Genomic DNA, 55,935 nt, shown 5'->3' on the forward strand with positions numbered 1-55,935 from the left:
GATGTCCTGATATTGCACGCCCTCGGCGTCGAAATTGGCTTTCAGCAGGTCGAAATTGCGCCGGTCCTTGGTCTCGATGCCGATCAGCACCGAACCGAAATTGCGTGCCGATTTTTTCAGATACTCGAACCGGGCGATATCGTCGTCGGCACCGAGCATTTCGAGGAAATCGCGCAGCGCGCCCGGCCGTTGCGGAAAACGGATGATGAAATACTTCTTCAGCCCCTCGAAGCGCAGCGCCCTCTCCTTTACGTCCGGCAGCCGCTCGAAGTCGAAATTGCCGCCGGAGACGACCGCGACGATGGTCTTGCCCCTGATCTCCTTGCGCGAAAAATCCTTGAGCGCATCGATCGCCAGCGCGCCGGCCGGCTCCAGCACGACGCCCTCGACATTGAGCATCTCGATCATGGTGGCGCAGAGCCGGTTCTCCGGGACGAGGCGGACGGCGTCGGCGGTGAAGTCCTTGAGATGGCGCAACGGCTCTCGACCGATCTCGGCCACCGCCGCGCCGTCGACGAAATTGTCGACCTTGGCGAGCTTGACCCGCTTGCCGCCGGCAAGGCTCTCGCGCAGGCTAGGCGCGCCCGCCGGCTCGCAGAACACGAAGCGCGGGTCGCGATGCTGGTCGGCGAAATAATGCGTCACCCCGGCGGCAAGGCCTCCGCCGCCCACCGGTAGCATGACGATGTCGGGCGCGCGGGCGCCTGGCATCTGGGCCGCGATCTCGTAGGCGACCGTCGCCTGGCCCTCGATGATGTCCTTGTGGTCGAAGGGCGGCACCATATGCGCGCCGGCGGCCTCCGTGAATTCGAAGGCGGCGCGGTAGCAATCGTCGAAGAAGTCGCCGACCAGCCTGATCTCGACGAAATCGCCGCCGAACAGCCGCGTCTTGTCGATCTTCTGCTGCGGCGTCGTCACCGGCATGAACACGACGCCCTTCTTGCCGAAATGGCGGCAGACGAAGGCAAAACCCTGGGCGTGATTGCCTGCCGAGGCGCAGACGAACAGCTCGGCATTGTTGCCGGCGGCGAGCGCCTTGCGGAAGAAGTTGAAGGCGCCCCTGATCTTGTAGGAACGCACCGGCGTCAGATCCTCGCGCTTCAAAAGGATGCGGGCGCCTGTCTTCTTCGACAGATAGTCGTTCTCCTGCAGCGGCGTTTCCGGAAAGATTCCGCGGATCGCTTCGGCGGCCACGGCAACGCGGGCGGAAAAGCTGTTCACTGAAAGTCCCTCGTTTCGACAGCCGGCACGCGGCAGAATGGCCGTGACCCGTGCCGGCAATCTTCCTGCCGCCGTTTTGGCTTTCGCGCAACAGTGCGATGGCTGTCGCCCGACGCTGAGCCAATTTCCGCTGGACACGACTTACTTTAGCCGCACTTCGGCTGTCCGGGAGGTTTCCGCGGAGGTGGACGGCCAATCGTGGCCGCAGTGGAATTGCCAGTGAAAGTGTCGACGTGCGGTTGAAGACAATTCTGATCATTGCCTTTGCCCTGCTGATAGCAGGCTGCGCGGGCCACCAGACGCAGGAAATCCTGGGCAGCGTCGTCGTGCCGACGACGGCGACCGAGATCGCCGGCAACCACTCGATCTTCATCGCCACGACGCGCAAGCGCTCCGACGACCCGAACAAGGTTTTTGACGGCGAACGCTCGGCGACGCTCAACTATGCGCGTGTCAACGTCACAGTTCCCCCCATTCACCAGACCGGCCAGATCGAACGCCGTTCGCGCGGCAAGTCGAACGACCCGACGAAGTATTTCATGGCCTCCGAAGTCGTCGGCTACGACACGCAGCCGAAATTCGCCAGCGCCCTCAACGCCGATATCGACGCCCGCGGCGGCCGCGTCATGGTCTTCGTCCACGGCTACAACACCGGCTTCGACGACGCCGTCTACCGGCTGACCCAGATCGTCCACGATTCCGGCTATCCGGGCACGCCGGTGCTGTTCTCCTGGGCTTCCGGCGCCAAGACCACCGACTATGTCTACGACAAGGAAAGCGCCGCCGCCGCCCGCGACCAGCTGGAAGTGACGTTGCGGATGCTGGCGCAGACCGGCGCCCGGCGCATCGACATCGTCGCCCATTCGATGGGAACCTGGGTGACGATGGAGACGCTGCGCCAGCTCGCCATCACCGGCGACCGCGATCTCAGCGGCAAGCTCGGCGACGTCGTGCTTGCCTCGCCCGACATCGATGTCGACGTCTTCAAGAGTCAGATGCGCCGCTATGGCAAGCCGGACAAGCCCTTCATCTTGCTCCTGTCGGACGACGACCGAGCGCTGAGGCTCTCCGGCCTGATCGCCGGCTCGCGGCCGCGCGTCGGCGATTATCGGGATGCCGCCGACCTCGCCTCCTATGGCGTCACGGTGGTCGACCTTTCCAAGGTCAAGGGCGCCGACAGCTTCAATCACACCAAATTCGCCGACAATCCGATGATGGTGCAGATGATCGGACAGCGTCTGCGCGAGGACGACGGCTTTGCCAGCGATCGCGACGTGACCGACCGCATCCGCCAGTTGGCCACGCAGTAACCGTATCCGCGCGGTTTCCGCATCGCATCGACTTTGAACTGGACCCGGCCGCTCTCTGGCTTTATCGGAGTAGCAAGAGAGCTTGCCGCCCTTGGGGGATCCCGGGTGACTGTGCATGTGAAGATCGTTGTCGGCCTTGCCTTCACGCTCGCCCTCGCCGGCTGCGCCGGTCCCACGCATGATCTGCTCAACCGCAAGGCGGTCGCGGCGCCTGCCTCCGACATCGCCGCCAGGCACGAGATCTTCGTCGCCACGACCCGCCAGCAGGCGACCAAGGATCCGCGCCAGGTGTTCGACGGCGACCGTTCGCTGACCACCCTCTATGCCCGTGTCGACGTCACCGTGCCGAAGATCCATCAGGTCGGCGCGATCGAGCGCGCCAAGGGCTCGGCCGACTCCAACCCGGCCAAGCAATTCACCGCCACCGACGTCGTCCACTATGGCGATGCGCAGCAATTCGCCAAGGCGGTCGGCGCCGACATTTCCATGCGCGGCGACCGCGCCCTGGTGTTCGTGCACGGCTTCAACAACGGTTTCGACGACGGCATCTATCGGCTGACGCAGATCGCGCACGACACCAAATATCCGGGTACGCCGGTGCTGTTCTCATGGGCGTCGAGCGCCAAGGCGACCGGCTACATCTACGACAAGGACAGTTCGACCGCCGCGCGCGACGACCTCGAGGCGACGCTGCGGATGCTTGCCAAGACGAAGGTCAAGAGCATCGACATCATCGCCCATTCCATGGGCACCTGGCTGACGATGGAGGCGCTGCGCCAGCTTGCCATCACCGGCGACCGCGATCTCAATGGCAAGCTCGGCTATGTCATCCTCGCCTCGCCCGACATCGACGTCGATGTCTTCAAGAAGCAGATGATCCGCTACGGCAAGCCGGACAAACCCTTCGCCATCCTGCTTTCGGGCGACGACCGGGCGCTGAAGCTGTCGAGCTTCATTTCCGGCGACAAGCCGCGCGTCGGCGACTACGGCAACGCGGCCGATCTCGCCAATTATGGCGTGACGGTCGTCGACTTGACCCACGCCAAGGGCGGCGACGGCGGCCTGAACCATGCCAAGTTCGCCGACAACCCGATCCTGGTGCAATTGCTGGGCAACCGGCTGCGCACGCCGGCCGGGCTTGCTTCGGACGAGCCCGACCCGGCGCAGCTCAACAATATCGGCCAGGGCCTCGGCAAGGCGGTCGGCTCGGTCGCCGAGGTCGTCATCACCACGCCGTTCAAGGTGCTGACCATCGCCACGGGCGGATAGCTAACGCTCAGATAAACAGATCGACCTTCTGGAACGTCGTCACGTCGACCAGGCCGACGTCCGAGATCCTGAGTTCCGGAATGACCACCAGCGCCAGCAGCGAGTGCTGCATATAGGCGTTGTTGAGCGAGCAGCCGACCTTGCGCATCGCCTCGGTCAGTTGCTCGGCCTTGGCCGCGACGATCTCGGCGCGTTCGTCGGACATCAGGCCGGCGATCGGCATCTCGACCAGCGCCAGTTCCTTGCCCTTGGAATAAAGCACGACGCCGCCGCCCACCTCGCTCAGCCGGTTGACGGCCAAAGCCATGTCCTCCTTGTTGGTGCCGACGACGATGATGTGGTGCGCGTCATGCGCCACGCTGGACGCCATTGCGCAGTCTTTCACATAGCCGAAGCCGGAGACGAAGGCGTTGGTGACGCCGCCCGTGCCGCGATGCCGCTCGACCAGGGCGATCTGGCAGATGTCGTTGCGGCGATCCATGGCGACCAGCCCGTCCTCGACCGGCAGGTCGGCTTCCAGAGCGCGCGTCGGCGCCTGGTTCTCGATCACGCCGATCACCCGCGCCCGCACCTCGTTGGCGCCCTTCGGCGCGGAAATGTCGAAGTCCTTGGCCGCGAGCTTCTTGCCGAGCTTGACCGTGTTCTTCGCCGATTGCGGATAGTCATAGGCGGGGATGTCGATCTCCAGCTTGCCGCCCTTCGCCAGCCGGACGCCGCGGGCATAGACCTCGTCTATGGTCATCTGGGCAAGGTCCGAGACGATCAGCAGATCGGCGAGCCGTCCGGGCGCGATGGAGCCGATCTCGCGCTCCAGCCTGAAATGCTGCGCGGTGTTGAGCGTCGCCATCTGGATCGCCGTCACCGGCTTCAGGCCCTGGCTGATGGCGTGCCGCACCACCCGGTCCATATGGCCTTCATGCACAAGCGTGCCGGAATGGCTGTCATCGGTGCACAGGATGAAGTTGCGCGGATCGATGCCGCCTTCGGTCACCGCCTTGATCTGTGCCGCGACATCGTACCAGGCCGACCCCAGCCTCAGCATCGCCTTCATGCCCTGGCGCACGCGCGCGATCGCGTCCTCGGCGCGCGTGCCTTCATGGTCGTCCTCCGCCCCGCCCGCGACATAGCCGTGAAACGGCAGGCCGAGATCGGGTGACGCATAATGCCCGCCGACCGTCTTGCCGGCCTTGACCGTCTCGGCGATCTCGCCGGACATCACCGGATTGTTGGCAGTGACGCCTGGGAAATTCATCACTTCGCCGAGGCCGATGATGTTTTCCCAGGTCATGGCCTCGGCCACGTCGGCGACCGTCAATTCGGCGCCGGCATGCTCCAGCCCCGGCGCCGACGGCACGCAGGACGGCATCTGCACATGCACGTTGATCGGCATCGCGACCGCCTCGTCATGCATCAGCCGCATGCCCGGCAGTCCAAGCACATTGGCGATCTCGTGCGGGTCGATGAACATCGAGGTCGTGCCGTGCGGGATGACCGCGCGGCAGAACTCCGTCACCGTCACCATGCCGCTCTCGACGTGCATGTGTGCGTCGCAAAGGCCGGGCACCAGATAGCGCCCGCCGGCATCGACGACCTTCGTTCCCTGCCCGATGGCATGGCCGGCGTTCGGCCCGCAATAGGCGAAACGGCCGGCGGCGATCGCGATATCGGTGCCGGGGATGATCTCGCCCGAATGGACGTTCACCCAGCGACCGTTGCGGATGACCAGATCGGCCGGCTTTCGGCCCATCGCGACGTCGACCAGATGTGTCGCCACCTCGGTCCACGGCTTTGGCTTTGCAGCGCTAGTCGGCTTGGCGTTGGTCATCGGCGGGTCCTCTGAATAGGCCACTTTGGCAAATGTCGGCATCCGGAGCCAGAGCGTCAGGTCGTAAACCACTGTTGCAGAGATGCAATTCCGTTTCGTGGCGAATGGCGCTAGTCTGTCGCGAGGAGTCGTTCGAAACCGCCATTTCGGAGCGCTCGATGCGTCGATTGACGCTTGCCAGTGCCGGCTTTCTTGCCCTGCTGTCCGGATCTGCCCGGGCGGCGGATCTGGGTAGCGATCTGCCGATGACCGCAGCCGGCTTCGACTGGACCGGCTATTATGCCGGCATGCAGGCCGGCTATGGCTGGGGCCGGTCCGAAATCACCGGCGACGATGGCGGCCCGTTTTCGGTGAAGCCCGACATCGACGGCGGTTTCGTCGGCGGCCATGTCGCGGGGCTCTGGCAGTTCGACAAGGCCGTGATCGGCGCCGAGGCCGATCTCAACTACGCCTCGATCGACGGCACCGCCGACGCCGGGCCGGCAAACACATTCGGCACCGACGTCAAGTGGTTCGGGTCGATCAATGCCAAGGCCGGCTATGCCATGGATCGCGTGCTGATCTATGGCATCGGCGGCGTCTCTTTCGCCGGCATCGAGACCTCGCAGGCGGCAGGCTCGGCCTTTGCCCGAACCCGCACCAGCACCGGCTGGACGCTCGGCGCCGGCGTCGACTATGCCTTGACCGACAATGTCGTCGTCGGCGCGCAATACCGCTACTACGATTTCGGCAAGGAGCATTTCGATGCGCCGGACACCTTCGCCGACCGCGATCAGGACGTGAAGCTGCAGACGCTTGGCGTGAATTTCAGCTATAAATTCTGAGGCTTGCGGCGCCGCAACGATGCGGAACGCCCCTCCCGCATCTCTTGAAAATTCAGGTGGCCGGCGCCCGCAGGGGGCGGGGGAATGGGTAGGGGCCTGATGGACGCCGGCCTCGGCGGATCGATCCGCCGCGTGGCAAACACTAACGTACTCTCAGCAGACCGTAATTCCGCGATCGCGCCACTTTGCCACCCTGCGGACGAACATGGCCGATAGGCTTCGCCGAAAGGTTGCGGGCGACCGGTCAGGACCGGCGCGAGACGGTCTTTCCCTCCGGCATCGCCTCGAGGCATTCCTCCAGCCGCCGCAGCCGCGCTTTTTGCCAGCGCAGCGTGTGCGCGACCTCGTGCAGGTTCCATTTGGCCTTCGAATTGGCGGCCTCGATCAGCCCGCGTTCGAGCCGATCGATCTCGCTGCGCAGCTGCCGCGCCTCCGCCTCCCGCAGTCCCCTGATCCAGCCTGGCCCACGCATGGTCCCACCATCAAAGCCAGCCATTAGGCTCGCACACAAAGGCTAATGGGATCGGTTTGGAGAATTTGGCATTTTAAACATCACTAATGTTAAATCTACGCCGCGAAGGAGGCAGGACGGCGGCCGCACAAAGCGCAACCGATCCGAAACATGGCTTGACGGCTCATATCAGGCATCTGAAAAGGGCACGCCTGCGGACGTGGCGGAATTGGTAGACGCAAGGGACTTAAAATCCCTCGATCTCTGATCGTACGGGTTCGATTCCCGTCGTCCGCACCAGCCTTCGCTCTTCGAGCTTTGGCTGGCAAGCCGACAGCCTATTGGACGAAGGTGCGTCCTCCCAAGTCTTGGGGCGCTGGTACTCAACCCTTCATCGGATTGAGCTTCAAATGCTGTATCAGGATGATCGTCTTGGCATCCATGATCCGCCCGTCGGCGATGGCCGCCAGCGCCTCGTCCAGCGGCATTTCGAGAACCTCGATGTCCTCGCCCTCCTCTGGCGCGCCGCCGCCGTCGGAAATGCGGTCGGCCGGCGAATAGCGCGCGGTAAAGAACCAGAGCCGCTCCGTCACGCTGCCGGGACTCATGAACGGCGCGAACAGCCGCTCGACGTCCTTGAGGCGGTAGCCCAATTCCTCTTCCGCTTCCTTGCGGATGGCGGTTTCGGGATCGTTTTCGTCGAGCAGCCCGGCGCAGGCCTCGATCAGCGGCTCGCGGTGGCCTACGGCGTAGGCCGGGAAGCGGAATTGACGCACCAGGAGCACGGTCGAGCGCTGCGGATCGAAGGGCAGGATCACCGCGCCGTCGCCGCGATCGTAGGTCTGGCGGGTCTGCGTCTCCCATCGCCCGTCGCGGCGGCGGTAGTCGAGCACCGTCTTCTTCAGCACCGCCCAGTCGTCCGAAAGGACCTCCTCGGAACGGATGCGAATGCGATCTTCCATGACGACCTCCGTGCTGCCCGCGGCAGCGTTAGCGGCGAACCGGCGCCTGCGCAATCCTGGAAACCGACTGGTCCAGCGGGCGTTTCACCTGCTCGTGTCTGGCGCGACACGTCGCGACTGCTTAGATAGCCGTATCTTCCCAGGAGCCCGTTTCATGACGTCATCGCTTTTCCAGCCGATCACCCTCGGCGGTCTCACCTTCTCCAACCGCATCGCGGTCGCCCCCATGTGCCAGTATTCGGCCGAGGACGGCTCGGCCAGCGACTGGCATCTGCATCACTGGATGAACCTGGCGATGTCGGGCGCCGACATGGTCACCGTCGAGATGACCGATGTCGAGCGACGCGGGCGCATCTCGCATGGCTGCCTCGGGCTTTATTCCGACGACAACGAGGCGGCCGCCAAGCGCACGCTCGACGCCGCCAGGCGCGTCGCCGCGCCCGGCACGAAATTCGGCGTTCAGCTTGCCCATGCCGGCCGCAAGGCCTCCAACCGCAAACCTTGGGAAGGCGGCGGTCCGCTGCAGCCTGGCGAGGATCCCTGGCAGACGGTCTCGGCCTCCGCCATCGCCTATGACACTGGCTGGAACGTGCCGCATGCGCTGGACGATGACGAGATCCTGGAGCTGATTGCGCGTTTTGCGCAGTCGGCCGCACGCGCCGAACGCGCCGGCTTCGACTTTGCCGAACTGCACGCCGCGCATGGCTATCTGATCTTCCAGTTCCTCTCGCCGCTGTCCAACCAGCGGACGGACCGCTGGGGCGGGTCGCTGGAAAACCGCATGCGCTTTGCGGTCGAAATCGCCAAGGCGGTGAGGAAGGCCGCCCCGTCCATGATGTTGGGGGCGCGCCTTTCGGTGAAGGAATGGGTCGACGGCGGTTTCGACGTCGAGGACGCGATCGAGGTGGCCAAGGCGCTGAAGGCCGAGGGCATCGCCTATATCTGCTGCTCCAGCGGCGGCAATTCGCCCCTGCAGCAGGTGCCGCCCGGCCCCGGCTACCAGGTGCATCTGGCCGAAGCCGTGCGCAAGGGCGCCGGCATTCCGACGCGCGCCGTGGGGCTGATCGACGATCCGAGCCAGGCCGAGGCGATCGTCGCCGAAGGCCGTGCCGACATGGTGGCGCTGGCGCGCGCATTCCTCGCCGACCCGCGCTGGGGCTGGCGCGCGGCCGCCGCCTTCGGCGAGGAAATCCGTCCGGCGCCACAGTTGGCGCGTTCGGTGACGACGATGCGGCATTGGATGAAGGTCGCCGGCTAGGGCTGCGTTGAGATTCAGGTCAGGTCGAGCCGAGAACGGTGGTTTACGAGAACCGACCTACGCCGGCCATAGCCTTCATAGAGCGGAGACACTTATGAGGGCTTCGGCCGGCGAAGGCCGGAGCGGAGCGTACTTAAAGTACGTGAGCACCGGCCTACGCCGGCCGAAGCCTTAACTGCTACGTCACTCTCCTAAATGCATGCTTCGGCCGGCGAAGGCTGGAAGCGCAGGAAACCATCGTTCGCAGGCCGGCATCACCTGAATGTCAGCGCAGCCTAAAGCAATTCCAGGAAAAGTGCGACACGATCAGGCTCGGCGGCTTCGCCGTGGCCTTCCGCCCGGAATTGCGTCAAAACAAAACCGGAAATCGGCAACGTCCTGAGACGTTAGGGCGCAGGATCCCCGCCACACTGCAACCAATTTGGCCGCTTTACGTTGGCGGCCATGATGGACAACAAACCCTTTGAAAAGCCGGTGGTGGTCGAGCTCGGCCATGTCGGCAAATACCGCCAGATCAGCAGCACCCGCGAGGCCGCCGAGTGCCTGATGACCGTTTGGCCGCTCAATCGCGGCGATCGCCATCGCGATGCTCTCGACACTTGCCTCAAAGCGCTGGAAGGTTATCGTTCGACAGCGGACGCACGTCGCGCCCTTGTCGAGGCGGCCAAGGAATCGGAAGTTCTGGTTCCCGAAGACAGGCTGCCTGACGGAAAGCTGCACTGAGCACGCTTCTTAACCGGAGGATTCCATGGCGAAGCTGACTTACAAGATCGTCGAGCATGATGGCGGCTGGGCCTACAAGGTCGGCACGACGTTTTCCGAGACTTTCCGCACGCACCAGGAGGCGCTGCGCGCCGCCGAGATCGCTTCGTCCGAGCAACAGGTTGCCGGTACCACCGACGGCATCCAATATGAGGACGCCGAAGGCAAGTGGCATGACGAACTGGCCGATGGCCGCGACCGGCCGCAGACCGAAGTCTCCGACTAGAGTTGGAACCGCACCGCGACCGGCGAAGCCGTAAGGCCTCAGACCGGCCGCCGGTGGCTATGCGGCGCTACTTTCCGCAATAATGGTCGTTGACGTTCTGTTGCGAGTTGGCATCCGGACCGGGTGTGGTGTCGGCGCACGGCCCAATAGCACCGGTGCTGCCGTAGGTGGTCAGCCCGGAACCGCCATTGATGCTGCCCGTGGTATAGGGATCTACCTGCTGGCTCGTGTCGGGACGATGGTCGCGGTGCCACCACCACCAGTCGTCGGATGACTGCGCCACGGCCGCGCCACCCATGGCCAGCACCAGCGCCGAAGCTGCAATAAGTCTTGTAAGCATCGGATTCTCCATTCTCTTGATCGCAAAATTCGTGGGACCGCAGCCCCACAGCGACAAAAACGAAACCCTGGGTTGGGTGCGAAGGTTCCCCTGGAAATTCCGGGTGGGACAGAATGTCCGACACATTTGCGTGACGCCGCGTGAAAAGCCGCGAGCGCCGGCGCTAATCATTTCACGTTGGTGAAGGCACGCGCGGCGATACGCTGGATAAAGGCGACGACCCGTTCGGGCTCCGCAAATTGCGGCATGTGGCCCAGACCTTCGACCCTTTCGAAGTCGAGGCCCTCGATCTTGTCCAGCATCGGTTCGCCATGCACGGCCTCGCCGATCACCTGGTCGCCGGTGCCGAACAGAATGCCTGCCGGCACCGCTATTTCGCGGTAGCGCTTTTCAATTTGGCCAAGGTCCCGTTCCACGGCCACGACATCGGCGGACGTGGCGAAATAGTGGGACGGACGCAAGCCGAGCCATCCGCCACCGCCGATCATGTAGTCCGCGGGAACCGCTTGCGGCGCGAAAATGAACCGCAGCGTCGGCTGCGCGTAGCGAAGGCTGAGCGGTATCGCCACCGTATGGGCCAGGGCGCGGCGCAGCAGCCGGGACGGAACATAGAGCAGGTCAAATCCCTGACGACCCGCCGCTTCCAGATGCGTCAGCGGCGAGAGCAGCGCGATGCCGGAAATCGCTGTCGGATGCCCGGTCGCAAGCGCAAGCGCGATGGCCCCACCGAGCGAATGGCCGACGACCAAGGGCCGCTCCAGGCGCAATTCCTCGATGAAGCGCCGCACGATGTCCGCCTGTTCGGGCAGCCGGCCGGTGGCGCCGCTTGCCCGAACCGAATAGCCGGAGCCCGGCCGGTCGAGCGCGATCAGCCGGTAGCCGGCGCCGAAGCGCCCGAACAGCGTGTGGCGGAAATGGTGGAGTTGGGCGCCGAGCCCGTGCACAAAGACGATCGGCCTGCCGTCGCCCTCTTCCACATAGTGGATGCGGTTGCCGTCGATCTCGACGAATTTCCCGCAAGCCGGCACCAGTCTTTCGGCCTTTGCCGCTATCCGCCAGGTCGCAACCATCAGGGCAAGCACGACGATGGCCACCGCAACGAGCAAGCCGGCAACCAGCCACGAGACAACCGATATCAGCATGCTATCATCCCAGGCCGACCGACCGCACCATATCCGCAACGGCCGCCGCCAAAAGCGGATATCCGGCTTTCGCATTGCGGCCGGCCACCGGCCGCGTTATCTCAGGCGACCTTTTGCGCCGGAGCCCGCCATGCCTGAAATCGTCACCGCCGCCATGCTCGTCATCGGCGACGAAATCCTCTCCGGCCGTACCAAGGACAAGAACATCGGCCACCTCGCCGACATCATGACGGCGATCGGCATCGACCTGAAGGAAGTGCGCATCGTCCCCGACGAGGAGGACGAGATCGTTGCCGCGGTGAATGCCGTGCGCGCCCGCTATACCTATGTCTTTACCACCGGCGGCATCGGCCCGACGCATGACGACATCACCGCCGACTCTGTAGCCAAGGCCTTCGGCGTGCCCTGCGAATACGACGCCAAGGCCTACGCGCTGCTCGAGGCAAGCTATGCCGCACGCGGCATCGAATTCACCGAAGCGCGCAAGCGCATGGCGCGCATGCCGCGCGGCGCCGACCACATCGACAATCCCGTCTCCGTCGCGCCGGGCTTCCGCATCGGCAACGTCCATGTCATGGCCGGCGTGCCGTCGATCTTCCAGGCCATGCTCGACAATGTGGTGCCGACGCTCAAGGCCGGCACAAAAATGCTGTCGGCCACCGTGCATTGCCCGTTCGGCGAAGGCCTGATCGGCGGGCCGCTGGCTGATATCCAAAAAGCGCATCCCGACACCATCATCGGCTCGTACCCCAAATATGGCGACGGCAAGTTCTGGACCGAGCTCGTCGTCCGGGCCCGCAGCGAGGAAGCCCTCGAGGCTGCCCGCAAAGACGTCGAGGCGATGGTGGCGGGGTTCGCCGAGGCGGGCTGACCCGGCGGTTCGGCTGGAACCAGTCAACGCGCTGAGGCGTTCCCTTTGCCGCGCGGATGCGCAGGCAAGACAATCGAGGGACCGGTCATGCGCTTCAAGACGATCGTCGCCATTTTGCAGAACGAACAGGACGCCGAGCGCGTGCTCGATTGCGCCCTTCCGCTTGCCGACAGGTTCGAGAGCCACCTCGTCGGCATCCATGCCGAGGCGCTTCCCGTGCCCTACACGTCGGCCACGGGCTTTCCGGATACCGAATTCCTGCAGGTCTCGGCCGAGATGAACAAGGAACGCGCCGACAAATTGCAGGCCTATTTCCTGCAGCGGATCGAGGAATCCGGCCTGTCCTTCGAGTGGCGAAGCCTGGAGAGCTTTTCCGGCGACAGCGCGCTGACCGGCATATCGAGCGTGCGCGCCGCCGATCTGATCATCGCAGCGCAGCGTGACACCGGGGGCGATCCGAGCGCCGATGTCGACACGCTGGTCTACGACGCCGGCCGGCCGGTGCTGGTCGTGCCGCATGACGGCCCGCTGGTGACAACCTTCAGGCGTGTGCTGCTTGCCTGGAACGGTAGCAAGGAAGCGGCCCGCGCGGCGTTCGATGCCCTGCCCTTCATCGCCGAGGCCGACAAGACCGACATTCTCGTCATCGATCCGCCGGAGACGCTGGATGAATCTCCGGAAGCCGCCGGCGCCGAGATCGCCGCGGCGCTGTCCCGCCACGGCGCCAATGTCAGCGTCTGCGTGCAGAAATCCGGCGGCACTTCGGTCGACGACGTGATTCAGGCCAGGATCGCGGAATCCGGCGCCGATCTTCTGGTGCTAGGCGCATACAGCCACTCCTGGCTGCGCCAGCTTCTGTTCGGCGGCGTCACCCGCACGGTGCTGCGCTCCACGAATGTGGCCGCTTTCCTGTCGCGTTAGGGTGTATTTCCTGGGTCCACAGCCATCGCCGGCCCTGCCCTTGCCAAGAGTAACGCTTTCCAGCTAATTCCGCGTGCATTCCAGTGTTTCTGCGCGCCGACGGCGTGCTTTGCGGAGTGCCCGAACCATGTCCCTTCCCGAAAAAGCCTTTCCCGTCTCCTGGGACCAGTTCCACCGCGACGCCCGCGCGCTTTCCTGGCGGCTTTCCGGCGCCAACAAGGGACAGTGGAAAGCAATCGTCTGCATCACCCGCGGCGGCCTGGTGCCCGCCGCCATCATCGCGCGCGAGCTCGGCATCCGCGTCATCGAGACGGTGTGCGTCGCCTCCTACCATGACTACACCAGCCAGGGTCAGTTGCAGGTCCTGAAGGAGATTTCGCCGCCGCTGCTCGCCGATGACGGGGCCGGCGTGCTCATCATCGACGACCTGACCGATACCGGCAAGACGGCCGGTATCGTGCGCGCCATGATGCCCAAGGCGCATTTCGCCACCGTCTATGCCAAGCCGAAGGGCCGACCGCTGGTCGACACGTTCGTCACCGAGGTCAGCCAGGACACCTGGATCTACTTCCCCTGGGACATGGGCTTCACTTATCAGAAGCCGATCGCGGACGATCACGCCGGCTGAACAGCCATCATATTCTCCAGAGAATCTGCCTCAAACCTGCGTCATGTAGTCGAGCCGATGAGCACGACTACTTTGCGAGACTGACTTTTTCTGGTGGGGTTTTCCGGCGGAGTGAAGTTTTTTACTTTTAAAGCCCACAATTCGCCGTAAGATTCGTAAGGTGGCAAACGATTCTGGAGGCTGGGGCAGCTTCTACCATGTTGACGAGGCCGACGACGCACAACCAGATGGCCGAAAGAGTCCGGCGGCTCTTCGGCGTCGCGCCTTGTCGCCTGCAGGTTGCCGCCCTGCCGTGGCGCGAGGGCGAGAACGGCGTCGAGATCATGCTGATCACCAGCCGCGACACTGGGCGCTGGGTGCTGCCCAAGGGTTGGCCGGAAGCCAGGGAACCGCTTTGCCAGGCGGCCGCTCGCGAAGCAGGCGAGGAAGCCGGACTGCGCGGCTCCATATCGCATTTTGAAGCCGGCCGCTATTTCTATGCCAAAGTCCTCACCTCCGGCGAGGAAGTGCCTTGCGAGGTCCTGGTCTTTCCGCTGCATGTCGACCGCGTCGCGGATCGCTGGAAGGAGAAGCGCGCGCGAACGCGCAAATGGGTTGGCCCGAACGAAGCCGTCCGGATGGTCAACGAACCCGACCTTTGCCAAATCATCGCCAGCTTCTGCGCCGCGCCGCGCAAATTCGCCTGATTCAAAGCAAATTCTTGAAAAGCGCGGAGCGTTAAAGCGCGGCGACTTCGCCGTAGCGGGCTCGGCGACTTCGCCGTAGCACTCCGCCCGGGTTGCGTCAGATCGGAAAAATCCGTCAGACGCGGCCGAAATCATCGGAACTGAGCCGGGTCCAACGATCGCCCATCAATCCGCCGATGAAGATGTCGCCGGAGCGGACCGCTTCCGCGACCTCGGCAATGCGCGAGCGGACCATCGTTCCCCCGGCATAGCGGAAGAACACATGCTGGTGGCCGAAGAGCTGCGGCATGAATCGGCTCTGGGACTGCCCGGCAATGCCCACGCAACCCATGTCCCGCGCCGCCGCGATGAGAGCATCCAGCGTCGCGCCCCAGTGGGATCCGGATGCCTGGATTTGCAGCAGGTTCGCGACGCCGCCGGCCTGGCCATAAAAAGCGTAGCAGCCCAGCATCTTGCCCGTTTCGTCGTAGGTCCCGCCGAAATGAAGCGGCCCGTCGGCCCGCTTCTCGGCCGCCAGCGCGAGCAGCCGCGGCAACTCCCCGTCCATCCAACTCGGCCGAAGGGAATAATCGGTCATGAGGATTGGCAGTCGCTCCGCAAATCGGACCGCATCGATCGGTTCCCGGTGGATCCGTTGGGAAGACGAATGCTGGGCCGATGGCTCGAACCTTCTTCTTGCAAGAGCGTCGAAGGCTTTCGCGAAGGGATCGAGCGCCAAGCGAGGCAGCCCGGGCCATTTACGGCGCAGCGCGGCGGCGGCCATGGCGCCCGGCCGGAAAACACAGGTCCATTCCAGGCAGTGCACCGGCAGCAGCTGATACTTCATCGGACGCGCGAAGGCCAAGGATGTGCGGTTGGCGGAGTCGGTCAGGTAGAGATCGAATTCGCCTTGATGCAGGGTACGCAGCAATTGCGGCCCGGCCCAACCGTGATCGGTATTTGAATCGGTCATGAAGGGACCGATGATGGCCGCGTTCAATGCGCTTCCGTTGAGCTCGTAGCGGGCTTTCAGAACGCCCATGAAGCCACCTAGGCGGCCCTGCGGATCGATCTGGACAAGAGCCTCGCTCTCATCCCCATCAAGGTAAAGCTCCCTCATGTAGTCGGCCGTCTGCGCGATCGCGCGATCGCGCTGGAGGCGACGATGGCGAAACTTCATCAGGAATAGCGCGGCGACGTGCTCGAGATCCCCGGCGGCCAAAGGCCGAACCGAGCCATGCTGGGATTCCCGCGTCGACGGCGCGGCCATCTTTCCCTGGCCGGTCATGCTTCCCAAAGAAAATCTCCGTTCAACCGGCATTCCTACAGAAACAAAAAAATCCTAGAGGCCAGCGCCTATCACATCCGATTTTCTTTTCTGTAAATATACGACGAATGTTGCTTCAAAAAGCGGAAGTCGATCAAATTTAAGAGAGAAACTACTAAAATATTCAATGTATAGAAAGAAACTTGAATAGCACATTACGCAGTCATATCCGCATAACGTGAAGGCGGTTGTAACTGTCGAGTTGGCAGGCGGATCGCTCCGAAGACCGTGCTCCGACTGCGCCCGGCCGGAGCCGGGCGCAGTCCCTTTCCTCAGGCGACGAGGCCCTTGGTCAATTCGAGCGCCTGACGCTCGAACAGCCGTCGGTAGATGCCGCCGTTCAGCCTGATCAGGTCGTCATGCGAACCTTCCTCGGCGATACGGCCGCGATCGAAGACCAGCAGCCGGTCGAGCGCCCGCACCGTCGAGAGCCGGTGCGCGATCACCAGGGTCGTGCGCCCGATCATCAACCGCTCCATCGCCCTCTGGATCAGCACTTCCGATTCCGAATCCAGGCTCGACGTCGCCTCGTCCAGGATCAGGATGCGCGCGTCGGCCAGGAAGGCACGGGCGATCGCCACACGTTGACGCTCGCCGCCCGACAATTTCACGCCACGCTCGCCGACCAGGGTTCCATAGCCCTTGGGCAGGCTCGTGATGAAATCATGCGCGCTGGCGAGTTTGGCCGCGTGCTCGATCTCGGCCTGGCTGGCACCGGGCCTGGCATAGGCGATGTTCTCGGCAAGCGAGCGGTGGAACAGGATCGGCTCCTGCTGGACGATGGCGATCTGGCCGCGCAACGACGCCTGCTCGACTTGCGAGATATCCTGGCCGTCGATCAGGATCCGCCCGGCATTCACGTCATAGAGCCGCTGGATCAGCTTGACGAAGGTCGTCTTGCCCGAGCCCGAATGCCCGACCAGTCCGACACGTTCGCCGGCCTCGATATCGACCGAGAAATCGCGGTAGAGCGGCAGACGGTGACTGCCGTAGTGGAACGTCACCTTGTCGAAGGCGATGTGCCCATCGGTGATCCGGATCGGCTGGGCGCCGGGCCGGTCCTCGATGCCGAGCGGCTCGGACTGGAAGTCGACCAGTTCCTCCATGTCGTTGATCGAGCGCTGCAGGTTGCGGATATGCGTGCCGATGTCGCGCAGATAGCCCTGCAGCACGAAGAACGAGGTCAGCACGAAGGCGACGTCGCCGGCGCTTGCCTGGCCCCAGGCCCACAACATGAGGGCAAGACCGATCACCGCCGCACGCATCAGGAGCAGCAGCGTCCCCTGCGTGGTGCCGTTGGCGGTGCCGCGCATCCAGGTGCGGCCGGTGCGCAGGCGCCATTTGGCGACGACGCGCGCCAGCCGCGCTTCCTCGCGGGTCTCCGCGCCGAAGCCCTTGACGACGGCGTTGCAGCTCACCGCGTCGGCCAGCGAGCCGCCCAGCCGCGTGTCCCAGCTGTTGGCGAGCCGCGCGGCTGGCGCGACATAGCCGAGCGACAGCGTCGCCGTGACGGCGATGAACAGCACCGAACCGGCGGCCACCACTGCCCCCATCAGCGGCCAGAACCAGCCGAGCAGCAGCGTCGAACCGACGAGCATGACGACCGACGGCAGCAGCGCGATCAGGATCGTGTCGTTGAGCAGATCCAGCGCCCACATGCCGCGCGTTATCTTGCGCACCGTCGATCCGGCAAAGCTGTTGGCGTGCCAGTCCGTCGAGAAGCGCTGCACCCGGTGGAAGGCATCGGCTGCAATGTCCGACATCATCTTCAGCGTCAGCTCGACGATCCACAGGAAGGCGGCATTGCGCAGCACGACGCCGGCCAGCGCCAGCGCCATCAGGGTCGAGAACGCCGTCATCGCCGCATTCCAGGCGACTGCATCGGTTCCGGCGCCGCTGGCGACCGCATCGACCAGGCGGCCGGAGTAGAAGGGTGTCAGCACGTCGGCCAGCGTCGAGAGCAGGAAGGCGCCCATGATGAGCGAAAGCCGCCACGGCTGTTGGCGCCAATGGCCAAACGTAAAGCCAAGCACGCTGCGAAAGGCGCTCGCGCGCAGGTCGGTCTTGAAACGAGCCATGATGTCATCCGGGCGCAAACCAGCCCGGTCCCGGTAAATTCAAATTGGAAAACCCGCGTCCGCGCCTTGCGGCGTCTCTGAAAAGCGGGAGGTTCAGTATGGTGGCCGCCCGCCCGAAGGCGGCGACCGGCAGCGGCAAACGCCTCTCCTGCATCCAGCTTTCCGATCAATCTTCGGAAAGCCTGAGCAGACCTAGGCTTCGCGGCCTCGCGTAACGATGTAAAATCCTGCCATACGGTCCTCCCGGAAGGGAATCGCGGAGACGCCTTTATAGGGAGGCATCAGCCGATCGCCAAGTCGGCCCGTCACGGAAATGGCATCTGGTCCAAGCACTGAGACGAATTTGCAACAACGGCGTTGCTCTGGCGTCCCTTGTCAGGCTGTCGGCTTGCGGTCGAAGCGCATGTAGCGTCCATCGGTCGACGCCTTGAAGCCGAACTTCTCGTAGAGGGTGTGGGCATCGTCGGTCGACAGGCTCCAATGCGCCACCGACGCGACCTCAGGGTGATCGATCAACGCCTGGACGAGCCGCTTGCCGATCCCCCGCCCGCGATGCTCCGGCCAGATGATGACGTCGGCGACATAGGCAAAGATCGTATAGTCGGTGATCGCGCGGGCGAAGCCGACCTGCCTGCCGTCGAGATAGGCGCCAACGCAAAGCGAGTTGTCGAAGGCACGACGGTTCGCCTTGTCGGTTCGCGACGCTCCCCAATAGCTTTGCATGAGCTGGTCGGAGGTTGCCCGGAAATCGACCCGCGACAGGTCGAAACTGATTTCAATATCCTGCATGCGCGGCGCAATCTCGCGGACTAGCTGCGGTCCCGGAAACGGTTGGTGATCGGATAACGGCGGTCGCGGCCGAAATTCTTCCGTGTGATCTTCACGCCTGGCGCCGCCTGGCGGCGCTTGTATTCGGCGATGTAGAGCAGGTGCTCGACGCGCGTCACCGTCGTCCGGTCGTGGCCGCGCGCGACGATGTCGTCGACGCTCATCTCGTTCTCCACCAGGCATTCCAGAATGTCGTCCAGCACCGGATAGGGCGGCAGCGAATCCTGGTCGGTCTGGTTCTCGCGCAGCTCCGCCGACGGCGCCTTGTCGATGATGTTGTTCGGGATGACCTCGCCGGAAGGTCCCAGCGCGCCCGGCGGCACGTGCGAATTGCGCCAGCGCGACAGCCCGTAGACCTGCATCTTGTAGAGATCCTTGATCGGGTTGAAGCCGCCGTTCATGTCGCCGTAAAGCGTGGCGTAGCCGACCGACATCTCGCTCTTGTTGCCTGTGGTGACCACCATCGAGCCGAACTTGTTCGAGATCGCCATCAGGATCGTGCCGCGGGCGCGGCTCTGCAGGTTCTCCTCGGTGATGCCTTCCTGGGTGCCTTCGAAGAGCTGGGTCAGCGCGTGCCTGAAGCCCTCGACCGGCTCGGAGATCGGCACGATGTCGTAGCGGCAGCCGAGCGCTCTGGCGCAGTCTTCCGCATCCTTCAGCGAATCCTTCGACGTATAGCGGTAGGGCATCATGACGGTCCGCAACCGCTCTTCGCCCAGCGCGTCGACCGCCAAAGCAGCGCAGATCGCGGAGTCGATGCCGCCGGAAAGGCCGAGCACGACGTTCTTGAAGCCGTTCTTGTTGACGTAGTCGCGCAGGCCGAGCATGCAGGCCCGGTAGTCGGCCTCTTCGCGCTCGGGGATCTTCGACATCGGGCCTTCCGAGCAGACCCAATGATCGCCTTTCCGTTTCCAGGTGGTGACGGCGACCGCCTCCTCGAACTGGCTCATCTGGAAGGCCAGCGTCTTGTCGGCCCCGATGGCGAACGAGGCGCCGTCGAAGATCAGCTCGTCCTGGCCGCCGAGCTGGTTGGCATAGATCATCGGCAGGCTGGTCTCGATGACCTGGCGGATGACGACCTGGTGGCGGACGTCGATCTTGGCGCGGTAATAGGGCGAGCCGTTCGGCACCAGCAGGATCTCGGCGCCGCTCTCGGCCAGCGTCTCGCAGACGGCGATGTCGCCCCAGATGTCCTCGCAGATCGGAACGCCGATGCGCACGCCGCGGAAATTGACCGGCCCCTGCAGCTCTGGTCCGGCCTGGAACACGCGCTTCTCGTCGAACTCACCATAATTCGGCAGATCGAGCTTGTAGCGCTCGGCGATGATCTTGCCGCCGTCGGCGAAGACGATGGAATTATGCGTGCCGGTCTTGCGCTTCAGCGGCGTGCCGATGATGACGCCGGGGCCGCCGTCGGCCGTGTCCTTGGCGAAATCCCCAGCCGCTTTCTCGCAAGCCTTCAGGAAGGAAGGCTTCAGCACCAGGTCTTCCGGCGGATAACCGGCGAGGAAAAGCTCGGTGTAGAGCACCAGATCGGCGCCCTGGCGCGCCGCGTCCGCCCTCGCCTCGCGCGCTTTGGCCAGATTGCCGGCGACGTCGCCGACGGTCGGGTTGAGCTGGGCGACGGCGATGCGCAGGATGTCGGGAGCGGTCTTGGTCATGGAACGGATTTAGCGTGGCTGAAATCGCCCCGCAATGGCGATTGCTTGTGCCAAATAGGATCGATCGACGGATGTCAATCGTATCCGGCTCGCCTAGTGACACTGTACAGGGATTTTGACCGGTCGGCTCCGTTTGCGCTGGCAGGTGGCAAGCGTTGGAGATTGGCCGAAACGCCCATCGCGATCGTCATTCTAGGGCGGAGCAGGAGCGAAGCTCCGTCGCGAAGACCCTAGAATCCATGCCGTTACCTTGGTCGAAAGGCACAGCGGAGCAGAATTCTGCACCGCAGCGGCGCTTCCAAGTCACGGCATGGATTCTATGGTCTGCGCCGCGTCGCTTCGCTCCTTGCTCCGCCATAGAATGACGAGGTTGCGGCGGCTTCAGCCAATCCCCGGCGTTTGCGCTGATTTTCACGGACATGAATAGAAAATCCTGCACCAAGACAAACGGCACGTTTCAAAATCCCTGTGCGGTGCCACTAGTCGCCCATATACTCGCGCAACGCCTCTGCCGACCGGTTCTCACCGATCGACATCGCCAGGATGCGCGAGATGTGGCGGCGCGGCAGGCCGGTCTCGGCCGACCATTGGTTGATCTGTGCCTGGATCTTGCCGAGATCTCGCTTCGAGGTCGGGTTCTCGGCGATATCGAGGCCGGCATCGCGCAAAGCCGCCGCCATGTCGGTGGAGACGACAAACGTGTCCCATTCCATCCAGCGCAGGAAATACTGTCCGGTGTTGCCGCCGAGCCGGCTGCCATGCTTGGCCAGATAAGCGGTCAGGCCGACCTGATCGTCCGCCGGCCAGGAGGCGATGAATTTGCCGAAGCTGCCATTCTCCTTCGAGACGCGGTCGACGAACGCGGCATTGTCGCGCACCGACTTGATCTTCTGCGGATTGCGCACGATGCGGCTGTCGGATGCAAGCTCGTGCCAGAAGTCGTCCGGCTGGAACAACAGCCGCTTCGGCTCGAAGCCGAGGAACGCTTCCTCGAAACCCGGCCATTTCTGTTCGATGACGCGCCACACGAAGCCGGCGGCGAAAATGCGCTCGGCCATGGTGGAGAGAATGCGGTCGTCAGGGATTTTCGCCACCGCGGTGTTGTCGGGCGCCGGGCCAAGCAGCGGAGCGAGTACGGCCTCTCCGCCCTTGCGCTTTGCCGCCCGCGCGTGGATTTTCTGGAACTCGAGCATCGTTGTCCTCGCCTGTTCGCTGCAATCTAGCACTTCACGTCCGGCCCGGCAGCCTCTACCTCTATCGACGCCCGGCCAAGGAGAAGGCAGATGAACAAGATCGTCGAGGACATGGCGAACCGTTTGCTTAAGCGAAAGCCGGACGGTTTCGGTCCGCTCGAGAGCCGCGTGCTGAAGTCGACGCTCGAACGCACCACCATCACGCGCGACACCAACAAGGCCATCGCCTCCCACGAGACCTATGGCGACCGTATTGCCGACACCATCGCCAGGATCGGCGGCTCCTGGTCCTTCATCCTCGGCTTCCTTGCCTTTCTCGTTATTTGGACCGTCGGCAATGTCTGGCTGCTCACGCGCGACGCCTTCGACCCCTACCCTTTCATCTTCCTCAACCTTGTTCTGTCGATGGTGGCCGCCCTTCAGGCGCCAGTAATCATGATGTCGCAGAACCGCCAGACCGAGCGCGACCGCATCGACGCGGCGCATGACTACGAGGTCAATCTGAAGGCCGAGATCGAGATCATGGCCCTGCATGAAAAGCTCGACGAGCTGCGCCACAGCGAGATCATCGGCATGCGTGACGAAATCCTGCGCATGGCCGAGCAAATCAGGCGTATCGACGAGAAACTGTCGGCGCGACCCGCAACAGAATGAGCGAGGCCATCCACCATTTCATCGAGCAATACGGGCTGATCGCGGTATTCCTGGGCTGCGTGGCCGAAGGCGAAAGCGCCGCGATCCTGGGCGGTTTCTTCGCTCATCAGCATGTTTTCGTGTTGTGGCAGACTTTCCTCGCCGCCTTTCTCGGCGCCTTCGCCGGCGACACGTCCTTCTTCACCATGGGGCGCAGCTTCGCCGAACATCGCTATGTGAGACTGTTGCGCAGGCGTCCGGGCTTCAGCCGCGCCTACCGCCTGCTCAACACCCATCCCAACATTTTCGTGCTGACCAACCGCTATATCTACGGCATGCGTCTGGTTGGCGGCATCGCCGCCGGCCTGTCGACCGTGTCCATGCCGCGTTTCGTCATCCTGAATGCCATCTCGTCCGCGGTCTGGGCGGCCCTGTTCAGCGGCATCGGCTATGTCTTCGGCCTGGGCGCGGAGCACATGGTGGGCCAGGCGTTCGCGCGGCATGAGCGCCTGCTCATTGCCCTTGGGGTTGGCGTGGTCGTGGCGATTATTGCCTGGCTGGTCGGCCATCATTTTGCCGGACGCGAACGCGCCAAGGAAGATCGGGCAGGATCCTGATCGGCAAGGATCAGATCGGCGCGCCGATAAGGCGTTCGATGAGGGCGATGCCCCAGACGCCGCCGGCAATCACGATTGAGATCAGCACCGCCAGCGAGCCGCAATCCTTGGCAAGCTGGATGTCGATGTGGAATTCGCGCGAGATCGCGTCGCAGGCCGCCTCGATGCCGGTGTTGAGCACTTCGACCATGATCAGGAGCAGCACCGCGCCGATCAGCAAGGCATAGCCGCGCCAGGAGACCGAGATGAACCAGCCGGCCGGCAAGGCGAGCGCAAGCAACAGCAATTCCTGCTGGAACGCTTTTTCATGGGCGGCCAACTTGCGGAAGGCCCGCACTGAATTGATGAAAGCATCGATCAGCCGCTGCATGCCTCTGCCCCTTTGCGAGTCACCGGCAGGGGATATCGCAATGGCGGGATCAAGGGAATAAGGCAGCCGCCGCAAAATTCATCCGTCCGCGACCTTTATCGACGGCGTCGATTTCTCGAACTGCGGCAACCCATCCTCGATCGAATAGTAATCGCCCTTGTCGCCGACAAAGATGTGGCTTTCCGCCGAGAGGCCGCTCGGCCTCTCGAAGGATCCGGCCATGATGGAGATCGTGTCCAGTTCATTGTGCTTCCAAAAGAGCAGCGAGCCGCAGGTGCGGCAGAAACCGCGTTTCGCCACACCGGAGGCGCCGTACCAGGTGAGCGCGTCGGCGCCCTCTATGACGATATCGGCGTCCTTGGAGGCGGTTGCCGCGACGAAATGGCCGGTTTGCCGACGGCACTGCGAGCAGTGGCAGTAGACGACGCCGCGCAACGGCCCGCTCGTCCTGAAACGCACCGCTCCGCACAGGCACGATCCGCTATGGTTTTCGTCCATTCCGGCCTCTGTCGACGCCATCTGCTCCGTTCATTGCCGGATAGAATTTCAGTTTTGAGATGGCCGGGCACCGGCAAATGCGACACCGGGGCGACGCGTTTTCAGAAGCTGCGCCTGCACCGCTTTGCACCCTGTGGTAGCAAAGACAATGAGGAAATGCCGGCTATTAAGGAAACTTTAGCGGGACTGCATTTATGATTCCTACAAGCGATGGTCGTGTTGGGGACGCGCCGTCGCAATTCTGATTCAAATCCCCGCGTGAGCGACTCCCGGCGGTGGCAGGTCTCCGGTCGCACTGAAGGGGCAGTGAACACAACATGCAGCCGGCAGCCATTCCGACCGACAGGAACACCGACATCGCCAGCACCGTCGTGGCGACGATGCGACAGCTCGGCGTGCTCGGATTGCCGCGCAACTACGAGATTTTCTACGAGGCGCTGAGCGGCAGCAACCGCGAGCTCAGCCTTGCCGTCGTCTCGTTGAGCAGCCGCCCGACCCAGGAGGACCTCGACGGCATCGGGCGCACGTTCTTTCCCCAGCACCACGGTCCGGCCATCGTCGAGCACGCTCGCGAGATGGTCGCCAAGGAGCTCGAGGACATCGCCGCGCTGTTGCGCAGTGAGCACTCGCATATCGAGAAGTACGGCCGCATCCTCGACGAGACATCGAGCGGCCTGAGCAATCGCAGCTTGCTCTCGCAAGAGCTCCTGCAGAAGATCGCGGGCGCCATGTCGGCCGCCACCAGCTCGACGATCGATCACGGCCGCCAGATCGCCAGCACGCTCAGCGAAAAGACGGCCGAACTCGAAAGCGTCAAGTCGAAGCTCGAGGAATACAAGCGGCTCGCCGACACCGACCCGCTCACGCAGCTGTGGAACCGCCGTGCCTTCGACAAGGAGATCGCCCGGATCTACAACAGCAATCGCGGCATCCTGTTCAACGCCTTGATCCTTGCCGATATCGACCATTTCAAGGATATAAACGATCGCTACGGCCATCCGGTCGGCGACAGGATCCTGCAGATCATCGCCGAGATATTCCAGTCCAGCGTGCGCGCCGACATATTTGTCGCGCGCACCGGCGGCGAGGAATTTGCGCTTATCGTCGAGGGCGCCAGCGAGGAAGCCACTTACGAGATCGCCGAGCGCATCCGCGCGCTGATCGAGCAGACCCCGTTCGCCAGCAGCCAGAGCGGCATCAACTACGGCACCGTTACCGTATCGCTGGGTATCTGCATGGCTTCGGAGGCGGAAAACCCCGAAGACCTCTACACCAAGGCGGACCGCGCGCTTTATCGCTCCAAGGTCGGCGGCCGCAACCGGGTCACCAGGCATTCGACGACGGCGGGCCGCCCCGCCAAGGGCTGGCTGCTTTACAAGAAAGACTGACACGCCCCCTTTCCAGACGAATTTTTGTGGACTATATTTTCCACAGAAATGAAAGGGTGTACTCATGCAACGTCCAGTCGCGGCCGCGACGGCGGCCGAAAACACCGTCATCACCAAGGCCACGCTGCGCGCGGCCGACCTGCTCGACATCACCGCCAGGACGCTCGCTTTGGTCATCGGCGTGTCGGAAGCGACGGTCTCGCGCATGCGCCGGCAGGAATTCCTGCTTGAACGCGGCACCAAGCCGTTCGAGCTGGCGGTGCTGTTCGTTCGCCTGTTCCGCTCGCTCGACGCCATCGTCGGCGGCGACGAGACCGTTGCCCGGGCGTGGCTGAAGAGCCCCAACACCACGCTCGACGGCACGCCGCTCGAGAAAATCCTGACGATTGCCGGACTTGTCGATGTCATTGCCTACCTGGACTCCCGGCGCGCTCTCGTCTGAGGCCGTCAAGCTCGAAGGCAAGTACTGGCGGATGGTCGAGGCGCAGCACCGTGTCTCGACCCTCAAGCTCGTCGACACGCTCGACGAGCAGGCGCTGCTGGAGGACCTCATCGAGGACACCAAGCCGCAGATCCCGATGGAATGCCGCCATCTCCATTATCTGCTGGCCACGCCCTTTCGCTATGGCTCCGTCTACCCGTACGGCTCGCGCTTCCGCCGCGCCGGCAAGACCAAAGGCGTCTATTATGCCGCCGAGACGGTGCTGACGGCGGTGGCGGAAATGGCCTTCTACCGCTTGCTGTTCTTCGCCGAATCGCCGGCGACGCCATGGCCGAGCGACGCAGCGGAATACACCGCCTTCGCCGCCGCGATAAAATGCGATCGCGCGATCGACCTGGCACGGCCGCCGCTCGATCGCGACGAGAAGGCCTGGACGTACGCCACCGACTACACCGCCTGCCAGGCGATCGCCGATGTCGCCCGCGAGGCCGAGCTGCAGGCGATCCGCTATCGCTCGGTGCGCGATCCCAAGGGCGCCAACATCGCGCTGTTGACATGCAAGGGGTTTGCCAGGCCGAAGCCGCTGGAGCCGCAGACCTGGCGCATCCGGATCGGCTCCTTCGGCATCCAGGCGATCTGTGAATTTCCGGACAAGCGGCTCGAATTCTCGCGCACCGCCTTTGCGGACCCAAGGCTTGCCGGAATACGCTGGGAGCGCGGCTACTGAACTCCGAAAACTGTATCGAGATTCAGGTCAGGACGAGCCGAGAATGGTGGCCTCCGAGAACCGGAGCGGAGCGTACTTGAGTACGTGAGCACCGGAAGCGCAGGAGGCCGCCATTCGCAGGCCGGCCTCACCTGAATATCGATACAGTTTTAGGCCAGGATGTTGACGGCACGCGCCGCCACCAGCGCGATCGTCAAGAGCGAGATCATCGCCTCGGCCATCATCAGCAGCTTCGCGCGCTGCGTGAGCGGCAAGGTGTCGGTCGGCGAGAACGCCGTGGCATTCGTGAAAGCCAGGAAGAAATAGTCGACGAACCCCGGCAGCCAGCCTTGTATCTCACGATCCGGCAACGTCATTTGCGGGAACAGGAAGTCGGCTTGCGCACGCTTGACCAGGCCGCAGGTAGGCGGACCGCCGCGATCGGTGCTCCAGAACCACAGTGCAAAGACGATCACATTGGTGACCCAGATGTTGAGTGCGTCGACGAGCAGCGTCGTGCCGGCGCCGGCATGCCCTTCCAGCAGCGCCCGCACCAGGAAGACCAGCGATCCGCAATTCATGATGCTGATGATGCCGGTCATCACCAGCGCCGTGCGGCGGATGTAGAGGCGCAATTGGCCGATTGCGTACCAATGCTCGTGATCGACGGCCCTGCGGGTCGCCATCTGCGTCCAGGCCGTCGCGATCGACAGGGGCACGAGCAGCGCCGCCTCCACCGTCGGGGCGAGCCAGCGCGGACCGAAGGACAGGTTGTTGATGACCAGAAGCTGCAGGCAGATGACGACGAGAACCGCGGCGCGCGCCGACCAGAAATCGAGCCCGCGGTGATGAATGACGGCATGCTGGTGGCGCATGGAGGCACCTGTATTGCTGGAACGGCGGCGCTCCCTGGGCCGGCTCCGGCAACGAACTGCCGGCTGTTCCTGCCCGAAGCGCCGGCGACGGGTTCCATCGCAATCTTGGTTTTACAATGTTGCGGCAGCATACATTTTCGTAAGCTTTTGCTATCGGACTGTTCAGCAATCCACCGGTGTGATTTTAGGCCCGTATGTCGAGAACCAGCGAATCCGTGCATGTCTGGCCTGCCGCGGCTGAAGACGATCTGTCTTCGATCTGGAACGGCCTGGTCCGGCACCCATGGCGATTGCTGGCGCTTTTGTGCCTGATCCAGATCGCCTGCTGGACCGTAATGCCGGCGATCGTCAATGTTGGACCGCCGCGCGACGTCGTCGAAGGTTTCCTGTGGGGTCGCGAATGGGTGCTGCTGACCTACAAGCACCCGCAGCTCCCGTGCTGGCTGCTCGAGATCAGCCATCTCCTGACCGGCTCGTTCCGCTGGCCGCAATACATGCTGTCGCAACTGATGGTCTCGACGACTTTCGTCCTGGTCTATCTGCTCGCGCGCGACATCATGGGCCCGACCCGTGCGCTCGCCGCCGTGCTGTTGATGCCCGCGATCTATTTCTTCGGCTGGCCCACCCCGCAATTCAACCATGACTATGCGCAGATGCCTTTCTGGGCTGCGACCTCTTGGCTGCTGTGGCGCGCGGCGCGCGACGGCCGCCCGGGGTGGTGGCTTGCCCTTGGCCTCGTCTCCGGCATCGGGCTCTACGCCAAGTTCTCAACTGCTCTGCTGCTGGCCTTCGGCGGTATCTGGATTTTATACGACACTCGTGCCCGAAGCCGGCTTGCCACCCCATGGCCATGGCTTGGCCTCGCGGTTTTTCTTGGCGCCGCGGCGCCGCTGGCGGTGGAGCTCGTCCGCCTCGATTTCCTGCCGCTGACCTATGCCGCGCATCGCAACGCCTGGGTGCTCGCCAACCGCGCCCGGCTTTACTATATCGGCGTTCAGCTTGCCGGGCTCGCCGCTCTTCCCGTCGTTCTTGCTCTTTCCGGCCTGCTTCGACGGCAGGCCGCCTCCGCACAAGACCCCTTACCGCCCCGCCCCGCCCCCGAGCGGCGCGCGGTTGTCTACCTGGCGTGGATGGGCCTGGGGCCGGCGCTGCTGATCATGGTCGCCTCGCTGTTTACCGGCACCGGCGAGTCCTGGGGCGCGACGATGTACAATCTCGTCGGCGTCCTGGTGATCGCGCTTCTGGGCCGGCGGCTGGGACCAACGGAATTGCGCCGGCTGGCGGTGCTGGCGCTGCTATGCGTGGTCGGCGTGTCGAGCGCCTATGCGGTTACACGCTGGACCAGTTGCAACATACTCGGCCGCCTGCAGCCAATGTGCTGGCCAGCGCGGTCGATCTCGCTGACGGCCGATGCAATCTGGCACGAGGCGGTATCCGCGCCGCTGGGCATCGTCGGCGGCGACGACGGCACGGCCCAGCTTGCCGGGCTGGAAGCCCCGGATCAGCCTTCGATCTTCACGACCCTCGACAGGCGCCTCGCCCCTTGGATCACGGACCAGCGGCTGCGGGATCAGGGCATGCTGCTTGTATGGCCGCACGGCTGGAAACTTTCTCCGCAACAGGAGGCCTGGACCGCCGGCCTGCCGGTCAAGACCATGTCATTCGGCTGGTCGCTCAAAGCACCGCCCTTGGAGATCGACTTTGCCGTCATTCCGCCCGGTAGAACCAGTTTCCCGGGCGACCCGCCCGGACCGCCCGACCCGGAATGACGGCTTTCCGAGCTTGACCTCTGCTGCAAATTGAAAAAGGCGCCGACTTCGTCGCCTGCGCCTCCAATTATCGAGCGTCCAGGCCCCATTCAGGCGATGGCGGCCTGCCTGTGCTGCACCGGGTGGCTCTTCTTGAGCAGGTCCGAGACGAGGAAAGCGAGCTCGATCGCCTGATCGGCGTTGAGGCGCGGGTCGCAATGGGTGTGGTAGCGGTCCTGCAGGTCTTCCGCCGTGATGGCGCGGGCGCCGCCCGTGCATTCGGTGACGTTCTTGCCGGTCATCTCCACATGGATGCCGCCCGGATGCGTGCCTTCGGCGCGGTGCACCTCGAAAAAGGTCTGCACTTCCTTGAGGATGCGGTCGAACGGCCGTGTCTTGTAGCCCGCCGCCTCGATCGTGTTGCCGTGCATCGGATCGGACGACCACACGACGTTGCGGCCTTCCTTCTTCACCGCCCGAACCAGCTTCGGCAGGTGCTCGGCGACCTTGTCCGAGCCGAAGCGGGCGATCAACGTCAGGCGGCCCGGCTCGTTCTCGGGATTGAGCAGGTCGATGAGTCCCAGCAAACCATCCGGCGTCAGCGACGGGCCGCATTTCAGGCCGAGCGGATTCTTGATGCCGCGGCAATATTCGATATGCGCGTGGTCCGGCTGGCGAGTGCGGTCGCCGACCCAGATCATGTGGCCCGACGTCGCGTACCAATCGCCGGAGGTCGAATCGACGCGCGTCAGCGCTTCCTCATAGCCGAGCAGCAGCGCCTCGTGGCTCGTATAGAAATCCGTCTCACGCAGCGCGAAATTGGTTTCGGACGTGATGCCGACCGCGCGCATGAACTCCATCGTCTCGGTGATGCGGTTGGCGAGCGCACCGTATTTCTCACCCTGCGGGCTGTCGGCGACGAAGCCCAGCATCCAGCGATGCACGTTCTCCAGGCTGGCATAGCCGCCCTGCGCGAAGGCGCGCAGAAGGTTGAGCGTCGCGGCCGACTGGCGGTAGGCCATCTCCTGCCGGGCAGGATCCGGGATGCGCGACTTGGCGTCGAACTCGATGCCGTTGATAATGTCGCCGCGATAGCTCGGCAGCGTCACGCCGGCCTTGGTCTCGTTGTCGGACGAGCGCGGCTTGGCGAACTGGCCGGCGACGCGGCCGACCTTCACCACCGGCTGCGCGCCGGCGAAGGTGAGCACCACCGACATCTGCAGGAAGACGCGGAAGAAGTCGCGGATGTTGTCGGCGCCATGCTCGGCGAAGCTCTCGGCGCAATCGCCGCCCTGGAGCAGGAAGGCTTCGCCGGCGGCGACCGCCGCCAGCTGCTTTTTCAGCTTGCGCGCCTCACCGGCAAAAACCAGCGGCGGGAAGGTGGCAAGCTGTGCTTCCGTGGCCTTCAGAGCGGCAAGGTCCGGATAGGCCGGGACCTGCTTGATCGGCTTTGCTCTCCACGAATTCGGCGACCATTTCGTCATCGCTGCACCCAAACGCCCTTTCGGAGCAACCCCGGGAAAACTGTGAAATTTCCGTCGGAATTGCGTCAAAACAAACCGGCGAACGCGCTTGCCCGCCATTCCAGCCTCGATACGAGGTCGCGGCTCCTTACACGAAGCCGATTGCCTATTCTAGCCGGGTTTTTCAGCAGTGGCGAATGGTTCCGCTGCCTCGCTATGCCGTGTCCGTCAGCACGAGCAGGAACAAGCCCAGCCCCAACAACAGGCAAGATGGGCTGTAAAGCAGGCTGTCGTATCTGGCGAACCGCGTGTTCCTGACCCGCTTGAACAGCCCGAAATATCGCGACCAGCTCAACGCCCGCAGGGTGAATATGGTCGCCCACAGGATAAGGGCCATCTTCAGCAGCCAGTGCGGCAGCGGCAGGCGGATCAGGCCGGCGAAACCAAGAAGGAGGAGCAGGACCAGCCCCAGGGCCAGACCGACCGCCAGGGCGCCGACGGCCGTCTCCTTCACCGCCGGACTGCCGTCCTCGCGTCGAGGCAGCGAAACGCCGGCGCCAATGCGGCCGCCGAAGGCCCAGTAGACATGGAATCCGGCCCCAAGCAGCAGCACGGCCGAACAGGCAGTGACAACCGCCGTTTCCATGCCTATCTGCCGGCGTCCGTCAGGCGGCTGAGCTGGCGGCCAAGACCGCCCGTCAAATCGAGCGCGAGCATGCGAAGCAGCGCAATGGCGCTCCACAAGGGCCGTTCCGCGAAAGGTTTGTTGCTGTTGTGCTCAAGCAGGGGATGGGTGAACAACGCGGCAAGGTAGAAGACGGGAATGATGACCAGAAAGGCCCACCACGTCACCAGGAAGGATGCCGCGACGCCGGCGATCGGCGCAAAGAAGAGGCCGAGGTAATGGATAAAGCGGGTTGAAGGTTTTGAATGGCCGGCAAGGTAGCCGAGCCAGTATTCATCGAAAGTTTGCTGATTCATAAGCAGCCCCTGCAGCTATGATTAGCGCGGCAATTGAACTCTCAAGTAAAAATACTGCAATGGTCCTAATCGTCGCATGTCCCGCAAGTGCGCGCGATCTTTGCGGGTGGGTTACTATTTCCTTGCGAGCACGCACCGGCCGCGGCAACAGGTCCGCAGTTCAAATGCCTACGCGGCCTTGTCGACGAGCCGGGCCAGTTGCGTCATCACCACCGCCGATCCCGCCAGGCGTTTTTCGGCATTCGGCCAGTCGCGCATGAAGACGACGCTGTGGTCGGCCCTGATCTTGGCCAGCGAGCCCTGCTCGCCGATGAACTTGACCAGCCCGACCGGATTGGGGAACTCGCGCTTGCGGAAATGGATGACGACGCCCTTGGGGCCGGCATCGAGCTTCTCGACATTGGCCTTGCGGCAGAGCGCCTTGATGAAGACGATCTTCAACAGATGCGTCACCTCTTCCGGCAGCGGCCCGAAGCGGTCGATCAGCTCGGCGCCGAAGCCGTCGATCTCCTCGGTGGTCTCGAGGTCGCCAAGGCGCCGGTAAAGCGCCATGCGGAGCTGCAGGTCCGGCACGTAGCTTTCCGGGATCATCACGGCGGTGCCGACCGCGATCTGCGGCGACCAGCCGCCGTCCTGCGCCTCGCCGGTATCCTTCACCTCGGCCACCGCCTCTTCCAGCATCTGCTGGTAGAGCTCGAAGCCGACTTCCTTGATATGGCCCGACTGCTCTTCGCCCAGAAGATTGCCGGCGCCGCGGATGTCGAGGTCGTGGCTGGCGAGCTGGAAGCCGGCGCCCAGCGTGTCGAGCGACTGCAGCACCTTCAGCCGGCGCTCGGCCGTATCGGTGAGCTTGCGGTTCGCCGGCAGCGTGAACAGCGCATAGGCGCGCACCTTCGAGCGGCCGACGCGGCCGCGAAGCTGGTAGAGCTGCGCCAAGCCGAACATGTCGGCGCGATGGACGATCAGCGTGTTGGCGGTCGGGATATCGAGCCCGGATTCAACGATGGTGGTCGACAGAAGCACGTCGTACTGGCCGTCGTAAAAGGCGTTCATGATGTCGTCGAGCTCGCCCGGCGGCATCTGGCCATGCGCCACCGCCACCTTCAGCTCCGGCACGGATTCCCTCAGGAAATCATGGATTTCGGCCAGATCGCTGATACGCGGCACGACATAGAAGGAATGGCCGCCGCGATAGCGCTCGCGCAGCAGCGTCTCGCGGATGACCAGCGGATCGAAGGGCGAGATGAAGGTGCGCACCGCCATGCGGTCGACCGGCGGCGTCGCAATCAGCGAGAGCTCGCGCACGCCGGTCAGCGCCAGTTGCAGCGTGCGCGGGATCGGCGTCGCCGACAGCGTCAGCACATGCACGTCGGACTTGAGGTCCTTCAGCCGCTCCTTGTGCTTGACGCCAAAGTGCTGCTCCTCGTCGATGATCAGCAGGCCGAGGCGCTTGAACGAGATCGAAGACCCAAGCAGCGCATGCGTGCCGACGACGATGTCGACCGTGCCCTCGGCAACGCCCTTCTTGGTTTCCGCCAATTCTTTTGAGCCCACCAGGCGCGACGCCTGCGCGATGCGGATCGGCAGGCCCGAAAAGCGCTGCGAGAAGGTCTTGAAATGCTGCCGCGACAACAGCGTGGTCGGCACCACGACCGCGACCTGGAACCCTTCCATGGCCGCGATGAAGGCGGCGCGCAGCGCCACTTCCGTCTTGCCGAAGCCGACGTCGCCGCAGACCAGCCGGTCCATCGGCTTGCCGGCGCCGAGATCATCCATGACGGAATCGATCGCCGTCTGTTGGTCGTCGGTCTCCTCATAGGGGAAACGCGCCGCGAACTCGCCATAAAGCCCTTCGGCCGGGATCATCGCGGGCGCTGCACGCATCTGCCGCTCGGCGGCGATGCGGATCAATTGCCCGGCCATGTCGAGCAGGCGCCGCTTCAGCCGCGCCTTGCGCGCCTGCCAGGCGCCGCCGCCCAGCTTGTCGAGCGTCGCTTCGGCCGAATCCGAGCCATAGCGCGACAGTAGCTCGATGTTTTCCACTGGCAGGAACAGGCGATCGTCGCCGGCATAGTGGATTTCGAGACAGTCATGCGGCGCGCCGAGCGCTTCGATGGTGCGCAAGCCGATGAAGCGGCCGATGCCATGGTCGGTATGGACGACGATGTCGCCGGACGACAGCGACGACGCTTCGGCAATGAAATCGGAAGCCTTCTTCTTGCGCTTCGAACGCCGGATCAGCCGGTCGCCGAGGATGTCCTGCTCGGCGACGACCACCATGTCGTCGGTCTCGAAGCCGGATTCGAGCGGCAGCACGGCAAGACCCGCCTGCCCCGGTTCCAGTTTTTCAACGTCGGCAAGTGTCGCGACGGGCTTCAGGTTGCCGAGATGATGTTCGGCGAGGATCTGGCCAAGGCGGTCGAGCGAACCTTCCGTCCAGCCGGCGACGATGACGCGGCGGCGCGCGGCGCGCTCGTCGGCAATGTGCTTCACGACCACGTCGAAGACGTTGATGTTCGGGTCGGCGCGCTCCTCGGCAAAGCTGCGGCCCTGTCGCGAGCCGGCATGGAACACTTTTTTGCTCCCGACATCGGGCGCGTCGAAGACCGTGAAATCGATGTCCTCGCGCGGACCGAGCGAGAATTTGAGATTCTCCGGCGACAGATAAAGCAAGTCCGGCGCCACCGGCTTGTAGGGCACGGCGTCCTTCAGCGCGCTGTCGGCCTGTTTGCGGCGCGCCTCATAGTGGTCGAGGATCAGCGTGTGGCGCTCGGCCAGCGCCTCATGCGCCAGATGGTCGAAGACGACAGGCGCATCCGGCAGGTAGTCGAACACCGTCTCCAGCCGCTCGTAGAAGAAGGGCAGCCAGTGCTCCATGCCGGCGAAGCGCCGGCCTTCGCTGACCGCCGCATAGAGCGCGTCGTCGCGCGAGGGCGCGCCAAAGGCTTCGATGTAGGAGCGGCGGAAGCGGCTGATTGTCTCCGGCGTCAGCGCCACTTCGCTCATCGCCTGCAGCGACATCGACTTGCGCTGCCCGGTGGTGCGCTGTGTCGCCACGTCGAAGACGCGGATCGATTCCAGCGTGTCGCCGAAGAAATCGAGGCGCAGCGCCTCGCTCCAGCCCGGCGCGAAAAGGTCGAGGATGCCGCCGCGCACCGCGAATTCGCCAAGCCCGCGCACCGTCGGCACACGCTCGAAGCCGGAGATCTCCAGCCGCGCGATCAGCGCGTTCATGTCGATCTGGTTGCCCGGCTTGGCATGGAAAGTCTGCGCTTGGATCAGCTCGGCCGGCGGGATGCGCTGCAACAGCGCGTTGGCGGTGGTAAGGATCACCGCGCGATGCGGCTTTCTGGCCAGCGCGATCATGGCCGAAAGCGCATCGAGCCGTCGCGCCGCGGCATCGGCACCGGGCGAGACGCGGTCGTATGGCAGGCAGTCCCAGGCCGGCAGCTCCAGCACCGGCAGGCCGGGCGCGGCGAAGGCGAGCGCTTCGATGATCGCCGGCAGCCGCTGGCCGTCGCGCGCGACGAACAGCACCGGCTTGTCGGGCGCGACCTCCTGCGCCGTCCGCACCAGGGCGAAGGCTTCGTAGCCGTCGGCGACGCCGTCGACGATGAACTGGCCGGCGCGGCCCTTGGGCAGGCCGATGGAAGGAATGAGGCTCATGAATATGCGTTTTTCAAAATGTCATGGTCCGGCGCGACGCCAGTATCTTCCGCAGAACCGCGCAGTCGATATCGGGTGGAACCGGGCGTTCACCGGTGACCATCGGCAGGAATTCGGTATCGGGGATTTCGAGAAGCCTCTCATATTGGTCGATTTCATCGCCGGTCAAGACACCGATCTCAGCGTCGGCGAAGGAACCGAGGATCAGGTCCATCTCGCGCATGCCGCGATGCCAGGAGCGGAACAGGAGCTTGCGGCGGCGGGCGTCCAGCCCCTCGCTTGATCGCTGTGTTCCGGTCATGTCGCCGCATCCCTGTCCAAAGCGGCGCATATAGCGTGGATAGAGGGCGGTGTCAGCCTTGCAAGGCAAAGTGAGACGCCCGACAATCTACCTGAGATGATTGCATTCCTTCGCGCCCCCCTCTGTCCTGCCGGACATCTCCCCCACTTGGAGGGAGATTGGATATCATGTCGGCTTTCGCCAATCTCCAAGGTTGCAAGAGGGCGCCGGCGCAAAAACTGCCAATCTCCCCCCTTGTGGGGGAGATGTCCGGCAGGACAGAGGGGGGCGCGAAGGAACGCGGCCTATCCAGTTTCCAAACCGACGCCACGCTGATGCGTCCCACCATCCTCGATCCCCTGTTCGTTCCGATCACCTCGCTTGCCGGCGTCGGCCCGAAGGTTGGCTTGCTGATCGAACGGATCGTGCCGGCCGATCTCGGCGACCGCGCCGCGCGCGCGGCCGACCTTCTGTTCGTGCTGCCCAACACGATGATCGACCGCCGCAACCGGCCCGGCATCGCGCTTTCGGCCGAGGGCCAGATCGTCACGCTCGAAGTGCGCGTCGACCGCCACCAGCCGCCGCCGCGCGGCAACAGGTCGGTGCCCTACCGGGTCTACGCCCATGACGACACAGGCGAGGTCGCGCTGACCTTCTTCCATGCCCATGCCGCCTATCTCGAAAAGGCAATGCCGGTCGGTGAGCATGTCGTCGTGTCCGGCCGTATGGAGTGGTTCAACGGCCGCCCGACCATGGTCCATCCAGATCATATCGCTTTGGCCAGCGAGGCCGACGGCCTGCCCTTGGTCGAGCCTGTCTATCCGCTGACCGCCGGGCTGTCGGCCAAGGTGCTTCGCCGGGCGATCGGCCAGGCGCTCGGCCGCCTGCCGGAATTGCCGGAATGGCAGGACGACGCCTTCATGCGGCGCCAGACCTTCCCCGCCTTTGGCGATTCGCTCGCCCGTGTCCACCATCCGGCGGATCCGATCGACGTCGCCGTCGAAGGCTCGGCCTGGCGGCGCCTTGCCTATGACGAATTGCTGGCTGGTCAGGTGTCGCTCGCGCTGGTACGGGCAAAGGTGCGACGCCTGTCAGGACGGCCGCTGGTCGGCGACGGCAGCATCGTCGAGAAACTGCGCGCGGCCCTGCCCTACAAGCTCACGCCCAGCCAGGAATTCGCGCTCGGCGAGATCAACGCCGATCTCGCCGATCCCGAACGCATGCTGCGCCTGCTGCAAGGCGATGTCGGCTCCGGCAAGACGGTGGTGGCGCTGCTCGCCATGGCGCGCGCGGTCGAGGCCGGCGGCCAGGCGGCGCTGATGGCGCCGACCGAAATCCTGGCGCGCCAGCATCTGGCGACGATCGCGCCGCTGGCGGAAAAAGCCCGCCTGCGCCTCGCCATCCTGACCGGGCGCGAAAAGGGGCGAGAGCGCGCCGACACGCTTGCCGGTCTCGCCAGCGGCGAAATCGACGTCGTCGTCGGCACACATGCGCTGTTCCAGGAAACCGTGACGTTCCACGACTTGGTGCTGGCCGTCGTCGACGAGCAGCACCGCTTCGGCGTTCATCAGCGCCTCGCCATCACCGCCAAGGGCGATGCGCCCGACATGCTGGTGATGACGGCGACGCCCATTCCGCGCACGCTGGTGCTGACCGCCTTCGGCGACATGGACGTCTCGAAGCTCACCGAGAAGCCGGCAGGCCGGCAGCCGATCCGCACCGTCACCTTGCCGATGGAGCGGCTGGATGAGTTGGTCGGCCGCATGCTTGACGCCGTCGCTGATGGCCAGAAAATCTACTGGATCTGCCCGCTGGTCGAGGAATCCGAAGAGATCAAGCTGATGTCGGCGGAGGACCGTTTTGCTTCGCTGAAACCGCTCTTCGGCGACCGGATCGGCCTCGTGCACGGCCGCATGAAGGGTGCGGAAAAAGACGAGGCGATGCGCGCTTTCAAGCAGGGCGAAACACGCATCCTCATCGCCACCACCGTCATCGAAGTCGGCGTCGACGTGCCCGACGCCACGATCATGGTGATCGAGCATGCCGAACGTTTCGGCCTTGCCCAGTTGCACCAGTTGCGCGGCCGGGTCGGACGCGGCGACAAGCCGTCATCCTGCGTCCTGCTCTACAAGGAGCCGCTCGGCGAAACGGCCAAACGCCGGCTCTCGGTGATGCGCGAGACAGAGGACGGCTTCAAGATCGCCGAGGAAGACCTGAAGCTGCGCGGCGAAGGCGAGTTGCTGGGCACCCGCCAGTCCGGCACACCAGGCTTCCAGGTGGCGCGCCTCGAGTTCCATGCCGATCTGCTCGAAGCCGCGCGCGACGACGCACGTCTGATCCTGTCGCGCGACCCGGAATTGCAGTCCGAACGCGGCGAGGCGCTGCGGCTGTTGCTCTACCTGTTCGGCCGCGACGAAGCGGTGCGGTTGCTGCGCGCCGGCTGAGCGCCGAGCGGCGGATTGGCGAGCGGTCCTTCAAGATGCTCGCCGTTCAGCGTCACCAGCTTGGCCTTGACCTCCGGCGCCACCATGCCGGCCGAGACGATCAGCTTGGCGCCGTCCTCGATCGACATGTCGAGCGGCACGATCTCGGATTTGTGCACATACATTAGGAAACCCGTGGTCGGATTGGGCGTGCAGGGCATGAACACCGCAATCAGCGGATCGCCTTCCTGGTCGAGCTTCTGGTTGATCTCGGTCTCCTTGTCGCTGGCGACGAAGACCAGCGACCAGACGCCCTTTCTCGGATATTCGACCAGGCCCACCTGGCGGAACATGTCGCCCTTGTTCGACAGCACCGTTTCGAAAATCTGCTTCAGCGAGCCATAGATGCCGCGCACCAGCGGCATGCGGCCAAGCAGCCGTTCGCCGAAATTGACGATGGCGCGCCCGACGATGTTCGCCGTCAGAAAACCGATCAGCGTGATCAGCACCAGCGCCACGATCAGCCCGAAGCCCGGAACCGGGAACGGCAGGTAGGTATCGGGATTGTAGCGGGCTGGAATATAGGGTTTTACCCAGGAATCGACCCAGCCGATGAGCGACCAGGCGATATAGACCGTGATCGCCAGCGGCGCGCAGACGATGAAACCCGTCAGGAAATAATTCCTCAGCCGGGTCATGCCAGAGGTCTTCAGGGCGTCGGACATGGGTTCACCGCGGCGCAGGTTGCAACGCTGAGATTAGTGAACCGCGAGCCGGTTTGGAACTGCGAAGTTTTTAAGGGTGCCCTCCATCAACCGGCTTTCAGCATTCCAAATGGAAGCAGCTCCGTTCGCGATTGGCTGCAACACTCTTCCCTTCGTCATCCACGGGCGGAGCAAGGAGCGAAGCGACGCGCGCAGACCCGAGGATCCATTCCGTGACGCCGGCCAAAAATGCCACCCGTCAGAATAGTCCCCTAATCATCAATCCGTTATCGTTCACGCATGACGGGTTATGTCTATATGACAGCAAGCAAGAAGCGCGGCACCATCTACACTGGTGTGACGAACGATCTTGGCCGTCGGATGCCGGAGCACAGGTCCAGCGAAGGCTCGCGCTTTACCGGGCGCTACGGCGTACAACGCCTGGTCTGGTACGAAGAATATTTCGACATCCGCGATGCGATCCAGCGTGAAAAGTCGCTGAAACGCTGGCCTCGCCAGTGGAAGATCGAACTGATCGAGAAGGCCAACCCAGAGTGGTTCGAGCTTTTCCGCGGGACCGGGTGGTAGTGCGTCATTCTGCACCGCTTTGATCCGCCGCAAACGTCACGGAATGGATCCTCGGGTCTGCGCAGAAGCTTCGCTCCTGCTCCGCCCGTGGATGACGAAGTGGGGCCGTTGGCGTCATCCGCAACCTTGCAACGGCAGCGAAACCTACTCCACTGTCACCGACTTCGCCAGATTGCGCGGCTGGTCGACGTCGGTACCCATGAAGACGGCGGTGAAATAGGCCAGCATCTGGATCGGCAGGGCGTAGATGATCGGCGAGATGATCTCCGGCACCTCGGGCAGGATGATCGTCTCCATCGTCTTGATGCCCGCCTGCGCGGCCCCCTTGGCGTCGGTGATCAGGATGATCTTGCCGCCGCGCGCCGCCACTTCCTGCATGTTCGAGACCGTCTTTTCGAAAATGCGGTCATGCGGCGCGATCACGATCACCGGCATGTTCTCGTCGATCAGCGCGATCGGCCCGTGCTTCAGCTCGCCGCCGGCATAGCCTTCGGCGTGGATGTAGGAAATCTCCTTCAGCTTCAGCGCGCCTTCCATCGCCAGCGGGAAATTGGTGTCGCGGCCGAGATAGAGCACGTCCTTGTAGCGCGACAGCTCGCGCGAGATGCGCTCGATCTGCTCGTCGAGCTTCAGCACCTGGGTGGCGAAGCGCGGCGCCTCGGAAAGCTCGCGCACCAGCCGCTTTTCCTCGTCGCGCGAGATCGTGCCGCGCGCCACGCCCGCGCGGACCGCGAGCGCAGCCAAGACGGATAGCTGGCAGGTGAAAGCCTTGGTCGAGGCGACGCCGATTTCCGGCCCGGCAAGCGTCGGCAGCACGACGTCGGATTCGCGCGCGATGGTCGATTCACGCACATTGACCACAGCGCCGATCTTCATTCCGGCCTTGCGGCAGTAGCGCAGCGAGGCCAGCGTGTCGGCCGTCTCACCAGACTGCGAGATGAAGAAGGCCGCGTCGTTGGCCGACAGCGGCATCTCGCGGTAGCGGAATTCCGAGGCAACATCTATATCCACGGGGAGCCGCGCATAGCGCTCGAACCAGTATTTCGAGATCAGCCCGGCGAGATAGGCGGTGCCGCAGGCCGAGAGCGCCAGGCGGCCGATCCTGGCGAAGTCGAACGGCAGGTCGAGCGGCTTCGACACGCCCGAGACGAAATCCACGTAATGCGCCAGCGTGTGCGAGATCACCTCCGGCTGCTCATGGATTTCCTTTTCCATGAAATGCCGGCGGTTGCCCTTGTCGACCATGAAGCTGGTCGACAGCGACTGCTGACGCTTGCGGTCGACCTTGTTGCCGTCGATGTCGTAGATGGTGACGCCGTTGCGGCGCACTTCTGCCCAGTCGCCGTCTTCCAGATAGGTGATCGAGTTGGTGAAGGGCGCCAGCGCGATCGCGTCCGAGCCCAAAAACATCTCGCCCTCGCCATGGCCGACGGCCAGAGGCGGGCCGTTGCGGGCGCCAACGATCAGGTCTTCGTCGCCCTTGAACATGATCGCCAGCGCGAAGGCGCCGGAGAGCCGCTTCAGCGCTGCATACGCGGCTTCCACCGGCTTCAGCCCCTTGGCGAACTCGCGCGCCACCAGATGCGCGACGACCTCAGTATCGGTCTGCGAGGCGAATTTGTAGCCGTCGCGGGTGAGTTCGTCGCGCAGCTCGGCGAAATTCTCTATGATGCCGTTGTGCACGATGGCGACGCCGTTGGAAAAATGCGGATGCGCGTTGGTCTCGTTGGGCACGCCATGCGTTGCCCAGCGCGTGTGGCCGATGCCGATCGTGCCGTCGAGCGGTTCGTCCTTCAGCCGGCGCTCGAGGTTGACCAGCTTGCCTTCGGCGCGGCGGCGGCCGAGCTCGCCCTTCTCGATGGTGGCGACACCGGCCGAGTCGTAGCCGCGATATTCAAGCCGCTTCAGCGCGTCGACGATGAGCGGCGCGACTTGGCTTCGGCCGACGATTCCAACGATACCGCACATGGCGATTGCCCCCGATTCCTTGCGGAAAACCCAGCGTTATCTAGGGATTGCCGGCCTGCCGCGAAAGTCACTTTGCGTTTCGTTCCGTGTCAGCGGAACGGTTCTTTGCCAGTGCACAATGCCAGACTGCGCTTGCAATCCGGTTACCTGAACCGCTCCGGTTTTCAGGGCCCTGGTTTCCACTCGTTCATATCTGACCGAGTTGCAACCGCCTCCGCAAGGAAGCGCTGACGATCATTCCGCCGCTTTCTTCTTCGCCGCGGCGGCCGAGGCGAAGCGCTCGCGCAGCTCCTTGCCCTTGCCGGGGATCGTCTTCTGGCGGGCGCGGCCGAAGGCCAGCGCGTCGTCGGGCACGCTTTCGGTGATGACGCTGCCGGAGGCGATGTAGCCGCCCTTGCCGATCGTGACCGGCGCCACCAACGACGAATTCGAGCCGACAAAGGCGCCCTCGCCGATATCGGTGAAGAACTTCGAGTAGCCGTCATAATTGCAGGTGATGGTGCCAGCACCGATATTGGCTCCAGCGCCGACCCGGGCATCGCCGATATAGGTCAGATGGTTGACCTTGGCGCCTTCCTCGACAACCGCCTGCTTGACCTCGCAGAAATTGCCGACCTTGGCCTTCTGCCTCAGATCGGCGCCTGGCCTGAGCCGCGCGAACGGCCCGACATCGCAGTTGGACGCGACAACAGCGCCCTCGATGTGGCTGAAGGCATGGATCTTGGCGCCGGTAGCAATCTTCACGCCCGGCCCGAACCAGACATTGGGCTCGACAACAGTATCGGCCCCGATCTCGGTATCATGCGAAAAATACACGGTTTCCGGCGCGATCAGCGTCACACCCGACAGCATCGCCTCGCGCCGCCGGCGCGCCTGCCAGATCGCTTCCGCCTCGGCAAGCTCTGCCCTGTTGTTGATACCGAGCGCGCTTTCGAACCCCGCTTCCGTCGCCACCACGTCGAGCCCTTCCGCGCCGGCGATCTCGACGATGTCGGTGAGGTAGAACTCGCCCTTGGCGTTGTTGTTGCCGACCTTGTCGAGCAGCCGCAGCGCATGCTTGCCCGCCACCGCCATCATGCCGGCATTGCAGAAGCCGATCTTCTTTTCCGCCTCGGAGCAGTCCTTCTCCTCGCGGATGGCGACGAGACGACCGCCCTTTTCGATCAAACGGCCGTAGCCGGTCGGGCTTGGCGGACGAAAACCGATGACGGCGACGGCGGCTCCTTCCGCCAGCTTCTGCCGCGCAGTTGCCAGCGCCTGCGCATCGATCAACGGCGTGTCGCCGAACATGACGAGAATATCGTCACAACCCTTTGATATCGCTTCGCGAGCGGCAAGCACGGCATGCGCGGTGCCGAGCCGCTTCTCCTGCACGAAGGTCTCGGCTTCCGGCGCGAATTTCTGCGCCGCCTTGCGCATATCCTCCGCGCCGTGGCCGATCACCAGCGCCACGCCGGTTGCACCGGCAGCCTCGGCGGCCTTCACGACGTGCGCCACCATCGGCAGGCCGGCAATGGCGTGCAGCACCTTGGGCGTGGCGCTTTTCATGCGCGTGCCTTCGCCGGCGGCGAGGATGACGGACAGGCAGGATCTCTGGCTCATGGATGGGCAACCGTATGAAAAGGTTTGGAATCAAGGCACATTTAGCATTGGCGCTATGCTGCACCAATGCGGTTAAATTCCGGTGAGATAGGTTCGGCAACTGACTTTTAATCAGTAGCTCTACCAACTAGAAATCCGGCAATCGCCGCTACAACAGGCCGTGCTTCCTGAACTCGGCCTGCTCGTCGCCTGAAATCCAGCCGAACACCTTCAGGCTGCCATCCCGCCGCTCCACGAGATAATCCACTTCGAAGTCGATGGTGACCAGACTTTTGTCCTTGCGCTCGTAGTCACCAGACCATTCCACCTTGGCCACGCAACGGTCCTGGTCGATTGGGATCACCGAGACATCCGTGCAGGTCATCCTCTTGCTGCCCATCGCCCGATAGGCCTCAAAACCCTTCTTCATGGTGTCTTTCAACTGCTGGCCGTTCTCGCCCGCCATGACGCCGGCCGGCGTCACCGAGACGAAGCCGGTCGAATACAGTGCGCCGACAGCGTCCATGTCGACATTGCCCGCGATTGCGTCGTTATAGACCTTCTCATAGGCCTTGAAGAACGTCCGCACCTCAGCCTCGGCTATCATTCTCGCCTCGCCGGTTGTTCATCGGTCGTTGCGCTGGCTCGCAAGTCCGTAACGCCGGCTTTCAGCCATCGTTCCGGATTGGCGGTACCTACCTCAGCCCAGCCGTCCCAGCACCGGAAAAGTCTCCAGCAGCCAGTAGGACGCGCTCTGCACGCCGCCGGTCAGGAAGAACACGCCGGCGACGACCAGAAGCGCGCCGATCGCTTTCTCGACACGGCCGAGATGGACGCGGAATTTGCCGAGGAACCGCATGAAGGCACCGGAAAACAGCGCCGCGATCAGGAACGGGATGCCGAGGCCCAGCGAATAGGCGGCAAGCAGCAGCGCGCCCTCGCCCACGGTCTCGCGCCCGCCAGCCAAGGTCAGGATCGGCCCCAGCACCGGGCCGATGCAAGGCGTCCAGCCGAAGGCGAAGGCGAGCCCCATGACATAGGCGGCGATCATGCTGGCAGGCTTGCCCTGCGACTGGAAGCGCGCCTCGCGCGACAGGAGCGGAATGCGCAGGATGCCGAGGAAGTTGAGGCCCATGATGATGATCAGCACGCCCGCCGCCATCGCCAGCGGCTCCTGCCAGACGCGCAGCAGGCGGCCGATGGTCGAGGCGCCGGCCCCAAGCGCGACGAAGACGGTGGAAAAGCCGAGCACGAAGGCGAGCGAAGCGTAGAGCAGCGCGCCGCGCGCGCCTTCCTTTGCCGTCACGCTTTGATTGCCGCGGAAATCGTCGACCGAAACGCCGGCCATGTAGCAGAGATAGGGCGGCACCAGCGGCAGCACGCAAGGCGACAGGAACGAGATCGCCCCTGCCCCGACCGCGCTGACATAGCCGATGTCCAATGCCATTTCGTCCGCCCCGATTGTGCTTGCGCCGATATAGCGATGCGGATGGCTCTTCGCCAATCACCATTGTGTGGCACGTCGCCGCTTCGCCAAGGAAGAAACAGCCGCGCCAATGCGTTGTCGGAACAAGCGCGCGATTGCCGCGCGCTCGTTCTCAGGGAGATTGTCATGAAATCGATCGCACTCGGGTTTGCCGTCCTTCTGTTCGGCACCGCCGCGTCCCATGCCGCCGAAGCATGGAAGGAAGCTGAAGTCGGCGGCAAGAAGATCTATACCGACGCCAAGGGCATGACGCTTTACACGTTCGACAAGGACAAGAAGGGCAAATCCAGCTGCTACGACAAATGCGCCGCCAACTGGCCGCCGCTGAAGGCCGAGGCCGGCGCCAAGGCCGACGATGAATGGACGATCGTCGACCGCACCGACGGCAGCAAGATGTGGGCCTATGACGGCAAGCCGGTCTATACCTTCGTCAAGGACAAGAAGGCCGGCGACATGACCGGCGAAGGCGTCGCCGGCGCCTGGCACGTCGTCAAGGCAGATTGAGTTTCTCCCACCGCTGGCATGCGGAAGACTGCCTGGCTGCCGAATTGGTTTGATTTGGCGGCCAGTGATCTTTCCGGGCGGGGCCCGCGCCTCGCCACTGTCTCTCGACTCGACTGGCCGGCATGGGCCTTCCCGGCGCGATACGAGGCGCGCGTGCCTCCATCCCCAAAAAATGTGATCTTTGCCATACACTCTTAGAGTGTATTGCCGATCGCCGCTTCCCAAATTGGCCGCCTCCCCTTGACCGATCGCAAAAGCGCGGCCATGTGAGCGACGAAAAGAGTGGGATTTCGTCGTGCATCGCGGAGTTCTTCCGCCACCTCACAGCTGATTAAGAGACCTCATGGACGTCGTCGTCGTCGAATCGCCGGCCAAGGCGAAGACAATCAACAAATATCTCGGCAAGAACTATAAGGTCCTGGCCTCGTTCGGCCATGTCCGCGATCTGCCGGCCAAGGACGGCTCCGTCCGCCCTGACGAGGACTTCGCCATGTCCTGGTCGGTCGACACCGCCTCGGGCAAGCGCCTCGCCGACATCGCCAAGGCGGTCAAGGACGCCGACGGGCTGATCCTCGCCACCGACCCGGATCGCGAGGGTGAGGCGATTTCCTGGCATGTGCTGGAAGTCCTGAAGCAGAAGCGCGCGCTGAAGGACAAGCCGGTCAGCCGCGTCGTCTTCAACGCCATCACCAAGGCCTCGGTGCTGGACGCGATGGCCAATCCGCGCCAGATCGACGCGCCGCTTGTCGACGCCTATCTCGCCCGCCGTGCGCTCGATTATCTCGTCGGCTTCACGCTGTCGCCTGTCCTGTGGCGCAAGCTGCCGGGCGCCCGTTCCGCCGGCCGCGTCCAGTCGGTGGCGTTGCGCCTGGTCTGCGACCGCGAATCCGAGATCGAGCGCTTCATCCGCGAGGAATACTGGCAGATCGCCGCCATCCTCGGCACGCCGCGCAACGACAGTTTCGAGGCGCGGCTGACCGCCTTTGCCGGCAAGAAGCTGCAAAAACTCGACATCGCCAACAAGGCGCAGGCCGACGACATCAAGGCGATGCTGGAAGGCGCGACCTTCAAGGCATTGTCGGTCGAGGCCAAGCCGACAAAACGCAATCCCGGCCCGCCCTTCACCACCTCGACGCTGCAGCAAGCCGCCTCCTCCGGGCTTGGCTTCTCGGCCACGCGCACTATGCAGGTGGCGCAGAAGCTTTACGAAGGCATGGATGTCGGCGGCGAGACCGCCGGCCTCATCACCTATATGCGTACCGACGGCGTGCAGATGGCGCCGGAGGCGATCGAAGCTGCCCGCGACACCATCGTCAGCGAGTTCGGCGCGAAATACCTGCCGGAAAAGCCGCGTTACTACACCACCAAGGCCAAAAACGCCCAGGAAGCGCATGAGGCGATCCGCCCCACCGATTTCGGGCGCACGCCTCAATCGGTCAGGCAGTATCTCGACGCCGACCAGGCCCGCCTCTATGAGCTGATCTGGAAGCGCGCCATCGCCAGCCAGATGCAGCCGGCCGAGATCGAACGCACCACGGTCGAGATCGAGGCGGTCAACGGCGCGCGCGCTGCCGAGCTTCGCGCCGTCGGTTCGGTTATCCGCTTCGACGGCTTCATCGCCGCCTATACCGACCAGAAGGACGAGGACGCGGAGGACGAGGAGAGCCGCCGTCTGCCCGAGATCCGCTCCGGCGAGCAGCTCGCCCGTCAGGCGATCAACGCCACCCAGCATACCACCGAGCCGCCGCCGCGATACTCTGAGGCGTCGCTGATCAAGAAGCTGGAAGAGCTCGGCATCGGCCGGCCGTCGACCTACACCGCGATCCTGAAGACGCTCGAGGACCGCGACTACGTGACCATCGACCGGCGCAGGCTGGTGCCGCAGGCCAAGGGCCGGCTGCTCTCTGCCTTCCTCGAAAGCTTCTTCGAGCGTTACGTCGAATATGACTTCACCGCTTCGCTCGAGGAGAAGCTCGACGAGATTTCCGACGGCAAGCTCGCCTGGAAGGACGTCCTGCGCGATTTCTGGAAGGATTTCTCCGGCGCCGTCGACGACATCAAGGAACTGCGCGTCACCGACGTGCTCGATGCGCTCAACGAAGAACTGGCGCCGCTTGTCTTCCCGGCGCGCGAGGACGGCTCCAATCCGCGCATCTGTCCGAAATGCGGCTCAGGAAACCTGTCGCTGAAGCTCGGCAAGTTCGGCGCCTTCGTCGGCTGCTCGAACTATCCCGAATGCTCCTACACCCGCCAGCTCGGCGACGCCGCCAATCCCAACGGCGAGAACGGCAATGGCGAGGACGGCGACAAGCTGCTCGGCAAGGATCCTTACACGGCCGAGGAAATCACACTGAGGAGCGGCCGTTTCGGCCCCTATATCCAGCGCGGCGAAGGCAAGGAGGCCAAGCGCTCCAGCCTGCCCAAGGGCTGGACGCCCGAGTCGATCGACCACGAGAAGGCGCTGGCGCTGCTGGCCCTGCCGCGCGATGTGGGAAAGCATCCCGAAACCGGCAAGATGATCTCGGCCGGCCTCGGGCGCTACGGCCCGTTCGTGCTGCATGACGGCACCTATGCCAATCTGGAAAGCATCGAGGACGTGTTCTCGATCGGCCTGAACCGCGCCGTCTCGGTGATTGCCGAGAAGCAGCAGAAGGGCAAGGGCGGCCGCAACGGCGCCACGCCGGCGGCGCTCAAGGAGCTTGGCGACCATCCCGACGGCGGCGGCAAGATCGTCGTGCGCGACGGCAAATACGGGCCCTATGTCAACTTCGGCAAGGTCAATGCGACGCTGCCCAAGGGCAAGGATCCGCAATCGGTGACGATGGAAGAGGCGCTCACCCTGATTGCCGAAAGGGAGGCCAAGGGCGGAGGCGGCAAAAAGCCCTTCCGCAGGGCGGCGAAGAAGGGATAGCGGGACGTGGCGCGCAGGATCTCCGGAAGAAGCCACGGCGATCCGCGCCACGCCGACACCAGGGCCAAGGTCAAGGACGACTACCGTCCCTCGCGTGACGAGGTCCTGCGCTACATCGCCGAAAATCCCGATCGCTCCGGCAAGCGCGAGATCGCCAAGGCCTTCGCGTTGCGCGGCGAGGACCGCATCTGGCTGAAAGACCTGTTGCGCGACCTTCAGGATGAAGGCCTCCTCAACAAGGAGCGCAAGCGCCTCACCCGCGTAGGCGCCGTGCCCCACGTCGCCGTGCTCGACATTTTCGGCCGCGACGATGACGGCGTGCTTCTGGCGAATCCGAGCGAATATACCGGCGCCGGCTCGCCCCCTGTCATCGCCATCCGCATCTCGCGCGGCGCCGGCGGCCCGGTACCCGGCATCGGCGACCGCGTGCTTGCCAAGACTTTCCCGACCGACGATCCGTCAGGCCCCGCCTATACCGGGCGGGTGATGAAGGTCTTCGAGAAGCGCAGCGATGCGGTGCTCGGCGTCTTTCGCGTGCTGAAGGATGGCACGTTCCGCATCGAGCCCGTCGAACGGCGCCAGCCGGAACTTATCGTCGATAAGGAATTCCAGAACGGCGCCAAAAACGGCGACCTGGTCGAGGTCGAGCCGGCGCGGGCATCCCGCTACGGACTGCCCAGGGCGAAAGTACTGGCGGTGCTGGGGTCGCTGAGCAGCGAGAAGGCGGTCTCGATGATCGCCATCCACGCCCACGACATTCCCCATGTCTTTCCGGCTGACGTGATTGCCGAGGCCGAAGCGGTGAAGCCGGCGACGCTCGATCACCGCGAGGATTGGCGTGACCTGCCGCTGGTGACCATCGATCCGGCCGACGCGAAGGACCATGACGACGCCGTCTTCGCCACGCCCGATGCGGACGAGAAGAACCCCGGAGGCGTCGTCGTCACCGTGGCGATCGCCGATGTCGCCGCCTATGTGCGCTATGGTACGCCGCTCGACCGCGAAGCCTTGAAGCGCGGCAATTCGGTCTATTTTCCGGACCGCGTCGTGCCGATGCTGCCCGAACGCATCTCCAACGATCTCTGCTCGCTGCGCGAAGGCGAGGACAGGCCGGCCATCGCCGTGCGCATGACCTTCTCCTCGGAAGGCCGAAAGCTCAGGCATTCCTTCCACCGCGTCATGATGAAGTCGGCCGCCAAGCTCGCCTACCCGCAGGCGCAGGCCGCGACCGACGGCGTGCCCGACGATAAGACGCGGCCGATCCTCGATGGCGTGCTGAAGCCGCTCTGGGACGCCTACGCGGTGCTGAAGCGCGGCCGCGACGCCCGCCAGCCGCTGGAGCTCGACCTGCCGGAGCGCAAGATCCTGCTGAAGCCCGACGGCACGGTCGACCGCGTCGTCGTGCCCGAACGCCTCGATGCACATAAGCTGATCGAGGAGTTCATGATCCAGGCCAATGTTGCCGCCGCCGAGACATTGGAGGGCAGGAAGGAGCCGCTCGTCTACCGCATCCATGACGCGCCGTCGCTCGCCAAGCAGGAATCGCTGCGCGAGTTCTTGGCAACGCTCAGCCTGTCCCTGGCGCGCGGCGCGCAGATGCGGCCTAGCCAATTCAACGGCATCCTGGAGCGGGTGCGCGGCGCCGACAACGAGGCGCTGGTCAACGAAGTGGTGCTGCGCTCGCAGAGCCAGGCCGAGTATTCGCCGAAGAACATCGGCCATTTCGGCCTCAACCTCAGGCGTTACGCGCATTTCACCTCGCCGATCCGCCGCTACGCCGATCTGATCGTGCACCGCGGATTGATCGCGGCGCTTGGTCTGGGTCCCGGCGGCTTGACGCAGCAGGAGGCGGACAGGCTGGAAGAGGCCGCCGCGCTGATCTCGGCCACGGAACGCCGCGCCATGGCCGCCGAGCGCGATACGGTCGACCGGCTGATCGCCGCCTATCTCGCCGAGCGCGTCAACGACACGTTCGACGCGCGCATCTCCGGCGTCACCAAGGCGGGACTCTTTGTCCAATTGCCGCAGTATGGCGCCGACGGCTTTATTCCGGTGTCAACTCTGGGCGGTGACTACTATATCTACGATGAAACCACCCGATCGCTGTTCGGGGAACGCACCGGCAAGGGCTTTCAGCTTGCCGACCGCGTCGAAGTCCGGCTGGTCGAGGTCGCGCCGATGGCCGGTGCGATGCGTTTCGAGATGCTGACCGACCCGAAGCCGCTGCCAGGCTCGAAGCGGTCGTTCCACAAGGCCAAAGGCCGCGCCCGCGCGTCGCAATCGCGCGTCGGTCCGCGCGGCAGGAGAAGATGATGCCAGGCGATTTGCGGGTGGAAGAACAGGTTTTCGGCGGCGAGCACCACTCAGGCCGCGTCGCGCGTCCGCTGTGGACGGCGATCAAGCGCGGCATGCTCGGCCGCTGCCCGCATTGCGGCAAGGGAAAGCTGTTCCACGCTTTCGTGAAGCCCGTGGACAAGTGCGAGGTCTGCGGCGAGGAACTGCACCACCATCGCGCGGACGACCTGCCTGCCTATCTGGTCATCGTCATCGTCGGCCATATCGTGGTTGGCTCGTTCATGGCGGTGGAGGCCACCACCACGCTCTCGACCTGGCAGCACGCGCTGATCTGGGTGCCGTTGACCATCATTCTCGCGCTCGTGCTGCTGCAGCCGGTCAAGGGCGCCGTCATCGGCCTGCAATGGGCGCTTTATATGCACGGCTTCGGCGACGAGAAAAACGAATTCGAGAGCCATTGATAAGCCAGGCCGCACCGCTGTCGGCCCTGGTGCAAAGGCCGCGACGCGCAAGCCACTTTCGCATTCGAGAACTTTCCGCTAGGTCGAGCGCATGGAAGGAATGACCAAGGCGGATGTCGACAAGCTCGATAAGGGCTTGGCCGTGCGCAGCGGCCGGGCGTTGCGTCCACGCGATGCCGCAACCCTCATTCTGCTCGATCGCCGGGGCAAGGACGTTCTGGTGCTGATGGGCCGGCGCCATGCCGGGCACGCCTTCATGCCCGGGAAATTCGTCTTCCCCGGCGGCCGCACCGATCCCGCCGACAGCCGCATTCCCGTCGCCGCCCCTCTGCCCGATGAAGAAGAGAGCAGGTTGGTCTCAGGCCCTGGCCGCGCCAGCGCGGCGCGGGCGCGGGCAATCGCCCTGTCGGCGATTCGCGAGACCTATGAGGAAGCCGGCCTGCTGATCGGCCGCAAGGGCGCCTTCTCGACCGCGAAGCGCGACTGGCAGGGTTTCGCCGAACATGGCGTGGTCCCCTCGCTGGACGTGCTCCGCTTCATCGCCCGCGCCATCACCCCGCCCAATCGCGTGCGCCGTTTCGATACGCGTTTCTTCAGCGCCTGGCGCCGCGACGTTGCCGTGGAGTTGCCCGGCGGCGGCCCGACCAACGAGTTGGAGGAACTCGTCTGGCTGCCGCTCGCCGATGCCCGCAAGGCCGACATCCCCGACATTACCGGCATGATCCTGGAAGAACTGGAAAGTCGGCTTGCCGACGATCCCTTGCTGCGGCCGGGGGGCGCCGTGCCGTTCTTCCGGCTCGTCCGCAACCGCTTCGTCCGCGAAGTCCTTTAGAAGTAGAGCATTTTGATCCCATGACGGTCGATACCCAACAACAGGGCGACGAACGCGTACACTGGTTGCCGATGATCGCGGCGATCTCCTCGATCAGCGTCGTCGGCATCGCCATCGGCCTCGGCATGCCGCTGCTCAGCGTCATTCTGGAAAGCCGCGGCCATTCCGCTTCGATGATCGGTCTCAACACGGCCGTCGCCGGTCTCGCCTCGATTGCCGGCGCGCCGCTCGCCACCCCGCTTGCCATGCGGCTCGGCGTCGCCTGGACGATGCTGTTGATGATTGCCATCGGCGCGCTCGCCTTTGTCGGCTTCCATTTCGCGCCGGACTTCTGGATGTGGTTTCCGCTCCGCGTCGCCCTGCATATCTCGTTGACGGTGCTGTTCATCCTGTCGGAATTCTGGATCAGCACCTCCGCCCCGCCGAACCGGCGCGGCCTTGTGCTTGGCATCTACGCCACCGTGCTGTCGCTCGGCTTCGCCGCCGGGCCATGGCTGTTCGCCCATCTCGGCAGCACGGGCTTCCTGCCTTTCGGCGTCACCATAGCGCTGGTGACGCTTGCCGCCATTCCGGTGCTGGCGGCCCGCAACGAGAGCCCGACAATCGTCGCCGACAGCGAGACCAGCCATTTCCTGCGCTACATCTGGCTGGTGCCGACCGCGACCTTCGCCGTGCTTGTTTTCGGCGCCGTCGAGACCGGCGGTTTCTCGCTTTTCCCCGTCTATGGCAGCCGTATCGGCTATTCGGAAGCCGACGCCGCGTTGCTCCTGACAATGATCGGGCTCGGCAATGTGCTTCTGCAGATCCCGATCGGCATGATCAGCGACCGCGTTTCCGACCGGCGCTACCTGCTGCTGGCCTGCGCCACGGTCGGCCTCATCGGCACGGTCTTCATGCCGTTCTTCGCACAGAACTGGCATCTGATGGCGGCCCTCCTATTCGTCTGGGGCGGCGTCGTCGCCGCCATGTACACGATCGGCCTTGCCCATCTCGGCTCGCAGCTGTCCGGCCATGAACTGGCATCCGCCAATGCTGCCTTCGTGCTTTGCTATGGCGTCGGCATGGTGCTGGGTCCGCAGGCGATCGGCATCGGCATGGATGCCTTCGGCCCATCCGGCTTCGGCTGGTCGCTAGCCTTTTTCTTCGCTGCCTACATGGCTCTGATCCTGGTCAGGCTGGTGCGCAAGATTCTGTAGGGTGTGTTGAGATTCAGGTCAGGCCAAGCCGAAAATGATGGCTTTCGAGAACCGGAGCGGAGCGGACATTCGGGTCCGTGAGCACCGGAAGCGCAGAAAACCATAATTTGCAGGCTGGCATCACCTGAATATCAACACACCCCAGGCAAATGCCGCCGAAGCGTCGGCCATCCTGACATCACCGTGTCAGCAGCACCCCTGCTATACCCTGTCTCCAGCGCCAAGTAGGAGAATTGCGATGGTCGACAGCGGCTTTGAAACCAGATCCCTCAGGATGGAACTGCTTCTGCTCGTCACATTCCAGGCGCCGGCCGCCGATGTCGAGCGCATCATGGAGGCCGTGGTGGCGATCACGCCGCTGCGCATGGGCAAGTATGACGCCAACGCCTATCAATCGGCGCAAGGCATCGAGCGCTACCGGCCGCTCGAGGGCGCCGCCGCCGGCGCCGAGACAGAACTGCGCCGGCGGCCCGGCACCGTCGAAGTGTCGTTCGAGATCGCCGACGACCAGGCGCTCGCCGCCCGTGTCGTCGAGGCGATATTTCAGGCCCATTCCTATCAGGAGCCCGTCATTCGCATCCAGCCGCTGCTCGCCAGTCGTTCCAAGGGTCTTGACGACCGCGCCAATCCCAACCGCTGGTGGAACACCACGGGCGATTGGAAAAAAACGGCTCAGCGGATCGGCGAGAACGCCTGAAGCGGCGAAGGCGCCCGGGCTTGACTTTCCGGGCGCGTTCTTTATGTGTCGCGCCAAGTTTCCCGCGTCCGGGTGTTTTCCCCGTGCTTCAGCGGCCAAAACTCCACGAACATTAACGGACGAAAATCATGGCCAAAGCCGCAAACATCAAGATCAAGCTTCTGTCGACCGCCGACACCGGGTTCTTCTACGTCACCAGCAAGAACAGCCGTACCAAGACGGACAAGCTCTCGTTCCGCAAATACGATCCGGTCGCCAAGAAGCACGTCGAATTCAAGGAAACCAAGATCAAGTAATCTGGTTATCCCGAGAAATCAAACGCCGCCCTCTGGGCGGCGTTTTTGTTTTAGGAACGACCGGACGACAAAGGAGCCACGATCAAGCACGAGCTTCCGATGTCGGTTTTTGAGAAAAGGGGGCCGGTCGGCGTTTGGCAGCGGTACGAGGAGGCCACTATGTGCCAGCGCCGGCCGGCCGACCCCACGGACCCAGGAGATGCGGCGGACCTGAGCATCATGGGGTATTTTTGGATCGAGCCGACTAGTCTACCCTCGTGCCGGCTTCGTCTTCTGTCTATGCGTCGCAGATTTGCGCAAGAACTTATAAAAATCAACCATTTCTTAACCACCGCTCGCGAATCGCTTGGGTTAAGGTAAATTCGTAACCCTGTTGTGGCGCTCGAGAATCGACGCCTTTTGCCGAGCATGTCTCCAGACGTGGAACCCGGTTTCGGGACAAAGGTAGGCGCGGACCGGGTCTGAAAGATCGCGACCCGCTTTAGGCAGCCTTGGCGACCACCCGGTTGCGGCCGGCGCTTTTGGCCTCGTAGAGCGCCAGGTCGGCGCGCTTCATCAGCGCGGCGACGCTGTCTGTCCCTTTCAGGACCGACGACACCCCGACGCTGACCGTGACCTCGATCATCTTGCCGTCGTTGCCGATCGCGAAAGGCGCCTGCGCGATCTCGGCGCGGATGCGCTCGGCCACCTTCTCGGCGACCGCGCCGTCGGTGTCCGGCATCACCACGACGAACTCCTCGCCGCCAAAGCGGCAGGCGAGATCGATGCCGCGCACATTCTTGCGCAGCCGCCGGGCGAATTCGCGCAGCACGTCGTCGCCGCCGTCATGGCCATGGGTGTCGTTGATCGACTTGAAGCGATCGAGATCGGTGATCATCACCGACAGTGGCCGCCGCCGCGCCACGGCGCGGTCGAACAGCGTCTGCAGATGGCTGTCGAGGTAGCGCCGGTTGTGCAGCCCGGTCAGCCCGTCGATCACCGCCATCTCGATCGTCTGGGCGACGCTGGCGCGCAATTGGTCGTTGTAGCGCTTGCGCCGCACCTGTGTGCGCAGGCGCGCCGTCAGCTCGTGCTGGTCGATCGGCCGGATCAGGTAGTCGTTGATGCCGAGTTCCAGGCCACGCAGGATGCGGCCCTCCTCGCCCTCGTCGGCGAGCAGCATTATCGGCAGGAAGCGGGTGCGGTCGAGCGAACGCAGCTGCGAGCAGAGCCTCAGCGCATCGAAGTCCGAGAAGGCAGTCGAGATCAGCACGCATTCATACGCTGTCTCGGCCGCCTGGAAGAACCCCGCATTGGGGTCGGTCGCGATATCGAGCTCGGCGCTGTTGCGCAGCATCTTCTGGATGCGTTCGACGGAAGATTTGCGCTCGTCGATAAGCAGCACCCTCGGCTTGGCGTCCTCGGTCGCGAAATCGCGGCTCAGAAGCTCTTCGATGCCGATATTGCGCGTGGTCGAGGCCCGCAGCCGCAATTCGTCGGTCAGCGACTTCAGCCTGACCAGGCTCTTGACGCGCGTCATCAGCTGCAGGTCGTTGACAGGCTTGGTCAGGAAATCGTCAGCGCCTGCCTCAAGGCCGCGCACCCGGTCCGACACCTGATCGAGCGCGGTGATCATGACGACGGGGATATGCGAGGTCGCCGGATCGCTCTTCAGGCGCTTGCAGACCTCGAACCCGTCCATGTCCGGCATCATCACATCGAGCAGCACGACGTCGACCTTGCCGTTCTCGCAGGTCTCGATCGCATCCAGGCCGTTATTGGCCGTCAGCACCTCGAAATACTCGGCAAGCAGCCGAACCTCCAGCAGCCGCACATTGGCGGGGATATCGTCGACGACGAGGATCCGCGCGGTCATCTCAAGGCTCCGGTTCTGCTGGTATCAGGCATCATGCATCGCCCAGGTAGGATTTGATCGTCTCGATGAAGCGCGGCACCGAGATCGGCTTGGAAATATAGGCCTCGCAGCCGCCCTGGCGGATGCGCTCCTCATCGCCTTTCATGGCGAAGGCGGTGACGGCGATGACGGGGATCGAATGCAACTCGTCGTCTTCCTTCAGCCACTTCGTCACTTCCAGGCCGGAGACTTCGGGCAACTGGATGTCCATCAGGATCAGGTCCGGCCGGTGCTGGCGCGCGAGATCCAGCGCCTCCAGCCCGTTACGCGTGCGAACCGTCTCGTAACCGCTGGCTTCGATGAGGTCCCGAAAGAGCTTCATGTTAAGCTCATTGTCCTCGACGATCATCACCTTCTTAGCCATCAGCTTCCCGTCCCGACCGCCCTCGAAGCCGAAGGCCGTCGCAATGCGTCCCCTTCGGACCGCACCCAACCCATTTCCACCCTAGCCCAATATGATTGACGAAACGGAAACCGGAGGTTGGAAAGCTGCACCAATTCCGCCTTCGGACGTTGTACGGGAAAGAGCGGAGGCTTGCCGCAAGCGACGCTTGCCGTTACTGCGGAAGGAGACTCGAAAAAATCCACCACTGCAAAGGTAATGATGGCGAACGCAGCGTCAATGCGCGAGGAAGCGGAAACCATTGCCGTCAAGGCGCTGGGCTTCGTC

The 55,935-nt window shown here is 63.9% G+C and carries 53 protein-coding genes and 1 tRNA gene (2 of these 54 cut by a window edge); 28 read left to right on the plus strand and 26 right to left on the minus strand.

Annotated elements, in window-relative coordinates:
* Window positions 1-1,221, minus strand: the 5' portion of a protein-coding gene (gene ilvA, locus FJ956_RS12035; RefSeq protein WP_140677286.1) for a threonine ammonia-lyase IlvA. 36 nt of this gene lie to the left of the window's left edge; 1,221 of the gene's 1,257 nt are visible here — the first part of the coding sequence; it begins with the start codon at window positions 1,219-1,221; its stop codon lies beyond the left edge, outside the window.
* 233 nt (window positions 1,222-1,454) lie between these two features.
* Between ilvA and FJ956_RS12040 the strand changes: the two genes are divergently transcribed.
* Both FJ956_RS12040 and FJ956_RS12045 read left to right on the plus strand, forming a co-directional pair.
* Window positions 1,455-2,531 (plus strand): alpha/beta hydrolase, encoded by a 1,077-nt coding sequence (locus tag FJ956_RS12040; RefSeq protein ID WP_140650978.1) that lies wholly within the window; start codon window positions 1,455-1,457, stop codon window positions 2,529-2,531.
* A 105-nt stretch (window positions 2,532-2,636) separates the two neighbouring features.
* Complete coding sequence (locus FJ956_RS12045) at window positions 2,637-3,800, plus strand: alpha/beta hydrolase (protein WP_140677284.1); 1,164 nt, start codon at window positions 2,637-2,639, stop codon at window positions 3,798-3,800.
* Window positions 3,801-3,807: 7 nt separating this feature from the next.
* Here FJ956_RS12045 and ade read toward each other — a convergent pair whose 3' ends face one another.
* Complete coding sequence (gene ade, locus FJ956_RS12050) at window positions 3,808-5,625, minus strand: adenine deaminase (protein ID WP_140677282.1); 1,818 nt, start codon at window positions 5,623-5,625, stop codon at window positions 3,808-3,810.
* A gap of 158 nt (window positions 5,626-5,783) precedes the next feature.
* Between ade and FJ956_RS12055 the strand changes: the two genes are divergently transcribed.
* Window positions 5,784-6,449, plus strand: a complete 666-nt coding sequence (locus FJ956_RS12055) for an outer membrane protein (protein WP_140677280.1) — start codon at window positions 5,784-5,786, stop codon at window positions 6,447-6,449.
* Window positions 6,450-6,693: 244 nt separating this feature from the next.
* Here FJ956_RS12055 and FJ956_RS12060 read toward each other — a convergent pair whose 3' ends face one another.
* Window positions 6,694-6,921 carry a hypothetical protein gene (locus tag FJ956_RS12060; protein ID WP_140677278.1) on the minus strand — a complete coding sequence of 76 codons (228 nt, stop codon included), beginning with the start codon at window positions 6,919-6,921 and terminating at the stop codon, window positions 6,694-6,696.
* A 193-nt stretch (window positions 6,922-7,114) separates the two neighbouring features.
* Between FJ956_RS12060 and FJ956_RS12065 the strand changes: the two genes are divergently transcribed.
* Window positions 7,115-7,200 (plus strand) — tRNA-Leu (locus FJ956_RS12065).
* Between the two features lie 83 nt (window positions 7,201-7,283).
* On the opposite strand, the gene FJ956_RS12070 is transcribed toward FJ956_RS12065, so the two are convergent.
* Window positions 7,284-7,862 carry an NUDIX domain-containing protein gene (locus tag FJ956_RS12070; RefSeq protein ID WP_140677276.1) on the minus strand — a complete coding sequence of 193 codons (579 nt, stop codon included), beginning with the start codon at window positions 7,860-7,862 and terminating at the stop codon, window positions 7,284-7,286.
* A 154-nt stretch (window positions 7,863-8,016) separates the two neighbouring features.
* Between FJ956_RS12070 and FJ956_RS12075 the strand changes: the two genes are divergently transcribed.
* From FJ956_RS12075 to FJ956_RS12085, 3 genes are all read left to right on the plus strand, one after another.
* On the plus strand, window positions 8,017-9,120 hold the full coding sequence (locus tag FJ956_RS12075) for an NADH:flavin oxidoreductase/NADH oxidase (RefSeq protein ID WP_140677274.1): 1,104 nt from the start codon (window positions 8,017-8,019) through the stop codon (window positions 9,118-9,120).
* A 444-nt stretch (window positions 9,121-9,564) separates the two neighbouring features.
* Complete coding sequence (locus FJ956_RS12080) at window positions 9,565-9,843, plus strand: DUF982 domain-containing protein (protein ID WP_140677272.1); 279 nt, start codon at window positions 9,565-9,567, stop codon at window positions 9,841-9,843.
* Window positions 9,844-9,868: 25 nt separating this feature from the next.
* Entirely contained in the window at window positions 9,869-10,108 is a 240-nt protein-coding gene (locus FJ956_RS12085) for a DUF2188 domain-containing protein (protein ID WP_140677270.1), read from the plus strand.
* A gap of 67 nt (window positions 10,109-10,175) precedes the next feature.
* Here FJ956_RS12085 and FJ956_RS12090 read toward each other — a convergent pair whose 3' ends face one another.
* Together FJ956_RS12090 and FJ956_RS12095 are read right to left on the minus strand one after the other, a co-directional pair.
* Entirely contained in the window at window positions 10,176-10,448 is a 273-nt protein-coding gene (locus tag FJ956_RS12090; RefSeq protein ID WP_140677267.1) for a hypothetical protein, read from the minus strand.
* A gap of 167 nt (window positions 10,449-10,615) precedes the next feature.
* Window positions 10,616-11,590, minus strand: a complete 975-nt coding sequence (locus FJ956_RS12095) for an alpha/beta hydrolase (protein ID WP_140677265.1) — start codon at window positions 11,588-11,590, stop codon at window positions 10,616-10,618.
* Window positions 11,591-11,720: 130 nt separating this feature from the next.
* Between FJ956_RS12095 and FJ956_RS12100 the strand changes: the two genes are divergently transcribed.
* The 4 genes from FJ956_RS12100 (at window position 11,721) to FJ956_RS12115 (ending at window position 14,696) form a co-directional block, all read left to right on the plus strand.
* Complete coding sequence (locus tag FJ956_RS12100; protein WP_140677263.1) at window positions 11,721-12,461, plus strand: competence/damage-inducible protein A; 741 nt, start codon at window positions 11,721-11,723, stop codon at window positions 12,459-12,461.
* An 87-nt stretch (window positions 12,462-12,548) separates the two neighbouring features.
* Complete coding sequence (locus FJ956_RS12105; RefSeq protein ID WP_140677261.1) at window positions 12,549-13,382, plus strand: universal stress protein; 834 nt, start codon at window positions 12,549-12,551, stop codon at window positions 13,380-13,382.
* A gap of 127 nt (window positions 13,383-13,509) precedes the next feature.
* On the plus strand, window positions 13,510-14,010 hold the full coding sequence (gene gpt / locus FJ956_RS12110; protein ID WP_095765134.1) for a xanthine phosphoribosyltransferase: 501 nt from the start codon (window positions 13,510-13,512) through the stop codon (window positions 14,008-14,010).
* Between the two features lie 197 nt (window positions 14,011-14,207).
* Complete coding sequence (locus FJ956_RS12115) at window positions 14,208-14,696, plus strand: NUDIX hydrolase (RefSeq protein WP_140677259.1); 489 nt, start codon at window positions 14,208-14,210, stop codon at window positions 14,694-14,696.
* A gap of 115 nt (window positions 14,697-14,811) precedes the next feature.
* Here FJ956_RS12115 and FJ956_RS12120 read toward each other — a convergent pair whose 3' ends face one another.
* The 5 genes from FJ956_RS12120 to FJ956_RS12140 form a co-directional block, all read right to left on the minus strand.
* Window positions 14,812-15,963: a hypothetical protein gene (locus tag FJ956_RS12120; protein ID WP_140677520.1), complete on the minus strand. Its 1,152-nt coding sequence runs from the start codon at window positions 15,961-15,963 to the stop codon at window positions 14,812-14,814.
* A 311-nt stretch (window positions 15,964-16,274) separates the two neighbouring features.
* Window positions 16,275-18,080 (minus strand): ABC transporter ATP-binding protein, encoded by a 1,806-nt coding sequence (locus FJ956_RS12125; protein ID WP_140677257.1) that lies wholly within the window; start codon window positions 18,078-18,080, stop codon window positions 16,275-16,277.
* Window positions 18,081-18,455: 375 nt separating this feature from the next.
* Window positions 18,456-18,869: a GNAT family N-acetyltransferase gene (locus FJ956_RS12130; RefSeq protein ID WP_140677256.1), complete on the minus strand. Its 414-nt coding sequence runs from the start codon at window positions 18,867-18,869 to the stop codon at window positions 18,456-18,458.
* Window positions 18,870-18,889: 20 nt separating this feature from the next.
* The gene (locus FJ956_RS12135) at window positions 18,890-20,569 is read right to left on the minus strand and encodes an NAD+ synthase (protein WP_140677254.1); all 1,680 of its coding nucleotides are present in this window, start codon (window positions 20,567-20,569) and stop codon (window positions 18,890-18,892) included.
* A 479-nt stretch (window positions 20,570-21,048) separates the two neighbouring features.
* The gene (locus FJ956_RS12140) at window positions 21,049-21,762 is read right to left on the minus strand and encodes a DNA-3-methyladenine glycosylase I (RefSeq protein ID WP_140677252.1); all 714 of its coding nucleotides are present in this window, start codon (window positions 21,760-21,762) and stop codon (window positions 21,049-21,051) included.
* Between the two features lie 90 nt (window positions 21,763-21,852).
* Here FJ956_RS12140 and FJ956_RS12145 point away from each other — a divergent pair, with 90 nt between their 5' ends.
* Both FJ956_RS12145 and FJ956_RS12150 read left to right on the plus strand, forming a co-directional pair.
* Entirely contained in the window at window positions 21,853-22,416 is a 564-nt protein-coding gene (locus FJ956_RS12145) for a DUF1003 domain-containing protein (protein ID WP_140677250.1), read from the plus strand.
* A complete protein-coding gene (locus tag FJ956_RS12150) occupies window positions 22,413-23,012 on the plus strand; it encodes a DedA family protein (RefSeq protein WP_140677248.1) in 600 nt (199 codons plus the stop codon). The genes FJ956_RS12145 and FJ956_RS12150 overlap by 4 nt, the downstream gene beginning before the upstream one ends.
* Before the next feature lie 10 nt (window positions 23,013-23,022).
* Here the strand turns inward: FJ956_RS12150 and FJ956_RS12155 are convergent, their stop codons facing one another.
* Both FJ956_RS12155 and FJ956_RS12160 read right to left on the minus strand, forming a co-directional pair.
* A complete protein-coding gene (locus tag FJ956_RS12155) occupies window positions 23,023-23,382 on the minus strand; it encodes a diacylglycerol kinase (RefSeq protein WP_140677246.1) in 360 nt (119 codons plus the stop codon).
* 78 nt (window positions 23,383-23,460) lie between these two features.
* A complete protein-coding gene (locus tag FJ956_RS12160) occupies window positions 23,461-23,880 on the minus strand; it encodes a GFA family protein (protein ID WP_140677244.1) in 420 nt (139 codons plus the stop codon).
* Between the two features lie 317 nt (window positions 23,881-24,197).
* Here FJ956_RS12160 and FJ956_RS12165 point away from each other — a divergent pair, with 317 nt between their 5' ends.
* The 3 genes from FJ956_RS12165 (at window position 24,198) to FJ956_RS12175 (ending at window position 26,437) form a co-directional block, all read left to right on the plus strand.
* On the plus strand, window positions 24,198-25,268 hold the full coding sequence (locus FJ956_RS12165; RefSeq protein ID WP_140677242.1) for a diguanylate cyclase: 1,071 nt from the start codon (window positions 24,198-24,200) through the stop codon (window positions 25,266-25,268).
* Window positions 25,269-25,332: 64 nt separating this feature from the next.
* Complete coding sequence (locus FJ956_RS12170; protein WP_140677240.1) at window positions 25,333-25,710, plus strand: MbcA/ParS/Xre antitoxin family protein; 378 nt, start codon at window positions 25,333-25,335, stop codon at window positions 25,708-25,710.
* Window positions 25,670-26,437: an RES family NAD+ phosphorylase gene (locus FJ956_RS12175; RefSeq protein ID WP_140677238.1), complete on the plus strand. Its 768-nt coding sequence runs from the start codon at window positions 25,670-25,672 to the stop codon at window positions 26,435-26,437. The genes FJ956_RS12170 and FJ956_RS12175 overlap by 41 nt, the downstream gene beginning before the upstream one ends.
* A gap of 149 nt (window positions 26,438-26,586) precedes the next feature.
* On the opposite strand, the gene FJ956_RS12180 is transcribed toward FJ956_RS12175, so the two are convergent.
* Window positions 26,587-27,291, minus strand: coding sequence for a hypothetical protein (locus FJ956_RS12180; RefSeq protein ID WP_140677236.1), 705 nt, complete (start codon window positions 27,289-27,291; stop codon window positions 26,587-26,589).
* 194 nt (window positions 27,292-27,485) lie between these two features.
* On the opposite strand from FJ956_RS12180, the gene FJ956_RS12185 reads away from it, so the two are divergent.
* Window positions 27,486-29,060 (plus strand): glycosyltransferase family 39 protein, encoded by a 1,575-nt coding sequence (locus FJ956_RS12185; RefSeq protein WP_140781968.1) that lies wholly within the window; start codon window positions 27,486-27,488, stop codon window positions 29,058-29,060.
* 89 nt (window positions 29,061-29,149) lie between these two features.
* Here FJ956_RS12185 and FJ956_RS12190 read toward each other — a convergent pair whose 3' ends face one another.
* From FJ956_RS12190 to FJ956_RS12210, 5 genes are all read right to left on the minus strand, one after another.
* Window positions 29,150-30,523, minus strand: coding sequence for a 3-deoxy-7-phosphoheptulonate synthase class II (locus tag FJ956_RS12190; RefSeq protein WP_140781969.1), 1,374 nt, complete (start codon window positions 30,521-30,523; stop codon window positions 29,150-29,152).
* 193 nt (window positions 30,524-30,716) lie between these two features.
* Window positions 30,717-31,148, minus strand: a complete 432-nt coding sequence (locus tag FJ956_RS12195; protein WP_140684972.1) for a DUF3995 domain-containing protein — start codon at window positions 31,146-31,148, stop codon at window positions 30,717-30,719.
* Between the two features lie 2 nt (window positions 31,149-31,150).
* On the minus strand, window positions 31,151-31,483 hold the full coding sequence (locus tag FJ956_RS12200) for an Mpo1-like protein (RefSeq protein WP_140684971.1): 333 nt from the start codon (window positions 31,481-31,483) through the stop codon (window positions 31,151-31,153).
* A 168-nt stretch (window positions 31,484-31,651) separates the two neighbouring features.
* Complete coding sequence (gene mfd, locus FJ956_RS12205; protein ID WP_140684970.1) at window positions 31,652-35,149, minus strand: transcription-repair coupling factor; 3,498 nt, start codon at window positions 35,147-35,149, stop codon at window positions 31,652-31,654.
* Window positions 35,150-35,162: 13 nt separating this feature from the next.
* Window positions 35,163-35,450 (minus strand): succinate dehydrogenase assembly factor 2, encoded by a 288-nt coding sequence (locus tag FJ956_RS12210; RefSeq protein ID WP_140684969.1) that lies wholly within the window; start codon window positions 35,448-35,450, stop codon window positions 35,163-35,165.
* Between the two features lie 314 nt (window positions 35,451-35,764).
* On the opposite strand from FJ956_RS12210, the gene recG reads away from it, so the two are divergent.
* Complete coding sequence (gene recG / locus FJ956_RS12220) at window positions 35,765-37,873, plus strand: ATP-dependent DNA helicase RecG (RefSeq protein ID WP_140684244.1); 2,109 nt, start codon at window positions 35,765-35,767, stop codon at window positions 37,871-37,873.
* Here recG and FJ956_RS12225 read toward each other — a convergent pair.
* Window positions 37,825-38,577, minus strand: a complete 753-nt coding sequence (locus tag FJ956_RS12225) for a DUF502 domain-containing protein (protein ID WP_140684242.1) — start codon at window positions 38,575-38,577, stop codon at window positions 37,825-37,827. The two genes, recG and FJ956_RS12225, sit on opposite strands and share 49 nt — an antisense overlap.
* A 279-nt stretch (window positions 38,578-38,856) precedes the next feature.
* Here FJ956_RS12225 and FJ956_RS12230 point away from each other — a divergent pair, with 279 nt between their 5' ends.
* A complete protein-coding gene (locus FJ956_RS12230) occupies window positions 38,857-39,144 on the plus strand; it encodes a GIY-YIG nuclease family protein (RefSeq protein ID WP_140684240.1) in 288 nt (95 codons plus the stop codon).
* Between the two features lie 144 nt (window positions 39,145-39,288).
* Here the strand turns inward: FJ956_RS12230 and glmS are convergent, their stop codons facing one another.
* From glmS to FJ956_RS12250, 4 genes are all read right to left on the minus strand, one after another.
* Window positions 39,289-41,112 carry a glutamine--fructose-6-phosphate transaminase (isomerizing) gene (gene glmS, locus FJ956_RS12235; RefSeq protein ID WP_140684238.1) on the minus strand — a complete coding sequence of 608 codons (1,824 nt, stop codon included), beginning with the start codon at window positions 41,110-41,112 and terminating at the stop codon, window positions 39,289-39,291.
* Window positions 41,113-41,346: 234 nt separating this feature from the next.
* Window positions 41,347-42,714 (minus strand): bifunctional UDP-N-acetylglucosamine diphosphorylase/glucosamine-1-phosphate N-acetyltransferase GlmU, encoded by a 1,368-nt coding sequence (glmU, locus tag FJ956_RS12240; RefSeq protein WP_140684236.1) that lies wholly within the window; start codon window positions 42,712-42,714, stop codon window positions 41,347-41,349.
* Window positions 42,715-42,862: 148 nt separating this feature from the next.
* A complete protein-coding gene (locus FJ956_RS12245) occupies window positions 42,863-43,300 on the minus strand; it encodes a nuclear transport factor 2 family protein (protein ID WP_140684235.1) in 438 nt (145 codons plus the stop codon).
* Window positions 43,301-43,393: 93 nt separating this feature from the next.
* The gene (locus FJ956_RS12250; protein ID WP_140684233.1) at window positions 43,394-44,140 is read right to left on the minus strand and encodes a cytochrome c biogenesis CcdA family protein; all 747 of its coding nucleotides are present in this window, start codon (window positions 44,138-44,140) and stop codon (window positions 43,394-43,396) included.
* Window positions 44,141-44,305: 165 nt separating this feature from the next.
* Between FJ956_RS12250 and FJ956_RS12255 the strand changes: the two genes are divergently transcribed.
* The 8 genes from FJ956_RS12255 (at window position 44,306) to rpmG (ending at window position 53,371) form a co-directional block, all read left to right on the plus strand.
* Window positions 44,306-44,683: a hypothetical protein gene (locus FJ956_RS12255; RefSeq protein WP_140684231.1), complete on the plus strand. Its 378-nt coding sequence runs from the start codon at window positions 44,306-44,308 to the stop codon at window positions 44,681-44,683.
* A 343-nt stretch (window positions 44,684-45,026) separates the two neighbouring features.
* On the plus strand, window positions 45,027-47,594 hold the full coding sequence (topA, locus tag FJ956_RS12260) for a type I DNA topoisomerase (RefSeq protein ID WP_140684229.1): 2,568 nt from the start codon (window positions 45,027-45,029) through the stop codon (window positions 47,592-47,594).
* A gap of 6 nt (window positions 47,595-47,600) precedes the next feature.
* Window positions 47,601-49,907 (plus strand): ribonuclease R, encoded by a 2,307-nt coding sequence (rnr, locus tag FJ956_RS12265; RefSeq protein ID WP_140684227.1) that lies wholly within the window; start codon window positions 47,601-47,603, stop codon window positions 49,905-49,907.
* Window positions 49,907-50,350: a DUF983 domain-containing protein gene (locus FJ956_RS12270; RefSeq protein WP_140684225.1), complete on the plus strand. Its 444-nt coding sequence runs from the start codon at window positions 49,907-49,909 to the stop codon at window positions 50,348-50,350. The genes rnr and FJ956_RS12270 overlap by 1 nt, the downstream gene beginning before the upstream one ends.
* A 91-nt stretch (window positions 50,351-50,441) precedes the next feature.
* Entirely contained in the window at window positions 50,442-51,182 is a 741-nt protein-coding gene (locus FJ956_RS12275) for an NUDIX hydrolase (protein WP_140684223.1), read from the plus strand.
* A gap of 20 nt (window positions 51,183-51,202) precedes the next feature.
* Entirely contained in the window at window positions 51,203-52,378 is a 1,176-nt protein-coding gene (locus tag FJ956_RS12280) for an MFS transporter (RefSeq protein ID WP_140684221.1), read from the plus strand.
* 238 nt (window positions 52,379-52,616) lie between these two features.
* Window positions 52,617-53,075 carry a hypothetical protein gene (locus tag FJ956_RS12285; RefSeq protein WP_140684219.1) on the plus strand — a complete coding sequence of 153 codons (459 nt, stop codon included), beginning with the start codon at window positions 52,617-52,619 and terminating at the stop codon, window positions 53,073-53,075.
* Window positions 53,076-53,203: 128 nt separating this feature from the next.
* Window positions 53,204-53,371 (plus strand): 50S ribosomal protein L33, encoded by a 168-nt coding sequence (gene rpmG / locus FJ956_RS12290; RefSeq protein ID WP_006201775.1) that lies wholly within the window; start codon window positions 53,204-53,206, stop codon window positions 53,369-53,371.
* 481 nt (window positions 53,372-53,852) lie between these two features.
* Here rpmG and FJ956_RS12300 read toward each other — a convergent pair whose 3' ends face one another.
* The gene (locus FJ956_RS12300; RefSeq protein WP_140684217.1) at window positions 53,853-55,226 is read right to left on the minus strand and encodes a PleD family two-component system response regulator; all 1,374 of its coding nucleotides are present in this window, start codon (window positions 55,224-55,226) and stop codon (window positions 53,853-53,855) included.
* 31 nt (window positions 55,227-55,257) lie between these two features.
* The gene (locus FJ956_RS12305; protein WP_027166515.1) at window positions 55,258-55,629 is read right to left on the minus strand and encodes a response regulator; all 372 of its coding nucleotides are present in this window, start codon (window positions 55,627-55,629) and stop codon (window positions 55,258-55,260) included.
* 240 nt (window positions 55,630-55,869) lie between these two features.
* Here FJ956_RS12305 and FJ956_RS12310 point away from each other — a divergent pair, with 240 nt between their 5' ends.
* On the plus strand, window positions 55,870-55,935 hold the 5' end (the start) of the coding sequence (locus tag FJ956_RS12310; protein ID WP_040982364.1) for a DUF3572 domain-containing protein. 234 nt of this gene lie beyond the right edge of the window; only the first 66 of its 300 coding nucleotides appear in the window; the start codon lies at window positions 55,870-55,872; its stop codon lies beyond the right edge, outside the window.

The sequence above is a fragment of the Mesorhizobium sp. B2-4-3 genome, assembly GCF_006442815.1.
Taxonomy (GTDB): domain Bacteria; phylum Pseudomonadota; class Alphaproteobacteria; order Rhizobiales; family Rhizobiaceae; genus Mesorhizobium.

Bases quoted from the DNA above. Each gene is read 5' to 3' on its own strand.
- FJ956_RS12275 (WP_140684223.1), top strand. From the start codon at position 50,442: ATGGAAGGAATGACCAAGGCGGATGTCGACAAGCTCGATAAGGGCTTG.
- glmU (WP_140684236.1), bottom strand. From the start codon at position 42,714: ATGAGCCAGAGATCCTGCCTGTCCGTCATCCTCGCCGCCGGCGAAGGC.
- FJ956_RS12160 (WP_140677244.1), bottom strand. From the start codon at position 23,880: ATGGACGAAAACCATAGCGGATCGTGCCTGTGCGGAGCGGTGCGTTTC.
- gpt (WP_095765134.1), top strand. From the start codon at position 13,510: ATGTCCCTTCCCGAAAAAGCCTTTCCCGTCTCCTGGGACCAGTTCCAC.
- ade (WP_140677282.1), bottom strand. From the start codon at position 5,625: ATGACCAACGCCAAGCCGACTAGCGCTGCAAAGCCAAAGCCGTGGACC.
- FJ956_RS12195 (WP_140684972.1), bottom strand. From the start codon at position 31,148: ATGGAAACGGCGGTTGTCACTGCCTGTTCGGCCGTGCTGCTGCTTGGG.
- FJ956_RS12165 (WP_140677242.1), top strand. From the start codon at position 24,198: ATGCAGCCGGCAGCCATTCCGACCGACAGGAACACCGACATCGCCAGC.
- FJ956_RS12230 (WP_140684240.1), top strand. From the start codon at position 38,857: ATGACGGGTTATGTCTATATGACAGCAAGCAAGAAGCGCGGCACCATC.
- mfd (WP_140684970.1), bottom strand. From the start codon at position 35,149: ATGAGCCTCATTCCTTCCATCGGCCTGCCCAAGGGCCGCGCCGGCCAG.
- FJ956_RS12105 (WP_140677261.1), top strand. From the start codon at position 12,549: ATGCGCTTCAAGACGATCGTCGCCATTTTGCAGAACGAACAGGACGCC.
- FJ956_RS12270 (WP_140684225.1), top strand. From the start codon at position 49,907: ATGCCAGGCGATTTGCGGGTGGAAGAACAGGTTTTCGGCGGCGAGCAC.
- FJ956_RS12150 (WP_140677248.1), top strand. From the start codon at position 22,413: ATGAGCGAGGCCATCCACCATTTCATCGAGCAATACGGGCTGATCGCG.
- FJ956_RS12250 (WP_140684233.1), bottom strand. From the start codon at position 44,140: ATGGCATTGGACATCGGCTATGTCAGCGCGGTCGGGGCAGGGGCGATC.
- FJ956_RS12190 (WP_140781969.1), bottom strand. From the start codon at position 30,523: ATGACGAAATGGTCGCCGAATTCGTGGAGAGCAAAGCCGATCAAGCAG.
- FJ956_RS12300 (WP_140684217.1), bottom strand. From the start codon at position 55,226: ATGACCGCGCGGATCCTCGTCGTCGACGATATCCCCGCCAATGTGCGG.
- FJ956_RS12125 (WP_140677257.1), bottom strand. From the start codon at position 18,080: ATGGCTCGTTTCAAGACCGACCTGCGCGCGAGCGCCTTTCGCAGCGTG.
- FJ956_RS12305 (WP_027166515.1), bottom strand. From the start codon at position 55,629: ATGGCTAAGAAGGTGATGATCGTCGAGGACAATGAGCTTAACATGAAG.
- FJ956_RS12140 (WP_140677252.1), bottom strand. From the start codon at position 21,762: ATGCTCGAGTTCCAGAAAATCCACGCGCGGGCGGCAAAGCGCAAGGGC.
- FJ956_RS12255 (WP_140684231.1), top strand. From the start codon at position 44,306: ATGAAATCGATCGCACTCGGGTTTGCCGTCCTTCTGTTCGGCACCGCC.
- FJ956_RS12285 (WP_140684219.1), top strand. From the start codon at position 52,617: ATGGTCGACAGCGGCTTTGAAACCAGATCCCTCAGGATGGAACTGCTT.
- FJ956_RS12085 (WP_140677270.1), top strand. From the start codon at position 9,869: ATGGCGAAGCTGACTTACAAGATCGTCGAGCATGATGGCGGCTGGGCC.
- FJ956_RS12115 (WP_140677259.1), top strand. From the start codon at position 14,208: ATGTTGACGAGGCCGACGACGCACAACCAGATGGCCGAAAGAGTCCGG.
- FJ956_RS12245 (WP_140684235.1), bottom strand. From the start codon at position 43,300: ATGATAGCCGAGGCTGAGGTGCGGACGTTCTTCAAGGCCTATGAGAAG.
- topA (WP_140684229.1), top strand. From the start codon at position 45,027: ATGGACGTCGTCGTCGTCGAATCGCCGGCCAAGGCGAAGACAATCAAC.
- FJ956_RS12180 (WP_140677236.1), bottom strand. From the start codon at position 27,291: ATGCGCCACCAGCATGCCGTCATTCATCACCGCGGGCTCGATTTCTGG.
- FJ956_RS12175 (WP_140677238.1), top strand. From the start codon at position 25,670: ATGTCATTGCCTACCTGGACTCCCGGCGCGCTCTCGTCTGAGGCCGTC.
- FJ956_RS12200 (WP_140684971.1), bottom strand. From the start codon at position 31,483: ATGAATCAGCAAACTTTCGATGAATACTGGCTCGGCTACCTTGCCGGC.
- FJ956_RS12225 (WP_140684242.1), bottom strand. From the start codon at position 38,577: ATGTCCGACGCCCTGAAGACCTCTGGCATGACCCGGCTGAGGAATTAT.
- rpmG (WP_006201775.1), top strand. From the start codon at position 53,204: ATGGCCAAAGCCGCAAACATCAAGATCAAGCTTCTGTCGACCGCCGAC.
- FJ956_RS12155 (WP_140677246.1), bottom strand. From the start codon at position 23,382: ATGCAGCGGCTGATCGATGCTTTCATCAATTCAGTGCGGGCCTTCCGC.
- FJ956_RS12090 (WP_140677267.1), bottom strand. From the start codon at position 10,448: ATGCTTACAAGACTTATTGCAGCTTCGGCGCTGGTGCTGGCCATGGGT.
- FJ956_RS12095 (WP_140677265.1), bottom strand. From the start codon at position 11,590: ATGCTGATATCGGTTGTCTCGTGGCTGGTTGCCGGCTTGCTCGTTGCG.
- FJ956_RS12170 (WP_140677240.1), top strand. From the start codon at position 25,333: ATGCAACGTCCAGTCGCGGCCGCGACGGCGGCCGAAAACACCGTCATC.
- FJ956_RS12120 (WP_140677520.1), bottom strand. From the start codon at position 15,963: ATGACCGGCCAGGGAAAGATGGCCGCGCCGTCGACGCGGGAATCCCAG.
- FJ956_RS12080 (WP_140677272.1), top strand. From the start codon at position 9,565: ATGATGGACAACAAACCCTTTGAAAAGCCGGTGGTGGTCGAGCTCGGC.
- FJ956_RS12055 (WP_140677280.1), top strand. From the start codon at position 5,784: ATGCGTCGATTGACGCTTGCCAGTGCCGGCTTTCTTGCCCTGCTGTCC.
- FJ956_RS12070 (WP_140677276.1), bottom strand. From the start codon at position 7,862: ATGGAAGATCGCATTCGCATCCGTTCCGAGGAGGTCCTTTCGGACGAC.
- FJ956_RS12145 (WP_140677250.1), top strand. From the start codon at position 21,853: ATGAACAAGATCGTCGAGGACATGGCGAACCGTTTGCTTAAGCGAAAG.
- FJ956_RS12185 (WP_140781968.1), top strand. From the start codon at position 27,486: ATGTCGAGAACCAGCGAATCCGTGCATGTCTGGCCTGCCGCGGCTGAA.
- FJ956_RS12060 (WP_140677278.1), bottom strand. From the start codon at position 6,921: ATGCGTGGGCCAGGCTGGATCAGGGGACTGCGGGAGGCGGAGGCGCGG.
- FJ956_RS12135 (WP_140677254.1), bottom strand. From the start codon at position 20,569: ATGACCAAGACCGCTCCCGACATCCTGCGCATCGCCGTCGCCCAGCTC.
- FJ956_RS12075 (WP_140677274.1), top strand. From the start codon at position 8,017: ATGACGTCATCGCTTTTCCAGCCGATCACCCTCGGCGGTCTCACCTTC.
- FJ956_RS12100 (WP_140677263.1), top strand. From the start codon at position 11,721: ATGCCTGAAATCGTCACCGCCGCCATGCTCGTCATCGGCGACGAAATC.
- FJ956_RS12130 (WP_140677256.1), bottom strand. From the start codon at position 18,869: ATGCAGGATATTGAAATCAGTTTCGACCTGTCGCGGGTCGATTTCCGG.
- FJ956_RS12210 (WP_140684969.1), bottom strand. From the start codon at position 35,450: ATGACCGGAACACAGCGATCAAGCGAGGGGCTGGACGCCCGCCGCCGC.
- FJ956_RS12280 (WP_140684221.1), top strand. From the start codon at position 51,203: ATGACGGTCGATACCCAACAACAGGGCGACGAACGCGTACACTGGTTG.
- recG (WP_140684244.1), top strand. From the start codon at position 35,765: ATGCGTCCCACCATCCTCGATCCCCTGTTCGTTCCGATCACCTCGCTT.
- glmS (WP_140684238.1), bottom strand. From the start codon at position 41,112: ATGTGCGGTATCGTTGGAATCGTCGGCCGAAGCCAAGTCGCGCCGCTC.